The 52,059-nt window shown below is 60.8% G+C and carries 48 protein-coding genes and 1 pseudogene; 20 read left to right on the top strand and 29 right to left on the bottom strand.

Features of this window, described 5'->3' with window-relative positions; genetic code table 11:
- Both AC1DM5_RS32690 and AC1DM5_RS32685 read right to left on the bottom strand, forming a co-directional pair.
- Nucleotides 1-155, bottom strand: a 155-nt coding sequence (locus AC1DM5_RS32690; RefSeq protein WP_477823067.1) for an FAD-dependent oxidoreductase, incomplete at its 3' end; no start/stop codon positions are given.
- A gap of 112 nt (nt 156-267) precedes the next feature.
- Nucleotides 268-1,041 (bottom strand): DeoR/GlpR family DNA-binding transcription regulator, encoded by a 774-nt coding sequence (locus AC1DM5_RS32685; RefSeq protein WP_113185157.1) that lies wholly within the window; start codon nt 1,039-1,041, stop codon nt 268-270.
- 243 nt (nt 1,042-1,284) lie between these two features.
- Between AC1DM5_RS32685 and ftsZ the strand changes: the two genes are divergently transcribed.
- The 3 genes from ftsZ to AC1DM5_RS32670 all read left to right on the top strand — a co-directional run bounded on the left by ftsZ (nt 1,285) and on the right by AC1DM5_RS32670 (nt 3,163).
- Nucleotides 1,285-2,307, top strand: coding sequence for a cell division protein FtsZ (ftsZ, locus tag AC1DM5_RS32680; RefSeq protein WP_477976639.1), 1,023 nt, complete (start codon nt 1,285-1,287; stop codon nt 2,305-2,307).
- 269 nt (nt 2,308-2,576) lie between these two features.
- Nucleotides 2,577-2,858 (top strand): type II toxin-antitoxin system ParD family antitoxin, encoded by a 282-nt coding sequence (locus AC1DM5_RS32675; protein ID WP_477823060.1) that lies wholly within the window; start codon nt 2,577-2,579, stop codon nt 2,856-2,858.
- Nucleotides 2,858-3,163 (top strand): type II toxin-antitoxin system RelE/ParE family toxin, encoded by a 306-nt coding sequence (locus tag AC1DM5_RS32670; protein WP_477823059.1) that lies wholly within the window; start codon nt 2,858-2,860, stop codon nt 3,161-3,163. Before AC1DM5_RS32675 ends, AC1DM5_RS32670 begins: the two co-directional genes overlap by 1 nt.
- A gap of 57 nt (nt 3,164-3,220) precedes the next feature.
- On the opposite strand, the gene AC1DM5_RS32665 is transcribed toward AC1DM5_RS32670, so the two are convergent.
- On the bottom strand, nt 3,221-4,444 hold the full coding sequence (locus AC1DM5_RS32665) for a flavin monoamine oxidase family protein (protein WP_477976637.1): 1,224 nt from the start codon (nt 4,442-4,444) through the stop codon (nt 3,221-3,223).
- Between the two features lie 99 nt (nt 4,445-4,543).
- Here AC1DM5_RS32665 and AC1DM5_RS32660 point away from each other — a divergent pair, with 99 nt between their 5' ends.
- Entirely contained in the window at nt 4,544-6,085 is a 1,542-nt protein-coding gene (locus tag AC1DM5_RS32660) for a cation:proton antiporter (protein WP_477823066.1), read from the top strand.
- Nucleotides 6,086-6,145: 60 nt separating this feature from the next.
- On the opposite strand, the gene AC1DM5_RS32655 is transcribed toward AC1DM5_RS32660, so the two are convergent.
- From AC1DM5_RS32655 to AC1DM5_RS32645, 3 genes are all read right to left on the bottom strand, one after another.
- Nucleotides 6,146-8,143, bottom strand: coding sequence for a primary-amine oxidase (locus AC1DM5_RS32655; protein WP_477823057.1), 1,998 nt, complete (start codon nt 8,141-8,143; stop codon nt 6,146-6,148).
- Between the two features lie 68 nt (nt 8,144-8,211).
- Nucleotides 8,212-8,361, bottom strand: coding sequence for a hypothetical protein (locus tag AC1DM5_RS32650; protein ID WP_477823056.1), 150 nt, complete (start codon nt 8,359-8,361; stop codon nt 8,212-8,214).
- A 14-nt stretch (nt 8,362-8,375) separates the two neighbouring features.
- Entirely contained in the window at nt 8,376-9,815 is a 1,440-nt protein-coding gene (locus AC1DM5_RS32645) for an APC family permease (protein ID WP_477823055.1), read from the bottom strand.
- 118 nt (nt 9,816-9,933) lie between these two features.
- Here AC1DM5_RS32645 and AC1DM5_RS32640 point away from each other — a divergent pair, with 118 nt between their 5' ends.
- Entirely contained in the window at nt 9,934-10,947 is a 1,014-nt protein-coding gene (locus AC1DM5_RS32640) for an AraC family transcriptional regulator (RefSeq protein WP_477823054.1), read from the top strand.
- A gap of 69 nt (nt 10,948-11,016) precedes the next feature.
- On the opposite strand, the gene AC1DM5_RS32635 is transcribed toward AC1DM5_RS32640, so the two are convergent.
- Nucleotides 11,017-11,823, bottom strand: coding sequence for a transporter substrate-binding domain-containing protein (locus tag AC1DM5_RS32635; protein WP_477823065.1), 807 nt, complete (start codon nt 11,821-11,823; stop codon nt 11,017-11,019).
- A gap of 410 nt (nt 11,824-12,233) precedes the next feature.
- On the opposite strand from AC1DM5_RS32635, the gene AC1DM5_RS32630 reads away from it, so the two are divergent.
- Entirely contained in the window at nt 12,234-14,330 is a 2,097-nt protein-coding gene (locus AC1DM5_RS32630; RefSeq protein WP_477976635.1) for a putative bifunctional diguanylate cyclase/phosphodiesterase, read from the top strand.
- Between the two features lie 23 nt (nt 14,331-14,353).
- Here the strand turns inward: AC1DM5_RS32630 and fhuB are convergent, their stop codons facing one another.
- From fhuB to AC1DM5_RS32615, 3 genes are read right to left on the bottom strand one after another with little or no spacing between them, the layout of a single operon-like run.
- Nucleotides 14,354-16,318, bottom strand: coding sequence for a Fe(3+)-hydroxamate ABC transporter permease FhuB (gene fhuB, locus AC1DM5_RS32625; protein WP_477823064.1), 1,965 nt, complete (start codon nt 16,316-16,318; stop codon nt 14,354-14,356).
- Nucleotides 16,318-17,235, bottom strand: a complete 918-nt coding sequence (locus AC1DM5_RS32620; protein ID WP_477976633.1) for an iron-siderophore ABC transporter substrate-binding protein — start codon at nt 17,233-17,235, stop codon at nt 16,318-16,320. Before AC1DM5_RS32620 ends, fhuB begins: the two co-directional genes overlap by 1 nt.
- A complete protein-coding gene (locus AC1DM5_RS32615; protein ID WP_477823051.1) occupies nt 17,229-19,373 on the bottom strand; it encodes a TonB-dependent siderophore receptor in 2,145 nt (714 codons plus the stop codon). Before AC1DM5_RS32615 ends, AC1DM5_RS32620 begins: the two co-directional genes overlap by 7 nt.
- A gap of 146 nt (nt 19,374-19,519) precedes the next feature.
- Between AC1DM5_RS32615 and AC1DM5_RS32610 the strand changes: the two are divergent.
- The 3 genes and pseudogenes from AC1DM5_RS32610 to AC1DM5_RS32600 all read left to right on the top strand — a co-directional run.
- A pseudogene (locus AC1DM5_RS32610) lies at nt 19,520-20,416 on the top strand (LysR substrate-binding domain-containing protein); the annotation flags it as partial.
- A gap of 246 nt (nt 20,417-20,662) precedes the next feature.
- Entirely contained in the window at nt 20,663-20,908 is a 246-nt protein-coding gene (locus tag AC1DM5_RS32605; RefSeq protein WP_477823050.1) for a type II toxin-antitoxin system VapB family antitoxin, read from the top strand.
- Nucleotides 20,908-21,312, top strand: a complete 405-nt coding sequence (locus AC1DM5_RS32600) for a type II toxin-antitoxin system VapC family toxin (protein WP_477823049.1) — start codon at nt 20,908-20,910, stop codon at nt 21,310-21,312. Before AC1DM5_RS32605 ends, AC1DM5_RS32600 begins: the two co-directional genes overlap by 1 nt.
- Before the next feature lie 38 nt (nt 21,313-21,350).
- Here AC1DM5_RS32600 and AC1DM5_RS32595 read toward each other — a convergent pair whose 3' ends face one another.
- Complete coding sequence (locus AC1DM5_RS32595; RefSeq protein WP_477823048.1) at nt 21,351-22,085, bottom strand: hypothetical protein; 735 nt, start codon at nt 22,083-22,085, stop codon at nt 21,351-21,353.
- A gap of 160 nt (nt 22,086-22,245) precedes the next feature.
- On the bottom strand, nt 22,246-22,641 hold the full coding sequence (locus AC1DM5_RS32590) for a hypothetical protein (RefSeq protein ID WP_477823063.1): 396 nt from the start codon (nt 22,639-22,641) through the stop codon (nt 22,246-22,248).
- Nucleotides 22,642-22,889: 248 nt separating this feature from the next.
- Here AC1DM5_RS32590 and AC1DM5_RS32585 point away from each other — a divergent pair, with 248 nt between their 5' ends.
- The 5 genes from AC1DM5_RS32585 to AC1DM5_RS32565 are packed head-to-tail and all read left to right on the top strand — an operon-like array spanning nt 22,890 to nt 27,932.
- The gene (locus tag AC1DM5_RS32585) at nt 22,890-23,726 is read left to right on the top strand and encodes a metallophosphoesterase family protein (protein ID WP_477823047.1); all 837 of its coding nucleotides are present in this window, start codon (nt 22,890-22,892) and stop codon (nt 23,724-23,726) included.
- Nucleotides 23,723-24,886, top strand: a complete 1,164-nt coding sequence (locus AC1DM5_RS32580; protein WP_477823046.1) for an ABC transporter ATP-binding protein — start codon at nt 23,723-23,725, stop codon at nt 24,884-24,886. The genes AC1DM5_RS32585 and AC1DM5_RS32580 overlap by 4 nt, the downstream gene beginning before the upstream one ends.
- Nucleotides 24,879-25,805: a carbohydrate ABC transporter permease gene (locus AC1DM5_RS32575; RefSeq protein WP_477976631.1), complete on the top strand. Its 927-nt coding sequence runs from the start codon at nt 24,879-24,881 to the stop codon at nt 25,803-25,805. The genes AC1DM5_RS32580 and AC1DM5_RS32575 overlap by 8 nt, the downstream gene beginning before the upstream one ends.
- Nucleotides 25,802-26,641, top strand: a complete 840-nt coding sequence (locus tag AC1DM5_RS32570; protein ID WP_477823044.1) for a carbohydrate ABC transporter permease — start codon at nt 25,802-25,804, stop codon at nt 26,639-26,641. Before AC1DM5_RS32575 ends, AC1DM5_RS32570 begins: the two co-directional genes overlap by 4 nt.
- A 25-nt stretch (nt 26,642-26,666) precedes the next feature.
- Nucleotides 26,667-27,932 carry an ABC transporter substrate-binding protein gene (locus AC1DM5_RS32565; RefSeq protein ID WP_477823043.1) on the top strand — a complete coding sequence of 422 codons (1,266 nt, stop codon included), beginning with the start codon at nt 26,667-26,669 and terminating at the stop codon, nt 27,930-27,932.
- A gap of 9 nt (nt 27,933-27,941) precedes the next feature.
- Here the strand turns inward: AC1DM5_RS32565 and AC1DM5_RS32560 are convergent, their stop codons facing one another.
- Nucleotides 27,942-28,982 (bottom strand): substrate-binding domain-containing protein, encoded by a 1,041-nt coding sequence (locus AC1DM5_RS32560; protein ID WP_477823042.1) that lies wholly within the window; start codon nt 28,980-28,982, stop codon nt 27,942-27,944.
- 87 nt (nt 28,983-29,069) lie between these two features.
- Nucleotides 29,070-29,987, bottom strand: a complete 918-nt coding sequence (gene olsE / locus AC1DM5_RS32555; RefSeq protein WP_477823041.1) for an ornithine lipid hydroxylase OlsE — start codon at nt 29,985-29,987, stop codon at nt 29,070-29,072.
- A gap of 536 nt (nt 29,988-30,523) precedes the next feature.
- Here olsE and AC1DM5_RS32550 point away from each other — a divergent pair.
- Nucleotides 30,524-31,261, top strand: a complete 738-nt coding sequence (locus tag AC1DM5_RS32550; RefSeq protein WP_477823040.1) for a dienelactone hydrolase family protein — start codon at nt 30,524-30,526, stop codon at nt 31,259-31,261.
- A gap of 265 nt (nt 31,262-31,526) precedes the next feature.
- The gene (locus AC1DM5_RS32545; RefSeq protein ID WP_477823039.1) at nt 31,527-31,880 is read left to right on the top strand and encodes a hypothetical protein; all 354 of its coding nucleotides are present in this window, start codon (nt 31,527-31,529) and stop codon (nt 31,878-31,880) included.
- An 82-nt stretch (nt 31,881-31,962) separates the two neighbouring features.
- Here AC1DM5_RS32545 and AC1DM5_RS32540 read toward each other — a convergent pair whose 3' ends face one another.
- Entirely contained in the window at nt 31,963-32,259 is a 297-nt protein-coding gene (locus AC1DM5_RS32540; protein WP_477823038.1) for a hypothetical protein, read from the bottom strand.
- Nucleotides 32,256-32,585, bottom strand: a complete 330-nt coding sequence (locus AC1DM5_RS32535) for a TetR/AcrR family transcriptional regulator (RefSeq protein WP_477823037.1) — start codon at nt 32,583-32,585, stop codon at nt 32,256-32,258. Before AC1DM5_RS32535 ends, AC1DM5_RS32540 begins: the two co-directional genes overlap by 4 nt.
- Before the next feature lie 118 nt (nt 32,586-32,703).
- Between AC1DM5_RS32535 and AC1DM5_RS32530 the strand changes: the two genes are divergently transcribed.
- Nucleotides 32,704-33,468, top strand: a complete 765-nt coding sequence (locus AC1DM5_RS32530) for an SDR family NAD(P)-dependent oxidoreductase (protein ID WP_477976629.1) — start codon at nt 32,704-32,706, stop codon at nt 33,466-33,468.
- 39 nt (nt 33,469-33,507) lie between these two features.
- On the opposite strand, the gene AC1DM5_RS32525 is transcribed toward AC1DM5_RS32530, so the two are convergent.
- The 7 genes from AC1DM5_RS32525 to AC1DM5_RS32495 all read right to left on the bottom strand — a co-directional run bounded on the left by AC1DM5_RS32525 (nt 33,508) and on the right by AC1DM5_RS32495 (nt 43,166).
- On the bottom strand, nt 33,508-35,442 hold the full coding sequence (locus AC1DM5_RS32525) for a polysaccharide biosynthesis protein (RefSeq protein WP_477823062.1): 1,935 nt from the start codon (nt 35,440-35,442) through the stop codon (nt 33,508-33,510).
- A 172-nt stretch (nt 35,443-35,614) separates the two neighbouring features.
- The gene (locus AC1DM5_RS32520; protein WP_477823035.1) at nt 35,615-36,175 is read right to left on the bottom strand and encodes a sugar transferase; all 561 of its coding nucleotides are present in this window, start codon (nt 36,173-36,175) and stop codon (nt 35,615-35,617) included.
- 345 nt (nt 36,176-36,520) lie between these two features.
- Complete coding sequence (gene repC, locus AC1DM5_RS32515; RefSeq protein ID WP_477976627.1) at nt 36,521-37,732, bottom strand: plasmid replication protein RepC; 1,212 nt, start codon at nt 37,730-37,732, stop codon at nt 36,521-36,523.
- Nucleotides 37,733-37,938: 206 nt separating this feature from the next.
- Complete coding sequence (repB, locus tag AC1DM5_RS32510) at nt 37,939-38,931, bottom strand: plasmid partitioning protein RepB (RefSeq protein WP_477976625.1); 993 nt, start codon at nt 38,929-38,931, stop codon at nt 37,939-37,941.
- A 193-nt stretch (nt 38,932-39,124) separates the two neighbouring features.
- Complete coding sequence (gene repA, locus AC1DM5_RS32505) at nt 39,125-40,345, bottom strand: plasmid partitioning protein RepA (protein WP_477823032.1); 1,221 nt, start codon at nt 40,343-40,345, stop codon at nt 39,125-39,127.
- Nucleotides 40,346-41,093: 748 nt separating this feature from the next.
- Nucleotides 41,094-42,371 (bottom strand): L-fuconate dehydratase, encoded by a 1,278-nt coding sequence (locus tag AC1DM5_RS32500; protein ID WP_477823031.1) that lies wholly within the window; start codon nt 42,369-42,371, stop codon nt 41,094-41,096.
- 60 nt (nt 42,372-42,431) lie between these two features.
- Nucleotides 42,432-43,166 carry an SDR family oxidoreductase gene (locus tag AC1DM5_RS32495; RefSeq protein ID WP_477823030.1) on the bottom strand — a complete coding sequence of 245 codons (735 nt, stop codon included), beginning with the start codon at nt 43,164-43,166 and terminating at the stop codon, nt 42,432-42,434.
- 368 nt (nt 43,167-43,534) lie between these two features.
- On the opposite strand from AC1DM5_RS32495, the gene AC1DM5_RS32490 reads away from it, so the two are divergent.
- From AC1DM5_RS32490 to AC1DM5_RS32480, 3 genes are all read left to right on the top strand, one after another.
- Entirely contained in the window at nt 43,535-44,320 is a 786-nt protein-coding gene (locus AC1DM5_RS32490; protein WP_477823029.1) for an IclR family transcriptional regulator, read from the top strand.
- A gap of 75 nt (nt 44,321-44,395) precedes the next feature.
- Nucleotides 44,396-45,220 (top strand): amidohydrolase family protein, encoded by an 825-nt coding sequence (locus tag AC1DM5_RS32485; protein WP_477823028.1) that lies wholly within the window; start codon nt 44,396-44,398, stop codon nt 45,218-45,220.
- A 219-nt stretch (nt 45,221-45,439) separates the two neighbouring features.
- Complete coding sequence (locus AC1DM5_RS32480) at nt 45,440-45,847, top strand: helix-turn-helix domain-containing protein (RefSeq protein ID WP_113320281.1); 408 nt, start codon at nt 45,440-45,442, stop codon at nt 45,845-45,847.
- Between the two features lie 46 nt (nt 45,848-45,893).
- Here AC1DM5_RS32480 and AC1DM5_RS32475 read toward each other — a convergent pair whose 3' ends face one another.
- The 6 genes from AC1DM5_RS32475 to glpD form a co-directional block, all read right to left on the bottom strand.
- Complete coding sequence (locus AC1DM5_RS32475; RefSeq protein WP_007812121.1) at nt 45,894-46,160, bottom strand: hypothetical protein; 267 nt, start codon at nt 46,158-46,160, stop codon at nt 45,894-45,896.
- A gap of 58 nt (nt 46,161-46,218) precedes the next feature.
- Nucleotides 46,219-46,965 carry a TfuA-like protein gene (locus tag AC1DM5_RS32470; protein ID WP_477823027.1) on the bottom strand — a complete coding sequence of 249 codons (747 nt, stop codon included), beginning with the start codon at nt 46,963-46,965 and terminating at the stop codon, nt 46,219-46,221.
- The gene (locus AC1DM5_RS32465) at nt 46,962-48,224 is read right to left on the bottom strand and encodes a YcaO-like family protein (protein WP_477823026.1); all 1,263 of its coding nucleotides are present in this window, start codon (nt 48,222-48,224) and stop codon (nt 46,962-46,964) included. Before AC1DM5_RS32465 ends, AC1DM5_RS32470 begins: the two co-directional genes overlap by 4 nt.
- Nucleotides 48,225-48,237: 13 nt before the next feature.
- The gene (locus tag AC1DM5_RS32460; protein WP_007812114.1) at nt 48,238-48,381 is read right to left on the bottom strand and encodes a hypothetical protein; all 144 of its coding nucleotides are present in this window, start codon (nt 48,379-48,381) and stop codon (nt 48,238-48,240) included.
- 102 nt (nt 48,382-48,483) lie between these two features.
- Entirely contained in the window at nt 48,484-50,439 is a 1,956-nt protein-coding gene (locus tag AC1DM5_RS32455) for a BTAD domain-containing putative transcriptional regulator (RefSeq protein WP_477823025.1), read from the bottom strand.
- A gap of 204 nt (nt 50,440-50,643) precedes the next feature.
- On the bottom strand, nt 50,644-52,059 hold a 1,416-nt coding region (glpD, locus tag AC1DM5_RS32450; protein ID WP_477976623.1), incomplete at its 5' end, for a glycerol-3-phosphate dehydrogenase.

Raw genomic sequence — 52,059 nt, 5'->3', positions numbered from 1 at the left:
CCATGGATGAGCTTGGTCGCACCCGACGAGGTGCCGGAGGCGAAATCATTCATCTCGGCAAGCGCGACCGTATAACCACGGCCAACCGCATCGCGCGCAATGCCGCAGCCGTTGATCCCGCCCCCAATGACGAAAATATCGTTGATACGGCTCATGCTCCCCCTCTTTGAGCCAGGACAGCGCAACGGTTCCCCCACCATTGCGAAAGTGAGGATGATTAAATCGAAAATTTTTCGAATGTCAAACGAATGTTATTCACCGCTAAAATCAGCGGTTAGCTTTCGCTGTTTCGACCAGCACAACACCGCTCTGCTGACAGATATTGCGGATAGAAGGCGAATCGCATTGGTCGGTGATGAAGGTATGGACCTGCGAAATCTGGCCGATACGGACGGGTGCTGTCCGTTCGAACTTGGTCGAATCCGCTACCAGGATGACGTGTCTGGCATTGGCGATGATGGCCTGGGCCACCTTCACCTCACGGAAATCGTAGTCGAGCAAAGCGCCATCCGGATCGATGGCGGAGGCGCCGATCACGGCATAATCGACCTTGAACTGCCTGATGAAATCGACGGCCGCTTCCCCGACGATACCACCGTCGGATTGGCGTACCACGCCGCCGGCAATCACCACCTCGATATTGTCGATCAGTCTTAACCTATTGGCAACATTGATATTATTGGTGATCACCATCAATTCATGATGATCGGAGAGCGCCTCTCCGACAGCTTCCGTCGTCGTGCCGATATTGATGAAAAGCGAGCTGTTGTTGGGGATGAGGTCAGCGGCAGCAACACCGATCGCCTGTTTTTCTATCGCGGCGATCTGGCGCCGCGCATCATAGCGGACATTCTCCGTCCCGCGCGGGAAGGTTGCGCCGCCATGAATGCGTGTCAGAAGCTGCGCATCGCAAAGATCGTTCAGATCCTTGCGGATCGTCTGCGGTGTCACGGCAAACTGCGCCGCCAGGTCATCGACCAGTACCCGGCCCGACGACCTCGCAAGCGCGATGATCTTCTCCTGACGATCCGACAGAAACATGCGCCCTCCCTTCGTTTCGTTTTCATCTTTAGCCAAACTTCGCCTCGACGCAAAGCAATCGCTGCTGGTGCGATCTTCCGGATCAATCTCACCGTGCGGTCTTTTCGAACATGAACGAGTGCTGAAATCCCTTTGGATATTGCAAAGCTCGCCCCGCCTCTGCCTTGTTGCGCGCTTAACGTATTATGCGATTCGCTATCCGCGACGGGGCGGAGCATGCACGAGGGACAAAAGGAGAGTTCGATGACAGACGCCAAGAGCGGCATTACAGGACTACGGCCGCAGATCACGGTGATTGGCGTCGGCGGCGGTGGCGGAAACGCGATCAACAACATGATCGCCGAAAAACTGGCGGGCGTTGATTTCATCGCTGCAAATACGGACGCCCAGGTGCTCGCGACCTCCAAGGCGACGCGCCGCATCCAGCTCGGCGCCCATGTCACGGAAGGCCTTGGCGCCGGCTCCCTGCCGGAAGTCGGACGCGCTGCTGCCGAGGAATCACTCGACGAGATCATGGATCACCTGAGCGGCTCGCATATGTGTTTCGTCACCGCCGGCATGGGCGGCGGCACGGGCACGGGTGCGGCCCCTGTCATTGCACATGCGGCACGTTCGGCCGGCATCCTGACGGTCGGTGTCGTCACCAAGCCCTTCACCTTCGAGGGCAATCGCCGCATGAAGATGGCGGAAGCTGGAATCGAAGCGCTGCGTCAGGCGGCCGATACCGTCATCGTCATCCCCAACCAGAACCTCTTCCGCATTGCGGACGCGAAGACCACCTTCGCCGATGCCTTTATGACGGCAGACCGCGTGCTTTATGCCGGTGTTGGCTGCATCACCGATCTCATCGTCAAGGAAGGCCTGATCAATCTCGACTTCGCCGATGTGAAGTCCGTCATGCGCGGCATGGGCCGGGCAATGATGGGCACGGGCGAGGCTGAGGGCGAGGGACGCGCGATGAAGGCTGCGGAAGCTGCCATCGCCAACCCGCTGCTCGACGATATCTCGATGAAGGGTGCCAAGGGCGTGCTGATCTCGATTTCCGGCGGTTCCGACATGACCCTCTTCGAAGTCGACGAGGCAGCAAGCCGCATTCGCGATGAAGTGCAGGACGACGCCGAGATCGTCGTCGGCGCAATCTTCGACCGGGGCCTGGATGGCAAGTTTCGCGTCTCGGTCGTCGCAACCGGCCTTGATGGCGTCGGCGCGACCGCTGCCGCGCCGGACTTCGCCGCGGGACACCTCCAGGGTCGAACGCTGCAGTAGGGCAACGGGATCCCCTGATCCGTCTGGCCGATTCTTGGAGCGGCAATCGACAAAAGCTTCTGAGGGGGCCAGGCCTAACCGTAGTCGGTGTGTCGTCTGGCTCTCTCAGCAGTAGCGTGAAGAAGGTTGCCAACGCGACCATACTTTAAATTGGACGGATGGCCGCTTTAAATTGGTCGGGACTTATCCAAGAATAGCTTTGTTAGGAGAGAGTAGGATTCTATCCTATCGCATGATATAAAGGGCACGAAAAAACAGGAGTGCAAGTCGTGCGTTCAACGCAACAGCTGAGCATCACACTGCCCGTGGAAATGGCGAATCTCGTCAAGCAGCGGGTGGCAAACGGTGATTACGTCTCAGAGAGTGAAGTCATCCGCGAAGGGCTGCGGGCTTTGCAGGAACGCGAAAACGCTGTCGAGCACTGGCTGCGCACAGAAGTTGCAGCCACTTACGATGCCCACAAGACCGACCCCACAAAAGCCCTGCCCATCGACGAAGCCTGGAAGCGCCTGGAAGCGCGAATGGACGAAATCGACCGAGAAGAAGATTGATGGAGCGCTATCAGGTCCGCCTCACCGAAGAGGCGGAGTTGGACTTGGCGCGTATCTACGGTTTCGTCCGCAAAAAATCCGCATCTGCTGCCGTCGCCCGCAATTACGTGGCCCGCATCAAGGCCTTTATGGATGGGTTTGAGACATTTCCTGAACGGGGCAGCATTCGCGATCATGTCCGGCCGGGTTTACGCGTCGTGGGTTTTGAGCGGCGCGTAAGCGTGGCATTCGTCGTTGGACCGACCGAGGTTGTTATCTTGCGCATCCTTTATGCCGGGCAGCAATTCGAAAGTGGGGAAAACTAGATCGCATTTTTAGTCGGCGGCCAAAGCGTGCGTGTCTTTGACTATGCCAAACAGCCTTTAGCCGGCGCTGTCCATCACCTCGTCGGCGGCCCGCAACCCGCTTTCCCAGGCGCCATGCGCGGTCGAGAAGTCCGATTGATGCGTCGCCTCACCGGCGAAGAACAACCGGTCGCCGACCGGTCGGGAGAGGATGGTGCGGGCGCCAGCATGGCCGGGCAGCGCGTGGCTGTAGGAGCCGCGAACCCAATCCGTGTGGCACCATAACGAGGCTGCGAGCGGCCGCAGGTGGCGGCGGATGTCGTTCCCCAAGAGCGATGACAGCTGGTCGAGGGCGAAGGCGAAGGCGTCGAGCAGGCCAGCCTGCTCGATGACGACGGCGCCCTTGCCGCCGAAGAAGCCTTCGACGACCGGGCGGCCGAGCGGCCGGATATAATAGCTGCCGGTCTCGTCGTTCCTGGCATCGCCGAGGAGATGGGTTTCCGGCTCGAGACCATGATTGCCGTGAAGCTCCATGAACAGCTTGTCGGCAAGGCCGAGCGGCAGTTGCGCTGCGGCGTGCAGGTGATCATCGGCCTCAGGGTCTAAGGCGATAGTGCCGCGGGCGAGAACATTGGTCGAGACCGTGACGATTGCCGCACCTGCCGTGACCGGACCGCGATCTGTTTCAAGCCGGACACCCTCACCTGTCAGCGCGATACGGCGCACCGGCGTCGACAGGCGCAGGGTCACATCGGGAACGGCCGCCCCGATCAGATTTCCATAGCCTTCGTGTACCCGCCAGTTGGCATCGGTTGCGGCGTTGTCATAGGCAAGGAAATCGGCAACTGACAGCCGCTCCAGCGGCGCGCCGTTCAGATAGCCGCTGAGCGACTGGCAATAGGCGTTCCACTCACCATCCGGCTCCAGCGCATCCGAGGCCCTGTCGCTTGCCGGCGGACTGGCCCGCAGCCGCTTTTCAAGCGCCTCCCAGGCAGCGGCAGCAGCCGCACGTTCTTCCGGCGAGAAACCGAGATCACGCCACTGGTTCTGCCAGGCCGTCGGTCCGCGCTCGATCGTAAAGCCTGCCTCGCGGCCGATCGCGACAAGGGGATTGCGCTCGGCCGAATGCAGCCAGCCACAGCCCATATCGAGCGGCATGCCGGAAAGTTCGACCGTCCAGGCCCGACCGCCGACACGGTTGCTGGCTTCGAGGATGATGACCGAGCGTCCGGTATCGGTCAGCCTTCGTGCCGCAGCTATGCCCGCTGCGCCGGCGCCGATAACAGCCACATCGTAGTCCATCGTCCTCGCCCCGCGCTTCGTCATCGCCCTGATAGGGTTAAGCTTTACATGGGAGCTCCACCCGCTTCAATGCGCCCGAAAGCCTGCTACTATGCCGACATGACCTTCTTCGAAACCCTCGTCGCCTTGCTGGCCGTCGCCATCCTGCTCCTGCAGATCACCCGGCGCATGCACCTGCCCTATCCCGGCATTCTGGCCGCTGCCGGCGTCGGCGTAGCGATGCTGCCCGGTGCGCCTGTCATCCCGATCGACCCGCCGACGGCGCTTGCCCTGTTCATCGCGCCGGTGCTTGTCGATTCCGCCTATGATTTCCCGATGGGGGCTGCGCGGCGCATGCTGCTGCCACTGATCTTCTACGCCGTCATTGCCGTTCTGGTGACGACGGGCGTCGTGGTATCGATCAGCATGCTGACGGTCGGGTTGCCGATTGCGGTTGCGGTGACGCTCGGCGCCATCGTTGCCCCGCCCGATGCTGCGGCAGCGACCGCCGTGCTTTCCAATCTGCCGGTGGACCGTCGTGTGGATGCGCTTCTCAAGGGCGAAAGCCTGTTTAACGACGCAACGGCGCTGTTGCTGTTTGGAGCAGCACTCACGGTCCAGGCACGCGGCGGGCTCGACGGAGCGACAGCACTCCAGATTGGCTTTGCGGCACCCGGCGGCATTCTCCTCGGCATCGCCTTCGGCTTTTTCGTTTCGCGGCTCCGACCGATTACCGAAAACACGGTCGGCGGCACCCTGCTGCAGTTCGTCTATGCCTTTTCGACCTGGCTGATTGCCGAGCATCTGCACCTTTCGGCCGTACTGGCAACGGTTGCGAGCGCCATGACGATCGCCACGTTGTCGACGGTCGACGATTCCCCGCGCATGCGGGTGCATTCCTTCGCGGTCTGGACGACCGTCGTCTTCCTGCTGAACGTCGTCGCCTTCCTGCTCATGGGGCTGCAGGCGCGCAGCATTGTCGAATCCATGTCCGCCGACGCGCTCGAGCGGGCGCTCGGTTTTGCCGCCATCGTCGTGGTCGGCGTCATCCTGGCGCGTCTGGCGATGGCCTTCCTCCTGCATACGATCGTCATTTCGCGCCACCGGAACGGCAAAATGCTGGCTCCCTTCAAGCATGGAGAAACCTTCCTGGTCGGCTGGTCCGGCATGCGCGGCCTCGTCACGCTCGCCACCGCCTTTGCCCTGCCCGCCGACTTTCCGGAACGGGACCTCGTCGTGCTGACAGCCTTTGCCGTAGTGCTGGCAACCCTCGTCATCCAGGGAGCGACACTTGCCCCGATGATCCACTTCCTGAAACTCGGGCGGCAAGGCCAATTCCATGACGAACTGGAAGCGGCAAGGCGTTCGCTCGCCGAGGCGGCGTTTCAGCGGCTCGAAAAGGAAGGCGGTGCCGAGGCCGAGGCGATCCGGACGATCTGCAAAGACCACTGGACGGTGCCCTCGGACCTTGGCGGGACCTCGCCGCTCGAGCGCCGCCGCAAACTGACGATCGCCGCCGTGATCGCCCAGCGCCAGCGCCTGGAGGAACTGCGCGACAAGGACAGGATCGGCCCGACGCAATATCTCGAACTGCAGGAAGATCTCGACTGGAAGCAGCTTTCGGTCGGCTCCGACGAGGATCGGCGCATTACCGAGAGCTAAGGGTAGACTGCAGATAAGGGGCGACCTTTGCAGTCGCCCCAATACTGCATGCGATCCCCATCAATGTCCGCAGCAACTGCCGCTCGCCCTGTCCTCCTGATCGGAAGCGGCCGAGCCGCGGTTGTCACGGCTATGCTCATTGCGGGCAGCGGGGAGGTTCATGGCGATGTTGCTGTCGAAGAAACCGTTCGGCTTCAGGGTAAAGCCTGCATATTCCACCGGCATGATCGGAAAATCCTCCGGTTTGCAGACATGCGTATGCCCGAAAGAATGCCAGAGCACGACATCGGCGTTTTCGATATTCCGGTTGTTCTCGACATATTTCGGCAGGCCGTCCCCACCTGCATGCACGTTCGGATAGTCGCCGGACGCATATTTTTCCTTCGCGTCGAAAGCCGTCACCCAGATGTGCTTCTTGGCAAAGCCGCCGCGCTGAGCAACCGTCGATCCCTCCTGGGCGAGCATCAGGGGACTTGGCATGACGACCATTTTATAGCCGGGCGCATTTCCCACGGAATTATGCTCGTTGGGGTTCTGGACCTTCCAATACCGGCCGGTCTCGCCATTGGCGACGGCGGGACTGTCGAGCTCCCGTTTCAAGATTTTCGTCTTCGTATCGAAGACATTGCCATAGGGATTGTCCTCGCCCCATGGGCGCGGCTGGAACTCATGCTCGGTCACGGTGTTTCCGCCGCCATCTATATCCATGTGCAGGCGGGCATTGAAGAAATGCTGGTGGGTCGGACCGCCGAGATTGTCGTCGACCATTCCACCCCAGGCATATTTCTGGCCGCTCGCCACAGCCGCGGTCTGGATAATGCCGGTAAGCTTTGCTTCGAGCTGGATGGTGCCATCCTGGTAGAGATACCAGTAGAAGCCGTAGTCGTAATTGCCGACCGTCGCGAAGAAGGAGATGACGAGACGGCGCGATCTCCTCACTTCAAAAATGCCGTTTCTGAACTCGTAGTGCTTCCAGAGGATCCCAAAATCCTCCTCATGCATGCAAACGGCGTTCTTCATGATCACCGGCTGGCCGAAATCATCCGCCGACGGGATATCGAAATAGTGTATCTGGCCGAGGCAATCGCAGCCGAGCTCAAGGCTGTTGGCGAGCCGTCCCAGCCCATATTCGCCGGCGTCGAAAGCGCTCTTCCAATAGTGGTTGGCGCTCGGATCGGCATAGGGCACGACCATTTCGGTCACCGAGGCACGGAAGATCACGGGACGAAGCTTGTCGCCATTTTTAATCCCGAGCTCATGCAGGACGAGACCTTCGCGGGGCGTAAAACCGACACGAAACGACCAGTCCTGCCATTGCACTGTCCAGCGGTCGACCGAGAAGCTCGGTCCCTGCGGCTGCACGATGTTGAGCGGCTTTACACCCTGGCGGACATCGGGAAAGGACTCCTGCCCATAATTCCGCTTCTTCCTCGGCACCAGAATGACGGTCTCGTCGTCGACGAGATCGACCACCTGATTGCTGATCAAGTCGACAACGGCAACGACCCCTTCAATCGGATGGGCGTAGCCATTGTCGCGGATATCCTCGCGCCAGTAAGAGACGGCGCGAACGATGCGGGCGCCCTTTTCAAATTCCCGTCCGAAAAAACCCGAGGAAAACGGGTCTATCTGGACCAGCGGAATATCTTCCTCGGTGATACCGCGCTTCTTGACCGCGGCAATCCAGCGCGGGTCCGATTTGACTGTGGCCTCGACTGTCTCGAACTCGCAAAGCATGACAGGTGGCTGCCCGTAAGGCGCTGATTCAAGCGGCAGCCTCTTGTGCTCCACGACAGTTTTTTTCGACAGGTCGACGATCGATTCATGAACCTCGCCCGAGCTGGAATCGAGCGACAGGAGAAATGCCAGCCGGGGAAGCTTCCTTCCGTCGCGATGCATGGCCATGTCGGATTTGGTCGGCTCCTCCAGGCGAATGATCGGGAAGCGGATCGATTGCGGCAGTTGCTTTTCGTCCTTCAGAATTGCGACAGCTTCCGAGAACTCGGTCAGGCTCAACGGGTCGAGCGGATAGGCGAGCGTTTCTACAATGGCGTCCATTGTCAGTCCTTCATGTGCTTTGGGTGGTGGGCAGTGCGCATCTGGCTGCACACTGCAGGGCTCAGCCGTCAGCGGCCGGAGCAGATGTCCATTTCGGGCATGCGATCACCATGGATGCAGAAGACAGAGCAAAATGCGTGTGCTTCGGCCGCCACGAGGATTGTGGCGATGGTCAAAGCCATCAAGGTCATCAGCGACATCCGGTCGACGAGGGTCAAGGGTTGAAGTCTCGTCATTCGAATGCCTTCCCGAGCGAAGCATAGAGTTCAGGCTTCACGGTCCTGATGCGCACCGCAAAGGCGGCCCCTATCAGGCCGGTCAGCACCACCAGCAGCGGGAAGGATTTCACGATCACGCTTTCCGATCCCGACAGGAGCGGCAGGTTGATGATGACGAGGACGATCGAGCCGAGGATACCGAGCAGCGCTAGGACCGGCGCCACCGTCGTGGTCCAGAGACTGTAGCGATGCGGCAATCCCCGGAAGAACAGAACGATTGCAACGCAGACCAGGGCCTGGACAGCCAGGATCCCGAGGACAGCCAGAGCAGACATCCAGGAAAAGACGACCGTATAGGGATCTGCACCAGCTGCGATGAAGCAGACAAGCGCAAGGGCGGCAATGGCGCTCTGGATGGCACCCGCGATATAGGGCGAACCGTGGACCGGATGGACCTTGCCCAGAGCCCTGACGACGAGCCCTTCGCGTCCAAGCGCGTAGAAATACCGGTTCAGCGTGTTGTGGAAGGACAGGATGCAGGCAAAGAGGCTGGTGATCAGCAGGATATTCATCACCTGCGACGACCATTGTCCGAGGACCGCGTCGGAGGCGACGAAATAGAAGGTTTCCAAGCCGCTGCCGGCAGTCGCCTGCACCTTTGAAGGGCCATAGAACTGCACGATGGCCCAGGTCGACAGCGCGTAGAAGACGGTGATCAGCAAAACGGCGGCATAGGTTGCGCGCGGGATAGTTTTTTCCGGGTTTTCCGCCTCTTCTCCGAAGATGGCAGTGGCCTCGAAACCGATGAAGGAGCCGACCACGAAGACGAGCGCGACGCCGAGGCCCGGCGAAAATACGGTGGCCGGGCTGAAGGAGGAGAGGCTGAAACCTTCCGGCCCGCCGCCGGTCAGCACAATGCCGATGTCGAGAAGCAGAAGGATTGCGACCTCAGCCAGCATGCAGATGCCAAGGATCGTGCCTGAAAAGGCGATGTTTCGCTGGCCGCAAAGATGGACGGCCACGAGTGCGGCAAAGGACCAAGCCCACCACGGAAGCGTCACGATCGATGCAACGGCGCCGCTCATGAAGACACCGAACAATCCGTAGATGGCGATCTGTACCGACGAATAGGTTAGAAGCGCCATCAGCGCACCGCCGACACCGGCCGGCTTGCCGATGCCCTGCGTGATGTAGGTGTAGAAGGCGCCCGTTCCGCCGACATGCCGGCTCATCGCCGTGAAGCCGACCGAGAAGACGAGATACAGGATCCCTGCCAGGACGAAGGCACCCGGTACACCGGGTCCATTGCCGAATGCGAAAGCGGCAGGAGTGGCGCCGACAACGGCGGTGAGCGGCGCTGCTGCCGCCACGACGAAGAAGACAATATGGGCAAGGCCGACGGAGTTTTTCGCGAGGCGATCGGGAGGACTTCCCAAAGTGGTGTGCGTTGTCATGAGAACCCCTGTTTTTGATTTTCATCAACACGGTAGCCACGACCGATTGGCCTCAAAATTGCAGTTCATGCCAATGAATCGATAATTTGCGCCATCACTGGCGGCGGGGAACAAAAACATGTCATCTGCCCAGCAAACCGGCACGTCCGCGCAGATATTTGCTTCAATTCGTGCGTCTGTACTGCTGCCGCTCATCGAACAAATCGACCGGAAATCCGGCAAGGCAGATGTATTGCTTGCCCTTCATGGTCTTCTGCGCAGCCAGCTTGACGATCCCTATGCCATGATCCCCATGAACCGATATGTGGCGATCTTCGAAGATGCGGCATCGATCGTCGGAGATCCGACGATCGGCGCATTGCTTGGAACCCTTTTCAAGCCGAGCGATATCGGCCCGATCGGCGTGCTGTTTTCGATATCGAGCACGATCCGTACCGGCTTCGAACGATTGGCGAAATATGTGAACACAGTCCAGAGCGGCACAAATTCCGGTGTCTTTCAGGAAGACGGCAATCTGGTCTGGAGCTACCGCCTCGACGATCCCAGGCTCTGGCCGAGACGGCAGGACAGCGAGTTCACGCTGGCCGCGTCCTGCCAGCTCGTCCGTGCCTGCTTCGCACGCGGATGGAGGCCCGTCGAAGTCCATTTTGAACATCGGGCGCCTCGCGATCCGACGACCTTGCAACGGATTTTCCGGGCTCCCTTAAAATTCGGCGAGTCTGCCAATCGCATCGTGGTTTCGGCAGAAGACGCCCGCCGCGTCTACCGGCAGGAGCAGCCCGACCTGGCGGCGGTCCTGGAGCACCATATCGCAGATCTGAGCGGCAAGTTGTTGCAGTCGGACTCGACCGTCGATCATGTGCGATCATTGATCGGGATCTATCTGGGACACAAGCCCATCACGCTCCTCGGGCTTTCGCAGGAGCTCAGCCTTTCGCCGCGAACCTTGCAACGGCGGCTCTCCGAGCAGGGGACGTCGTTGCGGGATCTCATGCGGGAATACCGCCAAAGTATCCTTGCGCTGCAGAAACAGAACGGCGCGGTCAGAATGAAAGAGCTTGCGCAAGTCCTGGGTTACGCAGACGAAACGGTGCTGTGGCGCGCCCGCAAACACTGGGAACGCATGCAGTAGAAGGCAAACAATGCTGCGGCAGATCCATAGGGCCAGCCGCAGGGATCAAGGGAATTTGGCCCGGCGCCCTCAACGGATGCTGAACGGGAAATATTTCGCGTTGATCGTGTCGTAGGTGTCGTTAGCCCCGATCTCTTCGAGCGCAGCATTGAGCTTGTCCAGCAACGGCTTGTCGGTCGGGCGCACGGCGATGCCGGCTCCGTCACCGAAATATTCGGTGTTCTTGATATCCTCGCCCTTGAACTCGCAGCAGCTGCCCGCCTTGGTGTTTGCGAGCCAGTCGTAGACCGCGAGCTTGTCTTCCAGGATGATATCGACCTTGCCGTCGGCAAGGCCCTTGTAGAGATCCGGCGATGCCTGGAACACGGTCGTTTCGACACCGCTGTAGAATTTCTTGGCGTAGGATTCCTGGGAGGTTGCTGCCGTCACGCCGAGCCGCAGTTTCTTCAGATTATCGGGTGACGTGCCGGCAATGTCGTCGTTTTTGCGCGCGATGAAGACCGTCGGGCTGTCATAATATTTCTGGGTGAAGGCAACCTTTTCTCGCCGCTCTGCGCTCATCGACATCGACGAGATGATCGCGTCATATTTGTTGTCGAGCAGGTTCGGGATCATCGCCGTCCATTCCTGGATGACAAATTCGCACTTCAATTTCGCGGTCTCGCAAAGAGCCTTGGCGATATCCACGTCGAATCCCTGAAGCTGATTATTGGAATCGACATAGTTGAACGGCGGAAATGCGCCCTCGACGGCTATGCGGATGCTGTCGTTTTCGGCAGCCCGGACAATAGCAGGCTCAAAAATACTGACCGCAACAACGGCCGCACAGGCAAATGCGAAGAACTTCGAACGATAGAGAGATCCTAATCGCAACATATCAATCACCTTGATGTAGAGCTCGATCGCCAACCTTGCATCGGCAAGCGTTGCGCGATGAACAGCCAATCACAAAACGATTAAAAAGCTCATCATTTTGGGCCATTAATTTTGATGCTGCTTGAAAAGCATTTTGTAAACAATCGCGGTCAGTATCAGGGCGCTCGGGAGAAGACTGCGTGCCTGCTGATCCGTCTTTAAGATTATTCGCTCACAGAGCGACCTGGACGTCGTCCGGGTCGATACTGGTGCTGCTTGCAATCAGTGGCCTTGCAATTCTTGGCCTGGTGTTCCTGGCTGCTATCTGGGCCGGGAGGGAAAGCGACGCAGCTGCCCTCGATCGGCAGCGMCAACTCGTCAACAGCCGCCTYCWGGATCAGGTCCAGCGCGTATCGCAGGAYATCCAGCTGATGGGCGCAGGCTATGCTTCGCTGCTGGTGGCGGATTCGGCGACGGCCGGCGGCAAGAGCGAGCGCGCAGGCACGACATCGGCCGCTACATTCGGCAAGATCGCAACAACGGTATTCGGCTACAATGCGGCCTTCCTCGTGACCCCGACAGGCGAGCTTGCCCTACAGTCCGATCCCGAAACGAAACGCCGCTTCAAATGGGTGCGACCGCTGCTTCAGCCGATGATCCAGGATCTGGAAGCAACGCACCACGGTGCGCCGCAGGGGCCGAGCTCCGATCCGGAGCCCAGCCGGGTGGAGCTGATGCGGCTTGAGGGTCGCCCTTCGGTCGCCGGCGTCGTTTCGGTCACGGGCTCTTCGAAAGTGGATCCGCATGAAGGAAATGACGCCAACAGGCTCTACCTCGTGGCGTTCCGCTTCCTCGACGGTGTCACGCTCGATACGCTGAGCCGCGAACAGGGCTTGGCCGGCGCTCGTTATGCCCGCACCGCGGACCAGGAGCAGAATGAAGTTGCGTTCGAAATCGAGGCAACGGCATCAGGCGACCCCATCGGCTTCATCATCTGGAGGCCGGATCTGCCGGGCTCACGCGTCATCGGCCGGCTTGTTCCCGTGCTCTCCGTAGCCGGCCTTGTCATCGCAGGCCTCTTCTTCGCCTTGATGGGCCGTTTGCGCGGCAGCCTCAGAGAACTCAGCGCGAGCGAACATCATGCGCGGCATCTTTCGCTGCATGACGTATTGACGGGCCTGCCAAACCGGGCGCTGTTTGCAGCCCGTTTCGAGCAATGCCTTGCGGCCATGAAATCGCCCGGCGAGCTCGCAGTCCTTGCCCTTGTCGACCTCGACAAATTCAAGGAAGTGAACGACATACATGGGCATGCCGCCGGTGACGAGCTGCTGCGCGGCGTCGTCGACAGGATGAATGCCCTGATCGAACCAGGCGACACGCTTGCAAGGCTCGGCGGCGATGAATTCGCCCTGCTTCTTCCCGATGTCAGAGAGGGCGACGATAGTTACATCCTCCTCTGCAACGCCATTGTCGAGGCCCTGAGCAAGCCGTTTCAGCTTCGTGGCGGTGACGCCGTCGTCCGCATCGGATGCTCGATCGGCATCGCTGCCTTTCATGACGCGGCCCAGGCAACCAGCGAGATTTTGCGGCGTGCGGACGTCGCCCTTTATGAAGCCAAGACTAACGGGCGCGGCCGCCTGATTGAATATGATCCTTCGCTGGATCACCGGGTCGAGGCACGGGAAAATCTGAAGAACGATCTTCGCCTCGTGCTGGACGGTCGTACGCATCTCTCCGATAGCGCGGAGAATGCGCATTCAGGTGATCCGGGCCACCTGGAGGTCTTCTTTCAGGGCGTGCATCGGGCTGACGCGCATGGAAAACTCTCAGGTGCAGAGGCCCTCGTGCGGTGGCGCCACCCCACCCAGGGATTGCTGTCGCCGGACAAGTTCATCCCGATCGCCGAGGAAGCCGGCATGATCGACCAGCTCGGCGGGTGGGTGCTGAGGAACGCAGCAAAGGCAGCCGCAAGCTGGCCAGCCGACATGTCGGTCGCCGTCAACGTCTCGCCCTCGCAAATCCGGCATCGGGACTTCGACCGCCACGTGCTGTCGATCCTGGCGGAAACCGGCCTGCCGCCATCGCGCCTCGAGCTGGAGCTGACGGAAGCCGCCCTCTTCAACATCGACGAGACCGCGCAAGGCACACTCGGCAGGCTTCGATCCCAGGGGATCCGGATTGCGCTCGACGATTTCGGCACCGGCTTCTCTTCGCTCAGTCACCTCATTCAGTTCAATATCGACCGCATCAAGATCGACCGGTCCTTCGTTCGGTTGCTGGGAACACAGGCCGAGGGCGCCGCCATCGTTTCGGCGATCCTGGGCTTGAGCCGCACGCTTGGAAAAGCGACAACGGCGGAAGGCGTCGAGACGAGGGGGCAGAGAGATTTTCTCGTTGCTGCCGGCTGCAACGACTTGCAGGGCTTCCTGTTCTCCCGCCCCTTGCCTCCGGCTGATTTCCTGTCGTCATTGCCATCTGCCGAAGCCATGCGGCCACAGTCGGCCGCCGCATCCTCCCCGCGGGGCTGATCGTCCACTAGGAGGGGCCGCTCTCACGGCCTTTTGCCTATCATCCAGACAAGGTATGGCGCGCCGGCGAAGGCCGCAAAGAGACCGAGCGGTAGTTCATAGGGGAAAGTGACAGTGCGGGCGCCGAGATCGGCGATCACCATCAGCACGGCGCCGATGATGGCGGAGGCGAGCAGTCTGCTGCCGGCCTTTTCGAAGCCGGCACGGTGGGCGATGTGCGGGGCCATCAGGCCGACGAAGCTCAAGGGGCCGACGAGCAGCGAAGCGGCAGCGGTTGCAATGCCTGCCGTCAGCACCATCAGCATGCGCGCACCGACAAGCGGCAAGCCAAGCGCAAGCGCAGTCGGCGCGCCGAGTGGCAGGATCGTCAGCCATCGCGTGAAGATCAGGCCGACTATCAGGATGACAATGGTGAGGCCGGCGAGGAACGCAGCCGTATCCGGCGTGGCCGCCGCAGCTGAACCGCCGAGCCAGGAAAGGATCTGCCAGGCTCGCTGATCGCCGACGGCAAGAAGCGCACTCAGGATCGCCGACGAAAAGGCGCTGACGGAAATGCCTGCGAGCAGCAAGCGTTCGGGCGGCAGATGCCGGCGGGCGGCAAAGAGCGCCACGATGACGAGCACGACGATCGCGCCGCCGCCGGCGCCAAGAAAGAGGGCAGGCGCGCCGGCATTGGCGGAGAAGCTCAAGGCAACGGCATAACCGACGCCGGCCCCGCCGCTGACACCCAGCACCTCGGGGCTTGCCATCGGATTGCCGGTGAGGCGCTGCAGCATGGTGCCCGCCATGGCGAGCAGCCCGCCGGCAGCGGCCGACGCCAACAGACGCGGCCAGCGGGCGGGAAAGAGCTCCCAGAAGAGATCGCCGCTCAGCAGCGTCCATCCGTCCGGCAGGCGCGCAACGCAAAGGGCCGCCCAGACGAGCGGCGGCAGCAGGCAGAAGATGAGGACGAGGCGCGACAGCGGTGCGCGGGAAACGACGACGCTATCGGGCGGCTGCGGCGGCTCGACGGCGCGCACCTGCGGCAGCAGCCAGAGCAATAGCGGCCCTCCGATCAAGGCCGTCACCGATCCCGTCGGGAAGGTCTCACCGGCCGAGGAGGCGACGAGCTGGACGACGCCATCGCAGAACCAGAGCAATAACCCACCGGCAAAAGGCGAGAGCAACAGGATGCTGCGCGTGGTGCGGATGCCAAGCAGGCGCACCAGCGCCGGGGCGGCAAGGCCGACGAAGCTGACAAGCCCGACGGCGGCGGCAACGCCGGCACTGAGCGCCACGGCAAGGCTTGCAATGGCAATGCGTGTGCCGGCGAGTGCGACACCCAGCGAGCGCGCGCTGCTGTCGCCGAGGCCGAGCAGGGTAAGCGGGCGCAGCAACAGGAGGGTGATGGCGAGGCCGAGCAGCAGTTCGAGGCCGAGTGTTACCGCCGCCGACCAGTCCTGCTGGCTGAGCGAGCCGCCGTTCCAGGTCACCAATGACATCAGATATTCGCCCTGCGAGAGCGTTATCGCAGCCGACAGCGCATTGCAGGTAATGCCGACGAGAAGGCCGGAGACCGCCATGGTGATGGGCTCGAAGCTGCGCCGCCAGCCGAGCAGGAAGACGAGAGCCGTTGCCACACCCGCACCGGCAAGCGCCACAAGTGCGCGGTAGCCATCGAGCAGCTCGGGGAAGAACAATGTCGCACCGACGATCGCAAGCTGTGCGCCGGAGGAAACGCCGAGCGTCGAGGGATCGGCGATCGGGTTGCGCAGGAGGCGCTGCAACAGGGCGCCGGCAAGCCCGAGGGCTGCACCGGCCAGAATCGCAACAGCCCCGCGCGGCAGGACAGCATAGGCGAAAATGATCTGCTGCGTCGTCATTTGCCCGGCATCGAAGGGCAAGGACGGCCAGTCGGCAAAAGGCAGATGGTTCAGCGCCGCCCAAAGGAAGAGGCCGGCGGAGGCGACAAAGGCGAGAAGCGCGGCGGCGAGTGCGGCGGGTCTCATCACGGCCTTTCCCCTGACGACAGTATCGCCGCCTTGAAGAGCCGCGTGAAGCGGGCAGCCGCCGAGATGCCGCCATAAGGATTGATATTGTCGAGCATCAGCACGCGGCCGGAGCGCACCGGCTGCAGCGATTGCCAGATCATGCTGTTCTTCAGGCCATTGCGGGCTTCGACCGGGATATCGGAGATGATGACGATGCGCGCCTGAGGCTCTGCGGCGAGGTTTTCGATCGGCACCGGCGCGGCGAAAGTGTAACGGGAACGGTCTATCCAGGCATTCGGCAGGCCAAGCCGGGACAGGATATCGCCGAACATGCTGTCGGCGCCAAAGACGCGGGCATGGCGGGCATCGCCGATATTGACGAGATAGGTCGGGCGCGCGGCAAAAGCCTGCAGGCTGAGGCGCGCCTCCTCGACAAGGGCTGCCTGTTCAGCCACGACTTCGCGGCCGCGCTCTTCGAGGCCAAGCTCCTTTGCGAGTGCCGAAACGGCATCCATCGCCTTCTGATAGGGCGGCTCGCCCCTGTTATAGAAGGGCAGCGACAGGACAGGCGCGATCGCCTGAAAGCTCGCCTCGAACCTGACATAGAAGGGCGAAACCAGGATGAGGTCCGGGCGCAGCAGACGCAGGAGTTCGAGGTTCGGCGATCCGCGCAGGCCGAGATCGGCAACGCTCTCGTCCAGCACCGGCTCGACCGCATCCTTGCGGAACTGCACGAGCTCGGTCGCAGCAACTGGCATAATTCCGAGTGCCACCAGCGTTTCCAGCATGGCCCAGTCGATTGCCGCGATGCGCTTTGGCAGCGATTGGGGCGTTTCCGCAAAGGCTTTGCCGGGAATAGCGATAGCCGCCAGCAGTGCAAGCGCCTGCCGACGGCCGATGCCCCGTCCATATGCGTCTCGAAATTCACTCACCATTGAAAGGTCAGCTTGCCCATCACCGTTCTGCCATCGCCATAGCTGCAGCCGAAGGAGCTGCAGCTTGCAACATAATCCTTGTCGGCAAGGTTCTTGAAGTTCAGCGAGGCGGTCACATTGTCCTTCTTGTAATGCACTGCTGCATCGAAGAGGGTCACGGCGTCAAGATCGAGCGAGTTCTTGGTATCGCCATAGCGCTGGCCGACATAGCGCACGCCACCGCCGAGACCGAAGCCTTCGAGCGCGGTATCCTCGGGGAAGGTGTAGTCGAGCCAGAGGCTTGCGGCATGCTCCGGCACATTGTCCGGGCGCTTGCCGTCATCGACACCGCCGACGATTTCGGCCTGCATGTAAGTATAGGCAGCGCGCAGATCGAGCCCATCGGTGAGGCTGGTAACGCCTTCCAGTTCGATGCCCTTGACGTCGACCTCGCCGATCTGACCGGTTCGCGTCGTGCCATCCGGCAGAGCGTAGGTCGTCAGTACGTTCTCCTGTTTCAGGTCGTAGGCGGCGACGGTGAAGAAGCCGTTCCAGCCCTCCGGCTGATATTTGACGCCGACTTCCACCTGCTCGCCCGTCGTCGGCTGGAGAATACCGCTCGTTGCGGAAACCGGCACCGGCTCGAAGGAGGTGGCGTAGCTGATATAGGGGGCGATGCCGTTGTCGAAGACATAGCTGAGGCCGGCCCGGCCGGTGAGCTTGTGATCGTCCTGATCGACAGGACGTGAAATGCCCGTCAGCCGGTTCGTCGAGGTTCCCTCCGTGCTGGCCCAGTCCTGGCGAAGGGCTGCCGTCGCGCGCCAGTTCTCATAGGCAAGCTCGTCCTGCACGTAGATGCCGACCTGCGTCATGGTGGAATCTACGGAGGTGCTGAGCGTCGGGGCGATCAGCTTGACCGAGCCATAGGCCGGATTGAAGGCATCGAGCGGCGTGGGGCGCCAGAACTGCGTGCCGACATTATTGCTATAATAGCGATAGTCGAGACCAAACAGCATCTTGTGCTGAACGTCTCCGGTATCGAATTCCGCAAGCAAGTTATTGTCGACGTTGAACGTGTTGAGAAGCTCGTCCTGGATGGTGGCGTTGCGGTTGATCGTCCGGCCGCCTGTAAGGCCGATCGTCGACATGCCGAGCGCCTTATAGTTCCAATCAAAATTCTGATAGCGGAGGTTCTGGCGGAAGGTCCAGGTATCGTTCAGGCGATGTTCCAGCTCATAGCCGAGATTGGTGAGCGTCCGGTCGGACGTATCGAAGCTCTTGTCGCCGACGAAGAAATCCCGCGACAGGCGGTTGGCGCCCGTCGCATTGAGCGTGAGCTGGGGCGGCAGACCAGATGGCGTGCTCGGATTATCGTGCTGGATGCTGGTCAGGATCGTCAGCTTGGTGTTTTCATCCGGCTGCCAGGTGAGCGCCGGGGCGATGAAATAGCGGTCATTGTCGAGTTCATCGACCTGCGCCGAGGCCGTCCTTGCAAGCCCCGTCAGACGATAGGCGAAATCGGAATTGCCGGGCATGATGTCGCCAAAATCGAAATAGGTGCCGTAGGTATCATAGCTGCCGGCCTGCGCGCCGACTTCACCGAAGCGTTCGAAGACCGGCCGCTTGCTGATGAGATTGATCATGCCGCCGGGATTGCCCTGGCCATACATGACAGAAGCCGGGCCGCGCAGCACTTCGATACGCTCGAGCTGATAGGGGTCGACCGCGGGGGCACCTGCCGTGCGCATCATGCGCAGCCCGTTCAGGAACTGCGCCTGCCGGCTGTCGAAACCGCGGATACGCGGTGAATCGAAACGCGGGTCGGCGCCGTAGGGCTCGCCGACGACCCCGGGCACGTAATCGAGCGCCTGGCCGACGGTTTCGGCATCCTGTGACTTCAGCTGGTCAGCCGTCAGCACCGAGATCGATTGCTGGGTTTCGATGAGCGGCGTGCCGGTCTTGGTCGCCGTAGCACTCGTCCTGGCAACGAAGCCCTTTACCGGCGCCGTCGGGTCCTCGTCCTTGGAGCCGCTGATGACGATCGGGGCGAGCGTCGTCGGATTTGCCTCTTGCGCGGCCGCCGGAAACAGCGGCGCCAGAAGGGCGCTTGCCAGCGCTGTGGTCGAAGCAAATGTGAGGAGATTAAGAGAACCAGTCATTGGGGGCTCGTTATATGCCGTAAAACTGGATTTTTCTAATCATGTTATTTTTCGAAGGTCCAATAAACGCGGCTCGAATTTTTTATAAGCGTGGACTATGAAACTCGCCTGATGTCATAGATTTAGATTCTTCTAGGAGAACATGATTGGCGCTGACCGACCCCGGCTTCGAACTCCGGCACCTGCGATATTTCGTGACCCTGGTCGAAGAGCGGAATTTCGAACGTGCGGCTGTAAGGCTGGGCATCGCCCAGCCGGGTCTCAGCCAGCAGATCAGGAGCCTCGAAAAGATTGTCGGCACGCCGCTGCTCGATCGGAGCCGCCGGGGCGTGCAGCTCACGCATTCGGGCGAGACCCTGTTTCAGGAGGCTCGGAAAGTCCTGGTCCAGACCGAGGCGACGGTCGCCGCCATTAACCGCGCCGGGCGCGGCGAAAGCGGGCGCATCTCGATCGGCTATGTCGCGTCCGCCGCGTATTCCGGCGCGGTTGTCGGCTCGATCAGGGACTTCAAGCGCCACTATCCCTATATCGAGGTCGAGCTGCAGGAAATGGAGCTGCGTCAGCAGCTGCAGCGCATTGCCGACGGTCTGCTCGATTTCGGCTATATCCGCGCGCCGGCGCCAATACCGCTTGGCGTTTCCGTGCAGGTCGTGCTGCGCGAGCCGCTGGTCGTCATGGTCCCTGCGGATCATGAATTCTCAGAGCGCGCCATCGATACGCTCGCCCGACTGGCCGGCAATACCTTCATCACGCCGCGCCAGCCGCCGGACGTCGGCTTTCACCGCAACACGCTGCAGGCCTGCCGGGAAGCCGGCTTCGAACCCTCCGTCAAGGCCATCGCACACGACTTCACCGAGATCGCCGCCCTCGTCGGCATCGGCACCGGCATCGCGCTGGTACCGCAATCCATGAGCCGCGTGGAACTGCCCGATATCCACTACCGGCCGCTTCAGAGCGTCACGATGACGTCGGACGTGGCGATCGCCTACCGCAAGGGCGAAAGTTCGCCTGCCACCAAGGCTTTCATTGGCCAGCACCGGCAGAAGATCAGCCCTCCGGCATCCGGCGAGATGGTAGTAAAAGCGCCGGTGTCTGGCGAACCATCGGACACGACCTTGTCTGCATTGCGCCGTTCGCCGCTTGTCGGGTCCGAACTTGATCTGTCGAGACCGGAAGAGGAAGGTCGTAAAGTCGATCTGTGACGCAGATCCACCTGCCCACTTCAAAGCTTGGAATGAAGAACAAAGTGATCTACATTATTTGAGAGAATTATCTACATGGAGCCGGCGATGGCCATCAACGTCAACAACAAAGAGGCGGATGCGCTGACGCGGGAGTTCGCCACTATGGCCGGGGTTAGTATCACTGATGCGATTGTGATCGCCATGAAAGAGGCTATCGAACGTCGCACCAGTAGCGAGAGCCCGGCCGAGACTGCAGCCCGGCTCAGGGAGAAGCATGGTATTTCCCTGACACCATCCTCTCGCAAGCCGCTTTCCCATGAGGTCTTTGATTCCCTATGGGGCGAAGGCTGATGTTCATCGACGCCTGCGCGATCATCGCCCTCTTGTCGGATGAACCGGAGGCCAAGCGGGTATCCGATGCGATCGCGGCGGCACGCGCCCCATTCACCTCTCCTGTCGCAATGCTCGAGGCGGCTTTGGGGCTCGCGCGACCCGACAAGTTTGGCTTGCCGCTTGATGCAGTGGAAGCGCTGCTGATGGAATTTCTGGAGGCTCGTAGCATCGAGATCCGCGACCTTCCCCCGGCTCGTGAAACAACGCACCTCGCTCTTTCAGCTGCGCATCGATATCGCGCCGGCCGCAGAGGACTTAACCTTGGTGACTGCCTCCACTACGCCTGTGCGAAATACTATGGCGTTCCTATTCTAGCGACAGATAACGAATTTCGTGAGACTGATATCGAAACCATTCTGTGATTTCTCGCCAACGCCGGCCCGCAAATCGTCAGGACAATTCATACAGGCTTAGGATCCGACGGCATCGATCGACCATCCGCGCGTCTTTGGCTAACGACGAGATACCCCAGCGCACAGACGAAGATAGTAAGAAGTATCCATAGCTCATTGACATATGTGATCCAATGTTCCCCGAGCCTGAGGCTCAGAACGCGGTCCATCAGAAACATCAGGTCAATGGTGGACCGCGGCGGCAAGCCCACGATCCAGCCGAATGATGCGACCATTGGGATGCAGATGACCGCGGAGATCATCGTCGAGACAAACGCGCTGACGCCCGCAAACCGCCAGGAGATCGTGAGCCCGCCGGCGCGGTTTTCATCCTCTCCCTTCCAGAAGGAAAGGAAGATGATGAAGGCGAAGAAGAAGAGCAGAGTTACGGGAAATCTGAAGGAAAATATCCCGAGGGAAAAACCAACAGCCCAGAAATTGAACCCGGCAAGAAGAACATCATGGGCTGCGAGCAGCCACAGCATCCCGGCAAGCGTCCACAAGACGCTCAAGCCCGCACGCGCGCATCGCCTCGCAATGAACGTCAGCATCGCAATGGCGTAGACGAATACCAGGATGATGCGGCCAAATAGGCCGAACATCAGAGCGACGGCGCCGCAGGTGTCGGCCGCGCAGGCGGTCGTCTTCACGGCAGCAAACAGGAGAAGCGGAAAACCGCCGATGAGGGCAATCCACAGCGCGGTGAACACGCTGCTATATATCGCGAAACCTTTGCGGGTCATGGTCTCTCCATCGTCAGCAGAAGCTTGCCAGACGGCGCTTAAGGACGCGAGAAGCCAATCGATAAAATGCTGCTGGGTCACGCTGCCCGGTATCAACGACAGGTCAATCGGCTCGTGGCGGTGACTTCCGACGTGGCGATCGCCTACCGCGAGCGCGGGTTCACTCGCATTCTAGCTGCGGCTGCCTGAAACTCGTCACATACCACTCGCCGCCGGAATTGCGGGTGTAGAAGGTGTAGAAACATTCCGTCCGCTCGACATAACCAGGCGTCTCCGTCACCTCGTAGCGTTCGCCGCGGCGCGTCTGGCGTACCTCGCCGCTGGAGCTGCCGGAGACCACCTGCGTCTTGTCCTTGCGCCATTGATAGGCCCGCTCACCAGGGCGCATCTCATAGACATTGTCGGGCGGGCCGTAATCCAGCATGACGCTGCTGATCGGCACGCCGACATAGCTCTTCATGATCTGCGAGGCACAGGCTGCCAGCATGCATGTGGCCGCAAGCACGGCGCAGCCGAGAAGAATTGGCCGCGGCCAACTCCGTTTCCTGTTCTCCATCAATGTCTTCATCGATCGGTCCTTTGCGCGTGGATTTATCCTCGCCAAGACGGATAGGGTCGATGGATTGCCGATACATTGCAATTTTGGCGTCAGCCGCGATCCGCCCTTCATGACAATTGCACGACACAATTGGAACAAGGGTGGAAACGCTTGTAACCCGCCTGACATTGGGGCGCTCTAAAGAGGCGGCATGAGCATTGCCTGCCGCCGGAAACCCGCCGCGGGCCCTATTGGAGACCGCCGGCATGAAAATCGTCCAGATCACCGACACGCATTTCAGCCCGTCGATACCGCATTTCAACGGCAACTGGCAGCCGCTTGCGGACTGGATCAACGGCAGCGGCGCGGATCTCGTCGTCCATACCGGCGATCTTGCCGTCGATGGCGCCGACAAGGACGAGGACCTCACCTTCTGCATGGAGCTGATGCAGCAGGTAAAGATCCCGATGCTGATCGTTCCCGGCAATCATGATGTCGGCCATCTGCCGGGCTCCCTGCAGCCGGTCGATGCGACAAGGCTCAGCCGCTGGCGCAATCTCGTAGGCCCGGATTACTGGCTGGAAGATGCCGGCAACTGGCGCCTCATCGGCCTCAACAGCCTGCTGATGGGCATGGAGAATGACGAGCAGGAAACGCAATTCGCATGGCTGGAAAAGGCGCTTGCCGAGCGCGCCGGCCGGCGCATCGCAATGTTTGCCCATAAGCCGCTTTTCGTCGATACACCTGACGAGGGCGACACCGGCTACTGGAGCATCCGTCCGGCCCAGCGCCAGAGGCTCTATGATCTGATTGCCGCCCATGATGTCGCGCTCTACGCCAGCGGCCACCTGCACTGGGCCTGGAAGGGCCGTTTCAACGACACGTCGCTCATCTGGGGACCGTCCGCCGCCTTCATCATCGGCACGATGGAGCGTGAGATGCCGGGCGAGAAGCTTGTTGGAGCCGTGCTTCACGATCTCGGCGACGGCGTCGCGAGCGAGATCGTAGCTATATCAGGCATGTTGGCGCATGTGCTCGACGATGTTGTGGCCGAAGTCTATCCGCACGAGGCCCACAAGGTGCAGAAGGAGCCTGCGCAATGAGTGCGCTGACACTTTCGGCCATTTCCAAATCCTATGGCGACAACGCCATTCTCAAAAACATCAGCCTTGATGTGCAGCCGGGCGAATTCATCGCGCTTGTCGGCCCTTCCGGCTGCGGCAAGAGCACGCTCTTGCGCATCCTTGCCGGCCTCGACCATGCCGACACCGGCGAGATCGTCATCGGCGGGCGAGAAATGTCCAATGTGGCCGCCGCAGACCGCAACATCGCCATGGTGTTCCAATCCTACGCGCTCTATCCACATCTGACGGCCGGCCAGAATATCGCCGTTCCGCTAGCCATGCGCCGGCTGAGCAGCATTCAACGCCTTCCCTTCCTCGGTCCTGTCCTGCCCGGCTACCGCGCCATTCGTTCGGGCATTTCTCGCGATGTGCAGGAAACGGCCAAAGCCCTGAAGATCGACCATCTCCTGGAGCGCAAGCCTGGCCAGATGTCGGGCGGTCAGCGGCAGCGCGTGGCACTTGCCCGCGCCATGGTGCGCCATCCGAGCGTCTTCCTGATGGACGAACCGCTGTCAAACCTCGATGCCAACCTGCGCGTCCATGCGCGCGGCGAAATCGTCGAATTACATCGCCGCGCCGGCGTGCCGACCGTCTATGTCACCCATGATCAGGCCGAGGCGCTCTCCATGGCCGACCGCGTCGCCGTGATGATCGGCGGCCAGCTTTTGCAGCTGGCGCCGCCGCAGGTCATCTATGACGATCCTGCTCATATTGAGGTCGCCCGCTTCGTCGGCCAGCCGCGCATCAATCTCTTACCGGCGCGCGCCGATGGCGGAACGATTGCTTTCGGTGATATCAGGCTCACGCTGGAAGAAGCCAATCCTGCCGGTTCCGACGTGACGATCGGTATCCGTCCGGAATTCGTGCGGCTTGCAGCAGAGGGCCAGACCTCTCTTCCCGGACGCATCGAGCGTATGGAATTCCTCGGCTCCGAGGTGATTCTGTTCTGCCGACTGAATGCGATCGGCGAGACCGTACTTGCCAAGCTTGCGCCTGCCGATGCCGCAGGCCTTTCTGCCGGCATGCCCGTCGCCCTCTCCTTTCAACCCGACAAGGCTATGGTCTTTGCACCCGACGGCCGCCGGCTGCGCACTGCCGCCCTTCCCGCCGATACCAGCAGGGAGAAGGCCCATGGCTAGCATTGCCGCAGGCGAGATCCGATCGGTCGCACCATCCGTCAGGCATGAGCGACGCGAGGCACAGACCGCCTGGCTGCTGACGCTGCCAGCGATTATCCTGATCGCCCTCTTTGTGCTGCTGCCGATCGTCGCCGTCGTCTTCCTCGGCTTTACCGATTTCGAACTCGGCGTCGGCAAGTTCCGTTTCGTCGGCTTCGAGAACTATGCCGAGCTCTTTGCCGACCGCACCTTCCGCAAGTCGCTCTGGAACACCACTGTCTATACGGCGATCGTAGCACCCGCCTCGATCCTGCTCGGCCTTGGTGTGGCCATGCTGATCGAGAGCGAGGGCTGGGGAAAGAGCGTCTTCCGCACGGCCTATTTCCTCCCCGTTGTCTCGCTGATCGTCGCCATGGCGACCGTCTGGCAATATCTCTTCCATCCGACGATCGGTCCGCTCAATGCGCTCATCGGTCTCGCCGGCCTGTCGAAGCCGAACTGGCTCGGCTCCTCGGCAACAGCACTTTACAGCCTCTCCATCATCGGTGTGTGGCAGACGGTCGGCTTCAACATGGTGCTGTTCCTCGCCGGGCTGACGGCGATCCCGCGCGAACTCTATGCCGCCGCCGAAATCGATGGCGCCAAATCCTCGCTCGACCGCTTTTTCCTCGTCACCTGGCCGATGCTCGGGCCGACGGCGCTTTTCGTGACCACGATCAGCATCATCAATGCGGTGAAGACCTTCGAGACGGTCAAGACGCTGACCGATGGCGGCCCCAATCACGCCTCCGAAGTCTTGCTTTTCACCATCTATCAGGAGGGTTTCGTCTACATGAAGGTCGGCTATGCCTCGGCCATGACCGTGGTCTTCCTCGCCATCCTCGTGGTGATGATGTTCCTGCAATACCGCTTCCTCGATCGGCGGGTGCACTATTCATGAAGACGAGATCCCGCTTCACCCTCGGCCGGCTGCTGCGCCTGACGCTGCTCATCCTTGGCGCGGTCATCTTCCTTGCGCCCTACATCTTCATGATATCGGCCGCCGGCAAATCGCAGGACGATATCTTCACCGCAGCGCTTTCGCTGATCCCGACGCATTTCTACTACGTGCAGAATTTTACCAAGGCGCTCGACAAAGTGGCGATGGGCACGCTTCTCTGGAACGGCGTGGTGGTCTGTGCGCTGATCTTCGTCTTCCAGGTGCTGGTCGCGATCCCCTGCGCCTATGCCATGGCGAAGCTGAAGTTCCGTGCCGCCCGCATGATGATGGTGCTCGTGCTGCTCGGCCTGCTGGTGCCTATCCATGCGACGGCGCTGCCGCTCTACGTCGCCTTCGACAGCCTGTCGCTGCTCAACGGCTATACGGCGCTGGTGGCACCCTTCACCATCTCTGTCTTTGCGATCTTCCTCTTCCTGCAGTTCTTCCGCGCCATGCCCGACGACCTGATCCATGCCGCGCGTCTCGACGGCATGTCCGAACTCGGCATCGTCTCGCGCGTCATCGTGCCGAATGCCTGGCCGGCGGTCACGGCTTTCGCGATCTTTTCGGTCGTCGCCCATTGGAACGACCTCTACTGGCCGCTGATCGTCATCAGCAAGCCGGGTTATGCCACCCCGCCGCTCGGCCTGATGAACTTCCGCGCCGCGGAAGCCGGCGACGATTACGGCGCGCTGATGGCGGCCACCATCATCATCACCATTCCCCTCGTTGCGGCTTTTCTGCTCGCGCAGAAACGCTTCGTCGAGGGCATCACCATGACCGGTCTCAAAGGCTGACCGGCTGAACCCAGGAGAACGAGCGATGAAGCATTTCACCCAGTTCCTCGCAGCAGCGGCTCTGTCCGTGGCGGCGGCACTGCCGGCCCACGCCGAAACGACGCTGACGATCCACTACCCGATGCCGGGCTTCTTCAAGGACGTGATGGACACGATCTCGAAGAAGTTCATGGAAGAAAACCCTGATATCAAGATCCAGTTCGCCGCTCCCTCGGCAACCTATGAAGACGGCATCCAGCTGATTCTGCGCCAGGCAGGCACGTCGGAAATGCCCGACGTCACCTTCATTGGCCTCAACCGTCTGCGCATGCTGAACGAGCGCAATGTCGCCGTCGACATGACGCCGCTCGTCCAGAAGGAAGGCAACATGGCCGAGAAGGGCTTCTCGGACACGATCCTGAAGCTCGCACAGGTCAAAGGCAAGCAGGTGGGCCTTGCCTTCGCCACCTCCAACCCGATCATGTATTACAATGCCGATCTCGTGAAGGCAGCCGGCGGCAACCCGGATACCCCTCCGAAGACCTGGGATGAAGTGATCGCGCTCGCAGGCAAGATCAAGGCGCTCGGCAACGGCGTCGACGGCATGGATTTCCGCTGGCAGGGCGACGACTGGATGTTCTCCGCCCTGCTCTTCGGTGCCGGCGGCAAGATGCTGAGCGATGACGAGCAGAAGGTGGCCTTCAACGGTCCGGAAGGCCAGAAGGCCGTCGAGCTGATCAGCCGCTTCGTCAAGGAAGGCGGCATGCCGGTCTTCACCAAGGCAGCCGGCGAACAGGCCTTCGCAGCCGGCAAGGTCGGCTTCGAATTCCAGACCACCGGCGCGCTCGTCAACACGATCAAGAATGTCGGCACCAAGTTCGATCTGCGTACCGCCCAGATCCCGCTTCTCGACCCGGAAAAGGGCCATCTGCCGACCGGCGGCAACGCCGTCGTCATCCTCGCCAAGGATCCCGCCAAGCAGGACGCCGCCTGGAAGTTCGCCAAGTTCGCAGCCGGCCCCTATGGCGCCTCCGTCGTCGTTCCCGGCACCGGTTATGTGCCGAACAACGAGCTTGCCGCCAAGTCCGCCGAATATCTCGGCGACTTCTACAAGAAGAACCCGCTCTTCCAGGCAGGCCTCAGCCAGATGCCGCGCATGATCCCGTGGTACGCCTTCCCCGGCACCAACGGCGTCAAGGTCACCCAGACGATCGTCGACAACCTGTCGCGCATCGTTGACGGCTCTGCCCAGCCGAAAGAAGCGCTCGACGACGCAGCCTCCGACGTCGAAGGCATGCTGCCGCGCAGCTAAATCTGAATGCTAGGCCGCTCGCGGTCTCGATCCGGAACCGCCGTACCCCTCGGGTGCGGCGGTTTCTTCGTTCAGGAGATTCCGCACCGTGCCACCCACACGCAGAGCATGCGACAATTCCAGATGCCGTAGCGGCGCATCGTTTTCGACGATATCGAGGAGCAGCGACGCCGCCGTCGCGCCCATGCTGAGATCGGGCATTTCGATCGAGGTCAGCGTCGGATTGATGAGCTTGCCGATGGCGATGCCGTCGAAGCCGGCGACAGAGATATCGTCGGGAACACGCAAGCCCTCGCGATGGATGGCGCCGATGACGCCAAGCGCGATCAGATCGTTCGAGCCGATGATGGCGGTCGGGGAAAATGTCCGCAAGGCCTGGCCGAGATCCATTTGGTCGTAGCCGATGACGAAGGGCACCTCTACGGCTTCGAGCGGGGCCACGCCCGCTGCCTCCATCGTCTGCAGATAGCCGCGGTAGCGCAAAAGCGCACGGTCTGAAGCCCTGAAGCTGCCCGAGACATAGAGGATGCGCCGGTGGCCCATGGATAAGAGATGTTCGGTCAGCCGGCAGCCAGCCGCATAATTGTTGACGGTAACGGCAGCCGGATATCGGACGGTCGGAGAGCTGCCAAGCAGCACTGTCGGCGGCAGGTCCTGCGCTAATGCCGGGCTTGTCTCACCATTGCAGACCGTCAGGATCAGCCCGGTCGGCCGCTCGCCGAGCAGCCCCGCCACGGCATTGGCCTCCTGGTCGGGATCGTAATTCGATTGCGCAATGAGAACGCTGTGGCCGGCAACCAGCATGCGGTTCTGGATGCCCGAGAGGGACGAAGCGAAAACCGGATTGGTCACGCTCGGCACCAGCACGCCGATAACGGGCCGGCGGCCGCTGCGGGCAGAGGACGCGGCAGCCCGATAGCCGACTTCGGCAGCAGCACGGCGCACGCGAAGTGCTGCTGCCTGGCTGACGGGACCGCTGAGGTTCAGCACGCGGCTTGCCGTCGCCATCGAACATCCGGCCTTCAGCGCAACCTGTTTCAACGTCGTCATCGCCGCCCTGTCCGTGTCCGTCGAGGTTTGGCAGGCTCTTACGGGCGGATTGTCATGAAATGATGACGGCAAAGACCGTTTTCGGTCTCAGCCGCGTTTGGGCTGACGGCCGAGGATCTGGCGCACGCCGTCCTTGGTGAAGGGCTGCGCCAGTTGGCTGACGAAGCCGGGGGCGATCTGGCCCTTGATGCCGATATCGGTCGAGGATGGGCGGTCGGGATTGAAATAGGTGCCGAACAGCTGGTCGAACAGCACGACATTCTCACCGTAATTGGTATTACCTTCGCGCAGATCCTTCGAATGGTGCCAGCGGTGAAGCCGGGGCGTGCTGAAGACGAAATCGAAAAGGCCCGTCCGCATGTCGACGTTGCAATGGGTCAGGATGCCGATGAAGGCCGTGACGGCACCAAGCCACCAGAAGACCTGCAGCGGGGCACCGAGCAGGTAGAGCGGGATCTGGCTCAACGCGATCTTGAACAGGGAATCGATGACGTGGAAACGGCCGGTATTGATGACCCAGAGGCGGGTGACGCTGTGGTGCAGGGCATGGAAGCGCCAGAAGAACAGCCGTTCATGGGCGATGCGATGCGCCCAGTAGAGGCCGAACTCGGCAATGATGACGGCGAGGACCGCCTGGAAGACCATCGGCCAGGATGATGGCCAGAGACTGAACTGCATGGCGGCGAGCGGCTGTAGCAGGCCGGCGGCGAGCATCGGAAAGATCGCTGCCGAGAGTGCTGCCAGCTGCACCAGCCCCTTGGTCAGAACCGTGTGGGCGATATCGTTGGCCGTTTCGCCATCCGCCTGGAGCCAGCGCTGCTCATAGGGAATGGTGCGTTCGAGCAGGAAGAGAAGCAGGACCTCGCCCGCATAGACGGCCGAAAAGGCGACCATCGGCCGATCGCCGGCGAAGGCGAAATGGGCGCCCGTCAGGCCGGAGAAAAACACCAGTGGCCAGGACAGGTAGGCAAGAATGTATCTTCCGGCTGCGGCTGCTTTCGGCATCAATTTCATGTCCCCTCAAGAGCTCGCCGGGTTTCGAGCCAATCGCCCAATTCTTGCCCGGATCGCCCGCGGCCGTCGCTGCACGGATCGATCCGGCAACGCCCTCGACCCAGTGTTCCGCCAGTCATGCCATCGATCAGGACGATCGGCAATCGCTTGGGACACCCGCTTCGCGGAACGATGCGGCCAAACTGTGGATGGAGGATTGCAGGGGCATTGCGTGGACCTGGCAAATTTGACTGGTGGCGCGAGAGCCGCTGGCTGGAGGATGCGGGAGCCTCGCACGAAAAATCCCTGCCCATGAAGCGGCAGGGGCATAGGTGCTGCGATGACGAGGGCAACGCACCTCTATGCTGCCTATCATAGAGAATAACGGGACAGTCGGCCCCACGCCTCGACCTGAAGAAATAAGCCCGCCAAGACAGCCTTCTACGGCTTTCAATCCACGCATTCGTGTCTTGAGACTGTCGCCCGCCTTTGCCAGATTGGCGGCAGCGGCTCTAGGGCTGCTTCAATAATATCAAAGGGATTGGCCCATGAAACGCGATATTGAAATCACGACGGCTGACGGCGTTGCCAGGGCGTCGATTTTCCGCCCCGCCGGCAGCGAGGGCAAGGTTCTGCCAGGTGTTCTCTACTATATGGATGCGCTCGGACCGCGCGAGGCCATCGACATCATGGGCGAGCGTCTCGCGAATGCCGGCTATGTCGTGCTTGCACCCGATCTCTTCTACCGTTTCGGCTCATACGGCCCCTTCGACGGATCCTCCTTCGGTAACGAGGCCTCGCGTGCCGAGATCATGAAGATGATCCGCGAGACGACGCAGGAAATGACGAAGCGCGACAGCGCAGCCTTCCTCGACACGCTTGAGGCCGAAGGCGTTTCCGGTCCGGTCGGCGCCGTCGGTTATTGCATGGGCGGCGGCCGGGCGCTGACGGCAGCGGCCACTTATGCCGACAGGATCGCGGCAGCGGCAAGTTTCCACGGCGGCAATCTCGCAAGCGAGGCGCCCGACAGCCCGCATCGCCTCGCCGGCGACATCAAGGCGCGCGTCTATGTCGGCGTTGCCGGTGTCGACGGCAGCTTCCCGCCCGAACAGTCCGCGCGGCTTGCCGAGGCGCTCCGCAGCGGCGGCGTCGACCACATCATCGAGAACTATATCGGCATGTCGCATGGCTGGACCGTTCCCGATCGCGGTGAGACCTACAGCGAAAAGGGTTCTGAGCGGCACTGGAAGCGCCTGCTCGAACTTTTTGCAGAAACGCTTAGCTGAGATCAGCGAATGCGACCCCGCCCGGCCCCGGGCGGGGTCGGCGAACACTGCGACCTGCTATAACTTTGCTGACGTGATAGCGATCATGCCGGCTATCTGCAGTGCCCTACAGAACGGCGCGCCGTGACACTGAAGCTGGAGGCGACATTGACCCATTAGGCTTGCAGAGCGAATTATCTCGCCTCGCGGCGACAATACTCTTGGCCATCAGTTTGCCACGATGTGCCCTACCCTCCGCAGGCGTGTGCCCCAAACGAGAATTGGATTGATGATCAACTTCACGAAATCTGCCATCGGCATTCTGCTTGCCCTTGGCACTGTAGCCTCCACGTCGAGCATCGCGTCTGCGCAATATTACGAGGGTTACGACAGAGGCCCCCCGCCCCGTTTTGAACCTGACAGGGATTGGGGCAGGCCTCCCCCGCCGCCCGGTTGGGGTCGTCCGCCGCGCGGTGGCTGCGATCCCCGATGGGCAGAGGACAAGGCGCGTGATTTCGGCTTCCGCCGCGCTCGCGTCGTCGACGTCACGCCGCGGCGTGTGATCGTTCAGGGCTGGACACGGCGAGGTCCCGGCGAGATCAGCTTTGCCAACGTCCGCGGCTGCCCGGCGCTCCGATAACGGCTGCCGGCCGATATGAGACGCCCTCGGTCGGGAAACCGAACCGGGGGCTTGCGGAGTAAGACGGACGCGAAGGACAGGCTTACCCACGGCGATGGCCGCGGATCATGCCTTCAAGCGCGGGGCCTCCGGCACGGGCGACCGCCATCAGGGCGTCCTCTCCGCCGCCGTCGCGGGCAAGCAGCGACATGCCATTCTGCAACGTGGCGAAGAAGACGGCAGCGGCCTCGCAGTCGAAAGTGTCGGTCAGTTCACCTTCGCAGACGGCCCGCTCGAATCTTTTCATAAGCTGGCTAATATTTTCGGCGCGGCGTTGCCTGAGATCCTCGCCGATCGCTTCGATTTCGCTCGCCGCCGGGTTGGAACCGAGCACGATCATGCAGCCGGGGGGCTGATCCGGGCGGCTATAGGCGCGGCGCGGGCGGTATTGACGAGAAAGCCTTCGATCGCCGCAGCAATCGTCTCCCCCTCTTCGATCGCATTCCAGATCTCGTTATTCACCGTCGCCTGGTAGAGATCGAGCGCTTCGGTAAAAAGCGCCTCCTTGGAGCCGAAGGCGGCATAGAGGCTCGGAGGCGCGATGCCCATGGCCTGGGTCAGATCGCTCATCGACGTTTCCTCAAAACCCTTTTGCCAGAAGAGATGCATGGCGCGCGAAAGCGCCTGCTGCCGGTCGAAGCTTCTCGGGCGCCCACGTTCGCTCACCTCAGGTTTCCCTCGCACAGTCGGATTTCAATTCTGTATCGCTCAATACATAACTCGCTTGACGATACGATTCAATCGCAGCATGACTTCCGTACCAATCTTTACAGAAAGGAATGCCATGACTGCCCTCGATGGAAAAGTATCTGTTCTCAAGGGAAAAGTTGCGCTCGTCACCGGCGGAAGCCGCGGCATCGGCGCTGCAATCGCCAAGCGGCTGGCGGCCGATGGCGCCAAAGTCGTGCTGACCTATGTGAATGGGGCAGAAGCGGCTGCCAATGTCGTCAAGGCGATTGAGGCTGCGGGCGGGACGGCGCTTGCCCTCAGGGCCGATGCGTCCGACGCCGCCGATGTCGAGGCTGCCGTTGCCAGGACGGCAGAAACCTTCGGCCGCATCGATATCCTCGTCAACAATGCCGGGATTTTCCACGCCGCGCCGATCGAGACCCTGTCGCTTAGCGATTTCGATCAGACCTTCTCGATCAATGTCCGCTCGGCCTTCGTGGCTTCTAAGGCAGCGCTAACAGTCATGCCGGATGGCGGGCGCATCATTTCGATCGGCAGCAATCTTGCGGTACGCGCCACCTCTCCCGGCCTCAGCCTCTATACGGCGAGCAAAGCGGCGCTTGCCGGCCTGTCGCAAGCGCTCGCCCGCGAGCTCGGCCCGCGCGGCATCACGGTCAATGCCGTGCATCCCGGTTCGACGGATACGGACATGAATCCGGCAGACGGCCCGCATGCGCGTGAGCAAAAGGGGCTCATGTCCAATCCGGCGGGCTTTGCCGATCCTCGCGAGATCGCCGATGTCGTTGCCTATCTCGCCTCGCCGGCCGCGCGTTCGGTCACGGGTGCGGCCTGGACGGTCGACAATGGGGCGAATGCCTGAAACTGAGAAAGAAAAGCCCGGCGCAAAACCGGGCTTTGATCACGCGGCCGTATTGGCCTCGGCAGCGCTCAGCGCGAGATCTGTCACCTCGCCGGTCGAGGCATAGCCGGAAACGAGTTCGGCGAGCATCAGGCGGGCCGCCGGTATGTCGTTGCGGTCGAGCGCGGCATCGAGAACCTTCAGGCGCTTGGAAAGCTCCGGCCAGAAGAGAAAATCCTCACGCGCCTTCATGATGCGCGGATGCTGCGTCGTCTCGGGATTGTCGCCGATCAGCAGTTCCTCATAGAGCTTTTCGCCGGGGCGCAGACCCGTGACCGAAAGCTCGATGTCGCCTTCGGGATTGTCGTCGCTACGAACCGAGAGGCCGGAGAGATCGATCATCCGGCGGGCGAGATCAGCAATGCGCACCGGCTCGCCCATGTCGAGCAGAAGGACATCGCCGCCATCGGCCATGGCGCCGGCTTGGATGACGAGCTGCGAGGCCTCCGAGATCGTCATGAAGTAGCGGGTGATGTCGGGATGGGTCAGCGTCACCGGGCCGCCATCCCTGATCTGCTGGCGAAACAGCGGCACGACGGAACCGGAGGAACCCAGCACATTGCCGAAGCGGACCATGGAGAAATTGGTGTGCGTGCCGGCCAGCTTTTCGGCCGATAGCGCCTGCAGCACCATTTCGGCCAGCCGCTTGCTGGCGCCCATCACATTGGTCGGGCGGACAGCCTTGTCGGTGCTGATCAGTACGAAATTGGAGACCCCGTATTTTTCGGCTGCCTGTGCGGTAATCAGCGTGCCCATGACATTGTTCTTGATGCCTTCCACGGCATTCTGCTCGACGAGCGGCACATGCTTGTAGGCGGCGGCATGATAGAACGTCTGCGGCCGCCAGCTCATGATGATATGTTCCATGCGGTCGCGGTCGCGCACCGAACAGAGGATCGGCACGATCTGTACCTTCTGTTCATGAAGCTCCGAAAGCTTCAACAACTCGCCATGGATCGCATAAAGGGCGTATTCGTTCTGATCGACGAGGATCAGTTGCGTTGGGCCGCAGCGCAGGATCTGGCGGCAGAGTTCGCTGCCGATCGAGCCGCCGGCGCCCGTCACCATCACCACCTTGCCAAGTGTGGCCTTGTCGAGAAGCTCCTGGCGCGGCGCCACGGCCTCGCGTCCGAGCAGATCCTCGATTTCGAGTTCGCGGATATCGGAAACGGCGATGCGGCCCTGCGCGAGGGCGGTCAGATCCGGCAGCGTGCGCACATTCACCCGCGCCTTGCGGATCTGTTCGAGGATCTCGTTGCGGCGCTGGCGCGTTGCCGAGGGCAGAGCCAGAAGCACGTTGTGGACATTCAGCGTCTGGACGAGCTCGGTCAGGTCGGAGGGATCATAGATCGGCAGGCCGCCCATGATGCCGCCCTTGAGCTTCGGATCGTCATCGAGATAGCCGACGACGTTGAGCTCGGCACTATTCGTCAGTGCAGCGGCAAGCTGCCGGCCGGAACTGCCCGCGCCATAGATCAGGACCTTTGCCATCGCGCCCTGGTGCAGGATGCGCTGATAAGTATCGCCGAGCCAATAGCGGATGCCGAGGCGGGAGAGGCCGATTGCGATCAACAGGAGCAACGGCTGCAGAATGCCGACCGTGCGCGGAATGCCGGGAACGCTGAGCGCGGTGAAAATGGTCGCGAAGGCAATGCCATAGATCGCGATCGCCTTCAGCACCGCCAGAAAAGCGGCAATTCCGGCATAACGGAAGATCGCACGGTACATGCCCATGACGATGAAGATCGGCAGCGCCAGACACAGCGACACGAGAACCGCGAGCCACTGCACGCCCGTGAGGATCGTCCACTCATTCAGACGGAAACAATAGGAAAGCCAGATGGTGACGACACAGAGGCTGGAATCGACGATCAGTGCAAGAATGCGCTTGGCCGGACGCGGCATCGCCAAGAGCGGGCCGACCAGTGCCTGCATCGATATCCAGGACCGGCTGGTCTTTGATCCGTCGTTTGAAGGATCGTCATGCATATTTATACTGCCCACCCATCATTCCAGCCTGACTTCTTCTTGTCCTTTTCGATTTCAAGCGCAACCAAAATAATCGGTGGTCGCGCAGGCAATCTGTTTATAACCTTAAGTCGTAACCTCAATGGGTTATGCCCTTGCTGCCCAATACCTTGCCAACAGTCATTGCCAGGATGCGCATATCGAGGAAGAAGGAGCGGCGTCGCAGATAATCAACGTCGAGCGTCACCTTTTCAGGAATCGGCAGCTCGTCGCGCCCGTTGACCTGTGCCCAGCCCGTCAGCCCCGGAAGCAGGGCGTGGACACCTTCGGCCGTGCGTAGCGCAATCAGATCGTCCTGGTTGTAAAGCGCCGGACGCGGGCCGACGAAGCTCATCTCGCCCTTCAGGATGCACCAGAGCTGCGGCAGTTCATCGAGGCTCGACTTGCGCAGGAATCCACCGATCGGCGTCAAATAGCTGGAGGGATCTTCGAGAAGATGCGTGGCGACCGTCGGCGTGTCAATCCGCATGCTGCGGAACTTCGGCATCCGGAAGATCTCGTTGCGGCGCCCCACCCGGTTCGACCAGTAAAGCGCCGGCCCCGGTGAGGTCAGGCGCACGCAAAGCGCCACGACCCCGATCGGAACGATCAGGATCAGGGATGCCACCAGAGCCAGGAAAAGATCCACTGCCCGCTTCAAGTCCGTCCTCGCTCTTCCCACACTCTTCTGGCCTACAACGGTCTGCCTTGCCCTATCGTCTCCGGCCAATTCACGTCAACGGCGCTTTCCGGCCTCAGGGCGCTTTATGCGTTGTTTCTCAGACATTTGCGGCAATTCCGCCACCGCGTTGCGAAACACTGATTCAGCCAAGTCATTGAGAAGACGTGGCTCTCTTTCCATTGCGGAAGCTAACCCAGCTTTCATTTCCGACACCTGTCCTCCATCGGAAGAAGGACGTGCCTTTCGAATAGTCCTGATGACGCTGCCAAAACCCGCTTCTTACAGCCATTCAGTATCTTCAGCTATCGACCTTGCTCAAGCCCTTCAGGCCCTGCGCGCGACCGGACTGTTCTGCCGCACCAGTGCCATCAGCATCGGTCCAAGCGAAAATTCTCCACGCGCTCCCTTGCGGGTCAAATCCCGCAGATAGCCGCCCGGTGAGTTGATATGGGTCGCCCGCTCCAGCATGCAGGCAATGACGACAGCGGCACTTTCCTGGCCAAGGCTTTCGCAAGCCGCGTGATAGGCCTCCGCGGTGATCCCCAGCATGGAACGTACGGTGAGCGCAGCGGTCAGGAGATCGCGCCAGCCCCTGATGGGCCCTCCCTGAGCATAATCGCTGATTTGTGGGCAAGCTTGTAGGATGAGAGCGAGGGGGAATATTTTCTGAGATTTCGCAGTCTGAACGGGTTCTTCTGTAGCCGGCAGCGTTTCTGCCTGCGCCGTCGCATAAGATTCTAATTCAATATAATCTGTATTTGAATTCTGTATGTGCGGTTCATTTTGAACCACACTGGCGCTCGTTTTTTTGAAATTATCGAAGCTCGTCAACAGATTGACGATGTCAGCGCGAAGGGTTTCGAGCTTCAGGCGCACGCTGTCCAGTTCGGAAGCCGCGGCATTGCGGGGCAGGCAAGCGAGATGATGGGCGTAGGCAGCCTCGATGTCGTTCCAGTTGCCGGGAACGCTTTCGTCGATTGCTGCGTCGATCAGTTTGCGGACATCGCGGCGGCAGATGGTCATATGTTCACGCGCACGCCGGAGTGCAATTCGGTCGGCCTCGATCTTTTGAGCCATGGCGGACAGTTCCTCGCTGCGGGCAAGTAGCGGCATCAGGCTGAAGCCATAGGCATCTTCCAACTCGCCTGAGCTTTTCCGGCGGGCGAAACGTTTGCCGTTGGCGCTGTCCTTGCGGGTGATTAGTCCGGCATCCACCAAAGCCGCCAGGTGCCGGCGCAGCGTGGTGACCGCAATGCCGTGCGCCCGCACCATCAGCTGCCGGTTGGACGGAAAGACGACCATGCTCGCCTCACCGGAGAGATGGTTCTCGGGATAAAAGGATAGAAGGGCGTTCAACACAGCCAGTGTGCGGTCGGAGATGTCGAGCAGTGGACGTGCTTCGCAGATGTCGCGAAACACTTTCCACTTGTCGACGGACTTATCTGATTTAATTGATTCGGCTTGAAGCTGACCTCTCATCAAGGCAAGCGACATCGGCCGCCGCCCGAAAGGCGTCGTCACAAATCCCGTATCCATCGTGGTTCACCTTATACAAAGGCAAATCATCAGCGCCCGCCAAAACGGCGTTCAAAAACCTTGACAGCGATTCCGGGAAGTGCGATTCTCTAGGTGCTAAACGAGAGAAGAGGGCTTCCGGATGTTTGTTCGGGGGCCTTTTTCTTTGCCTATTGGCTCCTTTTCCTAACAGTCAAATCCTCGTCAGCGGCGTAGCCCGCCAACAGTTATCGTTGTGACCTGACGGCACCGAACTCCTCGAAGAGCTCATCCAGCCGGGTCGTGAGATAATCGGCAAATTCAGGCACCATGCGCTCATCGAAAGTGATACGCGTCTTGTTGCCGGAGCGGTCGATTTGCGCCGCCCTTTGTCCTTGCCGTGTTTTCCAGATATCGCCGGCCACCTTCTTTGCATCGCGCGCAGCGATTTTCGACAACACGCGCTGCAGGCGCTGATCGCTGTCGAGATCGGCAAAGGTATCGTCCTCGATGATCGCCTCGACCTTCTTTGGTGAGGAAGAGACAGCATCGACAAGAGCCAGCCATCTGGCACGGCCTGCCTTCGGTGCGGGGCCGATCGCCAAGATCACGGTCTGCGGGACGCCACGGGCGACCGAGATGTAACGGCTGAGATCGGCCTTGTCGGTCGAGAGTGCTGCTATAATGACATCACGCGGGTAACCGGCTTCCTCCAGACGATGGGCAAACAGCGCCTTCTCGATGAAGGAGAGATCCTGCCGGTCGAGATTTTCCTTGCCCTGGGCAATCACCAGTTCGTTGTCGCTCAAGTTCTGGACGATCGCCTTGACCTCGAGACCAAGCTTTGCAGCGGCACGCAGACGGCGACGGCCATATGCGATCTGGTAGTGCCCTTCCTTTTCGGGGTCGGGACGTACCAGGATCGGCACTTTCTGGCCGTGTTCGGCAATGCTCGTCACCAGTGCATCGAAATCGGCATCGCGCTCGATCGGGATACGATCGCTGATCGAGGAATTGGAAATATCCGATGGGTCGATTTCCAGAACGGAGAACCCGGAGGAAATCTGCGCCTGTAGCCGGCCGGCGGCGCGCGCCGCTTCGGTCATTTCCTGCAGCGATGCACTCATGGCCGAGACGGCGCCGGTGCGCACGCGGTCCGGGTTCTTCTCGACGCCGGCGGAAGGCGCCGGCGTGTCAGCCTTGCGCATGAAGATCGAATTGACGGTATCGCGTCGGCTCATCAATTCTCTCCTTTCCAGTCAAAGGTAGGCAAGCCGAAAGAGCGCTGTTGGGAGCTCCCAACACGCTTATGGACTGCCGATAGATGGACGGATTTCTGCCAGGTGCTCACACCGCACCAACCTCTGTTGGGAGCTCCCAACAGAGCGGCCGTCCCGCTGAAACCTGATAAATCGGTGTCGATCAGGGAGAACGTCATGTGCGCCCCCATGCCTGCCGGATCAGCGTCTCGACTTCTCTGTTGACGGCATCGAGGGCTTCCATCGCGCGGTCATAGGTCGAGCGTGTCAGGTTCTCGCGGCCGATCTCATAGAGCGTCTGCTTTGTGAGGCCGGCATCGGAGACCGCTGCCGATTTCACCATCGCATTGATCATGACGTGATCGTCGAACAGATTGCGCAAGAGCGCCGCGACCTTCGTCTGCGGCGCATCCTGCGGCTCGTAGCGGGTGAGTAGATATCGAATGAAATCGTAATTGAGCTCGCCGCCGGCTTCGCGCACGACGGAGAGAAGGTCATGCGTCATCAGCAGAAACTGGCTCATGGAGGCCACGTCCAGCATCTGCGGGTGCACGGTGACGATCATCGAGGTCGCGGCGCAAAGGCCGCTCAGCGTCAGGTAACCGAGCTGTGGGGGGCAATCGAGGACGACGACATCATAGTTCTCGGCAACATCGTCCAGCGCCTTGGCGACGCGCATGAAGAACACGCCTTCGCCATCCCGGGAGCCGCGCATCAGCGCGCGCGGCGTCGTATGCTCGAACTCCATGAGTTCGAGATTGCCGGGGATGAGATCCAGACCGTCGAAATAGGTATTGCGCACGACCTCGGAGAGGGGGCGTCGCTCCTCATCGTAACGGATCGCCGCATAGAGTGTCTCGTTGGAACGGACATCAGTCTCCGGCATGACGCCGAGCATGGCGGACATGCTGGCCTGCGGGTCGAGATCGAGGGCGAGCACGCGGTAACCCTGCAGCGCAAGATACTGTGCAAGATGCACYGATGTCGTGGTCTTGCCCGATCCGCCCTTGAAATTGGTGACGGCGATAACCTGGAGGTGTTCGTTCTCCCTGCGGCGCGGCAGGAAGTCATGCGCTTCGCGGCCACGCGCGGAGGCGGCAAGCAGAGCGCGCAGCTCATTGAGCTGGCGCAGGGAGTAGAGGCGCCGACCATTGGTGCCGACATCGGGCTGCGGGCCTTCGCCGGCAAGCGTCATCTTTCGCAAGGTCGAATCCGAGACGCCGATCAGCTTGGCAGCCTCGCCCGATGTGAAGCGGCGCAGCGTCTTGCTCGCGGTCGGCGGAAACAGGGCTTCGCTGATTGCCTGCAACTGCGAGCTGATCGTCGACGCATGGGCGCCGATCGTCTCATCGACGCTACGCTGAAGGGTCCGAGAAGTCCTTTGTGGCTTGCTCACGCTCTAATCTTTCATCACGGAAAAACACCAGAAACGGCTGTTTATCCGTGACGATTACCGATCGCAGCGATTCTGGCAAGCTACTCCAGCAGAGCAAGGCTTTAGCGGGAGCGGTCACGATCATGAGTTTACGACAGAAGGATTACAATTTCCCCTGATATCTCCGCCAGTTAACAGAAATCCGATTCGCTTTGCAAAGCTGTGCCATCCTCACATCATTTTTGCGATCGATGCGGCAAAGCTGATGTTTTGATGCCGCGGACAGCCCCTGGCGCATCCCATTGAGAAGAATCAGCTATTACCGATTCCTAATCTTTGCCGGCAAAGGATCTGATGACCAAGGGGCGAGGCGCCCCTGTTGCCCCAATCCCCTGGGCGTTGACGAAGACGAAGGGCGCCCTTGTCATTAGAAATCCAGAAGAGGAGCTTACGCAAGCCATGCCTGCCTGGAACGCGGATATGCGCTAAAGGATGCCTGAGGCCGTTTTCGACCGCCGGTCGTACCAAAATCGAACAGGGGGTGACGGAATCAATCTGCGAAATAGATTCCGTATCGATGAAAAATGTGAGAAAAAACAGCGAGTTGAAAACGCACCAAACGGGCTGTCCGAAGCTCGCAGATGGCTCTTTCGAGCCCTTCTTCATATACCTTGCTTATAAACCATCCGGGACGTTTCTGCAATGATCGGCATGCTTCTATCCCCAGCAGACAGCCGGGGAAGCCATGCATCGTATAATGCCGCCTGCCCTAGCCACGGAATGTGTAGCCGGCAATCGAGGCCGGTTTCATCTCAATCGAGAAGCCTGGCTGGGTTGGCGGCATATAGGCCGCGTCCTTGATGATGCAGGGATCGAGGAAATGTTCATGCAGGTGGTCGACATATTCGATGACGCGGCCATCCTTGGTGCCTGACACCGCCACATAATCGATCATCGACAGGTGCTGCACATATTCGCAGAGCCCGACGCCGCCGGCATGCGGCCAGACCGGCAGGCCGAATTTTGCCGCTACCAGCAGCACGGCCAGTACCTCGTTCAGCCCGCCCATGCGGCAGGAGTCAATCTGGACGATATCGATCGCGCCTTCTGCGATGAACTGCTTGAACATGATGCGGTTCTGGCACATCTCGCCGGTCGCGACCTTCACCGGTGTTATGCCCTGGCGGATCTTGCGGTGGCCGGCAACATCGTCGGGGCTCGTCGGCTCTTCGATGAAGAAGGGCTTGGCGAAGGAGAGTTGGCTGACCCAGTCGATCGCCTGGCCGACCTCCCAGACCTGATTGGCGTCGATCATCAGGTAGCGGTCAGGGCCGATCACCTCGCGGGCGATCCTGAGGCGGCGGATATCGTCCTCAAGGTCGCGCCCGACCTTCATCTTGATGTGGTTGAAGCCGGCATCGATCGCTTCCTGGCAGAGCCGGCGCAGCTTCTCGTCCTCGTAGCCGAGCCAGCCGGCCGAGGTCGTGTAGCAGGGATAGCCTTCCTTTTCGAGCGTGGTGATGCGCTCGGCCTTGCCGGCTTCGGCCTGTCTCAGGATGGCGATCGCCTCATCGCGCGTCAGCACGTCGGTGAGGTAGCGGTAATCGACGATATCGGCGATTTCTTCGGCCGGCATGTCTGCAACGAGGCGCCAGACCGGCTTGCCGGCCTCCTTGGCAAGCAGATCCCAGACGGCGTTGACAATCGCGCCGGTCGCCAGATGGATCGCGCCCTTTTCAGGACCGATCCATCGAAGCTGGCTGTCGCTGGTCAGATGCCGCCAATATTTGCCGGGATGGGCCAGCACGTCTGAAAGTTCGGTGCCGACGACGAGATGCCGCATCGCCTCGATGGCCGCGCAGCAGATGTCGTTGCCGCGGCCGATGGTAAAGGTCAGGCCGTGGCCGGCAAGACCGTGCTTGTCGGTTTCCAGGATCACATAGGCGGCGGAATAATCCGGATCCGGGTTCATCGCATCGGAACCATCGAGGCTTTGCGAGGTCGGAAAGCGAAGGTCGAAAACGCGGAGGTCGGTGATGCGGGTCATGATGTTCTTCCCGTTGAGGGGCTGGCATCCTTCCTTGGAAGAAGCCGGCCATGCGAAAGCTCAGATCGTCCAGCCGCCGTCGATGGCGTAGGCTTGGCCGGAGGTGTAGGTCGCAGCGGCGAGGTAGACGGCGAGATCTGCGATTTCTTCCGGCGTGCCGAGCCGGCCCATCGGCTGGCGGGCGATGAAGGCGGCGCGCGCCGTGTCATAATCGCCCTGAGCGCGCATGCGGTCCTGCAGCGAGGGGCTTTCCACCGTGCCGGGGCAGATGCAGTTGCAGCGCACGCCCTGCGTCACGTAGTCGGCAGCGACGGACTTGGTGAGCCCGATCACGGCAGCCTTGGTGACGCCATAGGCAAAACGGTTCGGCACGCCTTTGATGCTGGATGCGACCGAGGACATGTTGATGATCGCGCCATCCTTGCGCTCCAGCATGCCAGGCAGCACGGCGCGGATGGTGCGAATCATCGCCTTGACGTTGAGATCGAAGGCAAACTCCAGATCGGTATCCTTCATGTCGAGCACGGAGCCGTTATGGACGGTGCCGGCGCAGTTGAAGAGCACATCGACGGCGCCGATTTCGGCCACCAGCGCCTTGACCGCCTCGTCTTCGAGCACGTTGAGCTTGTGGGTGGAAACCTTGCTCTCCGCCGCAAGGGTCGCCAGCGCATCGGTATTGATGTCGGTGGCATGCACCTTGGCGCCGGCAGCGGCGAAGGCAAGCGCGCTGGCTCGGCCGATGCCCTGACCGGCTGCGGTGATGAGAACGGTCTTGCCGGAAAGATTGCTTGTCATGTCATGGCCTCTTTGGGGATTTTTCGCGCGCTGGCGTGGTACTGAAATCTATCTCAAAAGGATCGGTCGGGATGAAGGCCGCGCTCGGCCATGTGCCTTGCAGGGCGATGCCACCTTTGTGCAGGCGATCACGATGTCCATGTTTTGCATGGCCTTCCTCCCTCTCCCGTTATCTTATTTTTGTCTCGCCTTGGCGAGCCTTTCCGGGGATTGCGATCGTCCGGCGTGAGAATATGCCGAACAATGTCCTCACATTTAATTTGTCTGTTTATAGACAAACAGACGATAGCCCCATGGTCAAGCGCGAACTTTTTCTTTTCCGTCCGCCCGTGTGCGTATATGCAGAATGATATTCACAGGAGGGAAGAATGGAGACCGACGAGTCAGATCGCTATCGCGCTCCGGCGCTCGACAAGGGTCTTGATATTCTCGAACTTCTGGCAGGCGTCGATAGCGGCCTGACGCAGGCTGAAATCGCCAAGCGGCTGGAGCGTAGCCCGAACGAATTCTACCGCATGCTCGACCGCCTGGTGAGGCGCGGTTACGTGACGCGGCTCGATGGTGACCGTTATTCTCTCACCCTGAAACTCTTCGGCCTGGCGCAGCTGCATGCGCCGGTGCGCCGGCTTGCCTCCTATGCGACGCCGCTGATGCGCGATCTCGCCCAGCGCTCGCGCCAGGCAAACCATCTTGCCGTCTTTGATCGGGGTGCCGCCGTTGTCATCGCCCAGCAGGAGGCGCCGGACTATTGGGGCCTGTCGATCCGCGTCGGTTCCCATATCAGCCTGTTCGACACCGGCTCCGGCCACGTGCTGCTTGCCTTCCGCAGCGACGAAGAGCGCGAGATGATGATCTCGGAACATGCGCGCAGCCGCAAAGACGCCGATCTTGGCCCGGAATTTTACGAGCGGCTGAACCAGATCCGCGAGCGCGGCTATGAGATGATGGCGAGCGCCCAGACGGCAGGTGTCTATAATCTTTCGGCACCGATCCTGGGGCCGGACGGGCGCGGCATTGCGGCGCTGACCTGCCCCTATATCGCGCTGGTGAATGCGCCGGCTGCGCCCGATATCACCCAGGCGATTGGCATGGTGCAGAAGACGGCGGCCGAACTCTCAGCGCTCGCCGGCGCAACGATCGCCCTGCCGGGTTAAGACCTGGCGGAATTTCTATTTGAATAATCCATTCACCAAAGCTAGGTTGCTGCCAACTCTTTGGAGGAGAAGAGCGTGTTTATCGATACCCATCTGCACGTCATCGACCGGTCGGCGCTGAATTATCCCTGGCTTGCCGATGTGCCGGCCCTCGACCGCGACTTTCTCTACGAGACCTATGAGACCGAGGCCAAACGCTGCGGCATCACCAAGGTGTTGCACATGGAGGTGGATGTCGATCCGGTCATCATGCAGGCCGAGACCGACTATATCAGCCGCCTCGGCGATCTGGTTGCTGGCGCGATCGTCTCCTGCCGGCCGGAAGAGGATGGTTTTGCTGCCTATCTGGAGCGCCAGAAGGCCGATCCCTTCGTGAAGGGCTTTCGCCGCGTGCTGCATGTGGTGCCTGACGATGTCTCGGAAGGTGTGCTCTTCCGCGAGAATATTAGAAGGCTCTCCGGCACCGGCCTAACCTTCGACCTCTGTACGCTGCCGCACCAGGTCAGCAAGGTGGTGGCGCTCGCCGATGCTGCCCCCGATGTGCAGTTCGTGCTCGATCATTGTGGCAATCCGGATATCAAGTCGAACGCCTTCGAGCCCTGGAGCCGCGGCATTGCCGAAATCGCCAGGCGGCCGAATGTCGTCGCCAAGATTTCCGGCATCGTCACCAATGCCGATCCGACAAGCTGGACGGCGGAAAACCTGCGGCCCTATATCGAGCACGTCATATCGAGCTTCGGCTGGGATCGTGTGGTCTGGGGCAGCGACTGGCCTGTCTGCACGCTGGCGAACGGCCTTTCCACCTGGGTCGCGGCCACCCAGGCGGTGCTGTCAGGCACCGCGGAAACGGAGCGTTCGAGGCTCCTTCACGGCAATGCACAGCGTCTGTGGACGCTCTGAGTTTCACTCAGGTTCGCCCTTTTAGGGTTCAATTCTGCCGGATTCTCGCTTGAAGTGATCTGTCGCTACGTGCAATCCGTAGGGGCTCTCGGATGGCGCGATGTTTTGGCCCAGCCTAAACTACATCCAAGCAATTGCTAGGTTGAACTAACTCGGCTAAAAGTTGTTGTTACCGGCCGTGTAAGTTGTCGGCCCGGTTTTCGCAGGAGGGAATATCAGATGAAAGAAGAACCGCATTCCGTAGATGTTCACGTCGGCAAGACGATCCGTATACAGCGCCTGCTGAGAAAGGTTTCTCAGACGGAACTGGGCGATCGTGTTGGCGTGACCTTCCAGCAGATACAAAAATACGAAAAGGGCTCCAACCGTGTCTCTGCCAGCATGCTCGTCGAAATCGCCGGCGCGCTCAGCGTCGATGTCAGAACCTTCTTCGACGACCTGACGGCGCCCGCCGCCAACGCAAACGATAATCCCGCTCCGAGCGAAGAATTCATCATTTCGCGTGAAGGCGTCCAGCTCAACGCTGCCTTTTTCTCGATCAAGAACGAGCAGCTTCGCAAGAAAATCCTAAAGCTCGTCCAGGCGATTGCCAGCACGGAGCAGACTGAAGTCGACGCTGCCGAATAACGCGTCGGCCTGATTTTCTAGCGCTCAGTCGCACCCTGCATCAGGGCTAATGGCGATCGATCACGATCAGATTTTCGCCAGCGTCCTTCATTGCGATCTTGGCTTTGCTGCCGACGAGTTTTTCGAGGTTCGCATCGAGTTCCCTATCCGGATCGATGCCGTCCCAATCGATGACGACCTGCAGCAGCGCCATGTTTGTCAGGTGCATGAGATTGCGCAGCTGAAGTTTTTCAGCCTCGTCCTTGGCTGCCGACAGCAGCCGGAAGAGTCTTGCGTATTCTCTGCCTGCACCCTGGTCCCTTTTTTCGAACATTGTTTCCGCCCTCGACAACAGTCATATCCCCACACAAGTTACCTTGGGCTTGGAACCGTTATTCGAGCGTTACAGGTTGCATCTGCTGCGTGACTTCGGCCTGGAGCAGCTCGAAATGCGAGGTCGCAGCAAAGCTCCAATCACGGTTCGTTGACGCAAACTCTCCCTTTTGCAGCCATTCCAGCACGAGCCTTGCATCGGTACGCTTGCGTTCGACGCGATTGGCGCGGATCGCCGCCAGGATTTGGTCGCGCCGCAGTTTGCGGGCAAAGTGAGACTCTTCGACCACCTTGGCATAGGTCCGTTCCGAGAAATGCAGGAAGCGGCCAGCGAGCAGCAGCTTCTTGCGTTCGCTGACGGTAATCTCACCCTTCGCATGCAGGCCTTCGATCGTCGGCTCGAAATCGACCCAGGGAACAGATAGCGGCAGCCAGCCAAGCTCCTGCGGTGCATGGACGAGCGCCACTGCCTCGTCATCGATGAGATCGCCGGATTCGTAATCGTCGAAGATCGAGCCGATGCCGACCATGCCGAAGGCGGCGCATTCGGCAGCGCGCAGCGCGCCCATGCTGGAGCCGCCGGCAACGGCAACGCCTTTTTCCAGCGCAAAGAGGATTTCCTTGTGCCAGACGGACGGCAAATCGCCGAAATAGCCGTCGATGAGACCGATTGCGGTCGCCCCCTCCTGCACGGCTTTCAGAATGTCGCCGCAGGCGGCAGGCGGGCGGAAATCGATATCGGGATGCTTTCTGCGGGCATCCGCAATCTCGCTTGCAAGGCTCGGACCGACGAAGAGGATCTTCATGCTGCGGCCTCCCTGATGACGTTGACGGCGCGCAGGCCGAGCTGGATGTACTGGCCGCTGATATCGACCTCGAGGCCTGGCACGATGACGCGCACGACGGAAACCGGAAGGGTGGGGTGTGACAGCGGCACGGCGATGATCTGGCCGATGCCCGCAGCCCTCAGCCGGCCGGAAATGTGGCGGATCGTGTCCTGGATCGTCGTCGGGCGCTGCGGGCGCATGGGGAAGGGTTTCAGTGCCGCATCATTATTGCAGAGATCGACGACCTGGCGCATGCCGGCGCTGCGGTCGATCCGCTGGTAGATCTTCGGCGAGAAATCGTCGCGGCTGCCGGCAATCGCTGTCAACCGGCTCTGGGCAGCCTCGGTGATGGCGCGAAGAGCTGCGCGTGCTGGATCAGGATGGCAGCCGCAACCGCCGCAGACCTGGGCCCAGCGGGCATCGACGCGGTCCGAGAGATTGCCGGGAATGATGACGGCAAGAAAAGCCGGGACACCGATATCGGTGGTCATGTCGATTAGCAGCAGTCGCATGCCGGCCTGGCGGATGCGATCGACCATGACGTCGATCACGGCATCGCCGAAGGCGAGCGGATCGATGCGGTTCTGCTTGAGCTGTTCAGGAGATTTGAGCTGGGTCAGCGCCCAGGCATCGCGCTCGACGAGTTCGCAGAGCCCGTGCAACACGGCTTCGGCCGGCGTATTGCCCGAGGCCAGGCCATCGCTCGATTGTTCGAAGCCCGGCGGGCGTTCGCCGCGATGGTCGAGGCCGACCAGCCACCAGGGCACGAAAGTGGTGCTGCCCGAAAGAAGATCGAAGCCGGAGCACCAGGGGACTTGACCATCGCCGATCTCCTCGGGCGCGCAGCGCGCCACGCTGTCGAGGTCGATCATAACGGCCCGTTCGGCCCTCATGGTCTCGAGGCTAGCGAGCGTCAGATCGGTAGGTGCAATTTCGGCGATGCGGGTCTCGATCGCCTCCATGGCGGCAGAGGTCATCGCCGCTTCCTTGTCGATGCCCTTGCCCTGGAAGACCGACAGCGTGTGGCTGTTCGGCCTTGTGGCGAAGGCAACCGGAATGTTCAGCACGTCAAGGCCGGTCAGCAGTCCGACGCGGGTGATGCCGAATTCGCGCAGATGCGGCTTGATGGCCGCAAAGGTCTGCGCCGGGGTCATCGACCGGTCGTGGTAGCTGTTGATGCCTGCCGATGATCTGTTGAGGTCAGCGGCAAGCGTTTCAAGGTCGGCCAAAGCAGACATGCTGATCGATTCCTTAGCGGAACCTCAGTGCATGCGTCAGGCTTTCAAGGCCATTTGCCGAAACGTTGAGTTCGTCCTGCTTGACGGCTGCCTTGGCAGCAGCAGAGAAACGGAGTGCGGGAGCCTGGATTGCAGCGTTGGTTTCAACGGTTTTCATGATCTCTCTCCAAATGGTTGGGCGGCTGACCGCCGTTAACCATTCAAAAAGAACATTGCCTGCGTCATTTAAGCGTTACAGGCTTCGTTAAAAGGCTGTGTATCACGGAAGACCGGCGAGTTGCAGGCCCTTTATCAACGGTTCGGTGAAGGCCGGATCGCGATCGGGGACGAAATGACGGATCCCTTCGCTGCGGAAATCGGGGAAGTTTTCCAATACCACCTTGGCGTAATTCCGGGCCTTCGCAGTATCGCCCGCCATGGCATGGGCGGCTGCGAGCAGGCGCGCCGTCGCCTGTTTTGCCTTCACCGGCTCCAGCGCATCGATCGCCTTTTCATACTCTTCGCGCATGAAATGAATGCCGCCGAGGTTCCAGTAATAATAGTCCGGCGGCAGCGGATTGAGCTTGAAGGCGGCGCGGCTGAGCTCGAGGGCCCGATCGAAATCGCCGTCATGGGAAAGTGCGTCGGCGAAATCGGCTAGGATGTCGGCATCGTTGGGATTGAGATCCTGAGCCTGCTGGAAGGAATCGAGGCTTTCTTCGAACCGGCGGCGATAGAGCGCCACGAAGCCGAGTTCGCGATAGGCCCGGCCGCTGTTCGGGTCGGTCTGCCGCGCCATCCTTGCGGCGCTGTAGGCTTCGTCCAGCAGTTCCCGATCGCGCATCCCGCGGATCAGCCATTCCATGCCGAGGGCACGAGACATGCCGGCATGAGCCGGCGAGAAATGTTCGTAGCGGCTGAGCGACGACTTGAACCATTTGCGCGCCTGGCGCAGGTGCTGCAGGTCGGTCTGTGAAATCAGCCGCTTGCCTTCGAGATAGAGACGATAGGCGGAAGCCGGCACGTCGCCGAGCGGCATCGCCAGTTCGTAGCGCTCGATCGTATCGGCAAGCGTCATCACGATACGCCGGGTCAGCTGGCTGAAGGCTTCGCTGATTTTCTGCATCGCAAAAGGAATTTCGACGGCCCAGAGCACTTCTGAAGTCGCCGTGCGCGTCAGCCGGCAGGTAGAATAGACATCCTCGTCGCGGCTCTGGATCGTAACATAGACGGCATAGTCGAAGGACAGGTCGAGCGGACCGATGGTCGGGCGCGTCGGGTCGAGCGCGCGGCTCAGCATTTCCAGGCTTGTATGAGCGGCAATCACCTTGAAGCCGCGCTGCTGGCTGAGGCCGATCGTGACATCTTCGAGCAGCGCGCGGCCGACGCGCTCCATCAGCGGATCGGTAAAGATGCTTTCGGGCGGCAGGATGACGATACGCGGCTGGCCGGCCGGATCGATCAGCAGTTCCGACACCGGATGCGGACGTTCCGCCGCCGCCGGATGGGCCGCGGACAGGATGCCGAGTTCGCGGGCAAGGGCCGTCGTCGCCTCGTCCGGCTCGATATCGAAATCGTCCTTGAGCTGGCTGCGGCATTTCAGATAGGCCTGACGCGCCGCCGGCAGATCGTTCATGCGGGCATGGGCGCGCATTAGCGCGCGGCAGGCGATCTCGTTGGCGGGGTCGAGCTCGATCAGCCGCTTGGCAAAGGCGATCTGTTCCTCGTCCGGGCGCTCGTCTTTACTTTCCAACAGGCGGACAAGATGCGCCATGCGCGCTTCGTTAATCCGCTGACGCTCGAAAGTCAGCCAGTCCTCGGCACCCTGTGTTGGAGATTTGACGCTTTCGAGCAGTTCTCCGAGCAGGATGCTGCTTTCGTCCGGCCCCAGCACATCCTTCCTCTTGAGGATATTGAGATCGATCTCCCAGCCGGGCGCAAGGCCGAGATGGGTGCGTGTGGCAGTGAGTAAGGGCGGTAGGCCTTCGGGAATGCTCTGTTCGATGCGCGACAGAAGCTGGCGCAGGCTGCCGGCCCGTTTTTCGGGAAGTTCGGATTGCCAGAGCTGGCATCGGATGGTTTCGCGGTCGACCAGCGGTTCCGACGATAGCGCTAACATTGCCAGCAGGAAATAGGATTTTTCGGGCAAGGGAAGCTCAGTCCCGGCGGCCAGCAATCGCGGCCTGCCGAGCAGACATAGTCTGTTCGCTTTCACTTCCCCGGTTGACCCGTCCATCAGGGTTCTCACCTTCAAAAGCCGGAACGCTTGGAACGGACCGACCGATTACATGATGTTAGAGTGAATAGCGGGCAACGGGAAGCGCTTTTGCTTTGCTGGAGCAATATTTTCATCGAATATTTACGCTCCAGCCGGTGCTTGCTACCAACACACTTTACGAATACTGCATATGGACGTGAGACGCCGCTCTATTTCGGAGCATCATCCCGCCATGCGAACCGGCGCTGCCGCCATGTATTCGTCTAGTGTCGCCGCTTCCTCGGCCGAGAGGTAAAGTCCCTTCTTGCTGCGCCGCCAGAGCACGTCGGCGGCCGTCATGGCCCATTCCTGTTGGACGAGATATTCGACCTCGGCCTCGTAGAGATCGGATCCGAACGGCCTGCCGAGATCGTCGATCTTCTGGGCATTGCCGAGCAGCGTGGCAGCCTTCGTGCCATAGCGACGGACCAGCCGGCGGGCATGCGGCTCGGTCAGGAACGGATAGCGCGCCTTGAGCCTGCTGACTTCACCCTCGTAGCCCTGCACCGGAAAGTCGCCGCCCGGCAGGTGGCTGCCCGCCGTCCACGGCCTGCCCTTGATCCCGATCGCYTCGCCGATCTTTTCGAGCGCATGTTCCGACAGCCGCCGATAGGTGGTGAGCTTGCCGCCGAAGACATTGAGAAGCGGTGCCTCGCCCTGCTTGCCCTCGACCTTCAAGACATAGTCACGCGTGGCTTCCTGCGCCTTCGAGGCGCCGTCGTCAAASAGTGGGCGAACCGCCGAATAGGTCCAGACGATATCCTCGGGCTTCACCGGCTCCTTGAAATATTCCGACGCCGCATTGCAGAGATAGAGCGTCTCTTCCTCGGAAATCTTCACGTCCTTCGGATCGGCGGTGTAGTCGCGATCGGTGGTGCCGATCAGCGTGAAGTCGGTTTCATAGGGGATGGCGAAGATGATGCGGTTGTCGGGGTTCTGGAAGAAATAGGCGCGTGGGCCCTCGAACTTCTTCCTGACGATGATGTGGCTGCCCTGGACGAGGCGCACATGCCGGGCCTCGTTCTGGCCGAAGGCGGAACGGATGACATGATCGACCCAGGGACCGGCGGCATTGATGAGCATGCGGGCCTGATGGCGCTCGCTCTTGCCGGTCACCGTGTTGATCGTCTCGATCGTCCAGACGCCCTTCTCCTGAGCATCATTCTGCTGTCGGGCAGAAACCACCTTGGTGCGCGGCATGATCAGTGCGCCCTTGTCGGCGGCATCCCGGGCATTCAGCACCACCATGCGGGCATCGTCGACCCAGCCGTCGGAATATTCGAAGGCCTTGGAAAACAGCGCCTTCAGCGGCTCTGCCGCCGGATCGGTGCGCATGTTCAAGACCGCGGTCGGCGGCAGGAGCTTGCGGCCGCCGAGATGGTCATAGAGGAACAGGCCAAGCCGGATCATCCAGGCCGGGCGGATGCCGCCCTTGTGATAGGGCAGCACGAAGCGCAGCGGCCAGATGATATGCGGGGCCATGGCCCATAAGATCTCGCGCTCCATCAGCGATTCCCGCACCAGGCGGAACTCGTAATGTTCGAGATAGCGAAGACCGCCATGGATGAGCTTGGTCGCACCCGACGAGGTGCCGGAGGC

Source organism: Rhizobium sp. 01T437, from assembly GCF_056398505.1.
The sequence above is the reverse complement of the archived record's forward strand: the minus strand, read 5'-3'. Positions and strand labels throughout refer to the sequence as shown.

Coding starts and splice junctions, on each gene's coding strand:
- AC1DM5_RS32685 (WP_113185157.1), bottom strand. CDS start 1,041: ATGTTTCTGTCGGATCGTCAGGAGAAGATCATCGCGCTTGCGAGGTCG.
- ftsZ (WP_477976639.1), top strand. CDS start 1,285: ATGACAGACGCCAAGAGCGGCATTACAGGACTACGGCCGCAGATCACG.
- AC1DM5_RS32670 (WP_477823059.1), top strand. CDS start 2,858: ATGGAGCGCTATCAGGTCCGCCTCACCGAAGAGGCGGAGTTGGACTTG.
- AC1DM5_RS32665 (WP_477976637.1), bottom strand. CDS start 4,444: ATGGACTACGATGTGGCTGTTATCGGCGCCGGCGCAGCGGGCATAGCT.
- AC1DM5_RS32660 (WP_477823066.1), top strand. CDS start 4,544: ATGACCTTCTTCGAAACCCTCGTCGCCTTGCTGGCCGTCGCCATCCTG.
- AC1DM5_RS32655 (WP_477823057.1), bottom strand. CDS start 8,143: ATGGACGCCATTGTAGAAACGCTCGCCTATCCGCTCGACCCGTTGAGC.
- AC1DM5_RS32645 (WP_477823055.1), bottom strand. CDS start 9,815: ATGACAACGCACACCACTTTGGGAAGTCCTCCCGATCGCCTCGCGAAA.
- AC1DM5_RS32640 (WP_477823054.1), top strand. CDS start 9,934: ATGTCATCTGCCCAGCAAACCGGCACGTCCGCGCAGATATTTGCTTCA.
- AC1DM5_RS32635 (WP_477823065.1), bottom strand. CDS start 11,823: ATGTTGCGATTAGGATCTCTCTATCGTTCGAAGTTCTTCGCATTTGCC.
- AC1DM5_RS32630 (WP_477976635.1), top strand. CDS start 12,234: ATGGGCGCAGGCTATGCTTCGCTGCTGGTGGCGGATTCGGCGACGGCC.
- fhuB (WP_477823064.1), bottom strand. CDS start 16,318: ATGAGACCCGCCGCACTCGCCGCCGCGCTTCTCGCCTTTGTCGCCTCC.
- AC1DM5_RS32620 (WP_477976633.1), bottom strand. CDS start 17,235: ATGGTGAGTGAATTTCGAGACGCATATGGACGGGGCATCGGCCGTCGG.
- AC1DM5_RS32615 (WP_477823051.1), bottom strand. CDS start 19,373: ATGACTGGTTCTCTTAATCTCCTCACATTTGCTTCGACCACAGCGCTG.
- AC1DM5_RS32605 (WP_477823050.1), top strand. CDS start 20,663: ATGGCCATCAACGTCAACAACAAAGAGGCGGATGCGCTGACGCGGGAG.
- AC1DM5_RS32600 (WP_477823049.1), top strand. CDS start 20,908: ATGTTCATCGACGCCTGCGCGATCATCGCCCTCTTGTCGGATGAACCG.
- AC1DM5_RS32595 (WP_477823048.1), bottom strand. CDS start 22,085: ATGACCCGCAAAGGTTTCGCGATATATAGCAGCGTGTTCACCGCGCTG.
- AC1DM5_RS32590 (WP_477823063.1), bottom strand. CDS start 22,641: ATGGAGAACAGGAAACGGAGTTGGCCGCGGCCAATTCTTCTCGGCTGC.
- AC1DM5_RS32585 (WP_477823047.1), top strand. CDS start 22,890: ATGAAAATCGTCCAGATCACCGACACGCATTTCAGCCCGTCGATACCG.
- AC1DM5_RS32580 (WP_477823046.1), top strand. CDS start 23,723: ATGAGTGCGCTGACACTTTCGGCCATTTCCAAATCCTATGGCGACAAC.
- AC1DM5_RS32575 (WP_477976631.1), top strand. CDS start 24,879: ATGGCTAGCATTGCCGCAGGCGAGATCCGATCGGTCGCACCATCCGTC.
- AC1DM5_RS32570 (WP_477823044.1), top strand. CDS start 25,802: ATGAAGACGAGATCCCGCTTCACCCTCGGCCGGCTGCTGCGCCTGACG.
- AC1DM5_RS32565 (WP_477823043.1), top strand. CDS start 26,667: ATGAAGCATTTCACCCAGTTCCTCGCAGCAGCGGCTCTGTCCGTGGCG.
- AC1DM5_RS32560 (WP_477823042.1), bottom strand. CDS start 28,982: ATGACGACGTTGAAACAGGTTGCGCTGAAGGCCGGATGTTCGATGGCG.
- olsE (WP_477823041.1), bottom strand. CDS start 29,987: ATGCCGAAAGCAGCCGCAGCCGGAAGATACATTCTTGCCTACCTGTCC.
- AC1DM5_RS32550 (WP_477823040.1), top strand. CDS start 30,524: ATGAAACGCGATATTGAAATCACGACGGCTGACGGCGTTGCCAGGGCG.
- AC1DM5_RS32540 (WP_477823038.1), bottom strand. CDS start 32,259: ATGATCGTGCTCGGTTCCAACCCGGCGGCGAGCGAAATCGAAGCGATC.
- AC1DM5_RS32530 (WP_477976629.1), top strand. CDS start 32,704: ATGACTGCCCTCGATGGAAAAGTATCTGTTCTCAAGGGAAAAGTTGCG.
- AC1DM5_RS32525 (WP_477823062.1), bottom strand. CDS start 35,442: ATGCAGGCACTGGTCGGCCCGCTCTTGGCGATGCCGCGTCCGGCCAAG.
- repC (WP_477976627.1), bottom strand. CDS start 37,732: ATGGATACGGGATTTGTGACGACGCCTTTCGGGCGGCGGCCGATGTCG.
- repB (WP_477976625.1), bottom strand. CDS start 38,931: ATGAGCCGACGCGATACCGTCAATTCGATCTTCATGCGCAAGGCTGAC.
- AC1DM5_RS32500 (WP_477823031.1), bottom strand. CDS start 42,371: ATGACCCGCATCACCGACCTCCGCGTTTTCGACCTTCGCTTTCCGACC.
- AC1DM5_RS32495 (WP_477823030.1), bottom strand. CDS start 43,166: ATGACAAGCAATCTTTCCGGCAAGACCGTTCTCATCACCGCAGCCGGT.
- AC1DM5_RS32490 (WP_477823029.1), top strand. CDS start 43,535: ATGGAGACCGACGAGTCAGATCGCTATCGCGCTCCGGCGCTCGACAAG.
- AC1DM5_RS32480 (WP_113320281.1), top strand. CDS start 45,440: ATGAAAGAAGAACCGCATTCCGTAGATGTTCACGTCGGCAAGACGATC.
- AC1DM5_RS32475 (WP_007812121.1), bottom strand. CDS start 46,160: ATGTTCGAAAAAAGGGACCAGGGTGCAGGCAGAGAATACGCAAGACTC.
- AC1DM5_RS32470 (WP_477823027.1), bottom strand. CDS start 46,965: ATGAAGATCCTCTTCGTCGGTCCGAGCCTTGCAAGCGAGATTGCGGAT.
- AC1DM5_RS32465 (WP_477823026.1), bottom strand. CDS start 48,224: ATGTCTGCTTTGGCCGACCTTGAAACGCTTGCCGCTGACCTCAACAGA.
- AC1DM5_RS32460 (WP_007812114.1), bottom strand. CDS start 48,381: ATGAAAACCGTTGAAACCAACGCTGCAATCCAGGCTCCCGCACTCCGT.
- AC1DM5_RS32455 (WP_477823025.1), bottom strand. CDS start 50,439: ATGGACGGGTCAACCGGGGAAGTGAAAGCGAACAGACTATGTCTGCTC.